Origin of the sequence: uncultured Parasphingopyxis sp. (genome assembly GCF_937129435.1) — a bacterium.
In the GTDB taxonomy this organism is placed as follows: Bacteria; Pseudomonadota; Alphaproteobacteria; order Sphingomonadales; family Sphingomonadaceae; genus Parasphingopyxis.
Map to the genome: position 1 here is coordinate 55427 of NZ_CAKZNF010000004.1, position 56914 is coordinate 112340.

Here is a 56914-nt window from a genome sequence, read left to right on the forward strand (position 1 = left end):
CGGCTGACCGTACACCGCATGGGCGCTATTCAAGCACCAGTCTCACGCAGTTCCTGTCATTCTCGCGAACATAGTCGTATTTGCTTGCCATCCGACGCACCAGTTCCAGGCCTACACCACCGCCGGACACGGGATCCGGCCCTGCAAAATCGTTGGCCTGCGTCGGATCGAAAGGCGCACTGTCGTCTCGAATGGAAATTTCCAGCGCCGGGCCCGTGCGCCGGAGCGCCAGTTCGATCGTCACACTATGGTCGTAACCGCCGTGGCGCACGATGTTGGAGACGAGCTCTTCCACGATCACGCTCAACCGGCCGATCAGCTGCGCGTCGAGATCGGCCGATGCGGCGAAGTCGCGCGCCTGATCGATCATCGCGACGATCGCATCGGACGGATCGTCGTCCTTTGCCACTTCCAAGGTAAATTGTCTCCAATGCGACATTGCGATACGATAGCAGAACGGAATCAAATGGGGAGGCTTGGATGAGCATGAAAAAACTGGCCGCTGCGCTGGCAGCGCTCGCGACTTTGTTGACCATGAGCCCGGCATGGGCGGAGATCGGCAGGGTCCGGAACGTGGTCGGCGATGTTCAGGTCGTGCGCGGGGAGAGGACGGTCGCCGCCACATCGGGCTTCCGTCTCGAACAGGGCGACGTCGTCGTTACCGGCAGAAGCGGACGGGCCGGCATATTGTTCCTCGACAATACGCGCGCTGCGGTCGGGCCGGGCAGCCGCGTCAGCCTCGACGAATTCCGCTACGATCGCGCACGCCAGAGCGGTTCCTTCGTCACCAGCGTCTATCGCGGATCGATCGGCGTGGTCTCGGGCAACATCGCCCGCTCCGGCCGTGACAATATGCGCGTTCGCACGCCGACCTCGGTTCTCGGCGTCCGCGGCACGCGATTCGTGGTCGAAGTCGGATGATGCGCGCGGCGATCGCCGCTACGGCGATTTTGCTCACAGGATGTGCGACCGATCGCGTCGTGCTGCTGGACAACGAGCCCGGTCATCCGGTGGGTGCAATCGCCGTACTCGACGATGAGCGCGGCGAGACCGTGCTCGATACGGCGAATACGCAGGCGCGGCTCGGCGCTTCGGGTGCGCGGGTGAGCGCGCTCGCCCGGCCCGATCCGTCATTCGATGCACTGATGGCGACGCTGCCCGCCGACGTCTCGCGGTTCGACATACCCTTCCCCGTCGGCGATGCGGACATCCTTTCGGTGCAACAGTCGATCATCGATCAGATCAACAGCGCGGTGGGCGAACGGCCCCCCGGCGTACAGATCGAAGTGGCCGGGTTTACCGATTCGACCGGTGACGAAGGGAGCAACAACGCCCTGTCCATGGAGCGCGCACGCGCCGTTGCCGAGGCATTGCGTGCCGGGGGCATCTCGATCGAGGATGGCGATATCATCGGTCGCGGCGAATATGATGCGCAGGCGGCGTTGGGCGATGGCGTGTCGGACGAAAGCTATCGCCGCGTGACCGTGATCGTGCGCTAGCGCGCCGCGGCTACGCGCCTCCCGCTGACGCACCGACATAGCGGATAGCGAGAATCGTCAGGTCGTCGCTCGGCTCCGTGTCGCCTTCGAAGTCCCGCACCGAACGCGCCAGACCGGTGGCGACATCTGTCGCTGGGCGCCCCGGGGATCCTTTGAGCGCATCGATCACGCCACTCGTCTCGAACAGCTCCTGCGCCTCGTTCTGCGCTTCGGTGGCGCCGTCCGACAGCAGCAGCAGCGTCTCCCCGGGTTCCAGGGCGAGCGGCTCGGACTGGTAAGGGAAATCGATCACGCAAAAGGGCGGCCCCCCTTTCATAGGCACGATCCGCACCGTTCCCGCTGCGTCGAGCAGGATCGGATTCTCATGGCCCGCATTGACCATGGAGACCTCGCCGGTCGTGCAATCGAGCACGCCGACGAGCATCGTCAGCCCCAGGGCTTCGTCCGCTTCTTCCATCAACTCGCGGTTCAGCGCGGCGACTGTCTCACCAAGATCGCGGTCGGTGCGGCTGAGACTGATCTTCGACAGCGCCTTGGTAAGCGCCATGAACAGCGCGGCGGCCACACCCTTGCCGGTGACGTCGCCGACGAGGAACAGGAGCCGGTCATCGTCAAGCATCAGCGCATCGTAATAATCGCCGCCCACCGTTCTGGCGGGTTCGAGAACGGCCCCCAATTCTACCCGGGGATCGAGTGCGGCGAGCTTGTCCTTGTCGGGCACCATGCTCAGCTGGATGCGGCGGGCCGCCTTCATTTCGCCTTCCTGTTCGGCGGCGGCGACGCGCTGGTCGACGAGTTGCCGCGCCAGCCTCAACTTTTCCGCCCGGCCGAGAACGAAGAACGCGATCCATACCGCGATACCGGCAAATCCGGCGATAATCAGCGGGCGCACCGGATCGAGCAACAGATTCGCCCTGTCGAACGCCACGAAAGACAAAAGCGGCATCGCCAGCGCGAGCACCAGCGCGGGATAGAAGAACCAGGTGCGTTTCGTCGCTGCCGCAAGCAGGATCACGAACACCAGCACAAGACTGGCGGCCAGTTCGGCCCATGGTGCCCAGGCCGGCCGCGACAACCATGCCCCTTCCAGCATCGCATCGACCGCCTGCGCCTGGACGTGGACGCCGAAAATCTCGGTATGAAGGGGGGTAGACACGACGTCGGAACTGCCCGTCGCCGTAAGTCCGACGATCACCACCCTGTCGGCGAATACGCCGCTGACCTCGCCCGCAAAAACCTCGGCGGCGGAATAGACCGCCTGCGGCGGCAAATTCCCGAACCGGAACGCCAGATTGGCGGTCTCGTCGGCAGGCAAGGCCCTGTCGCCCAGCATGAGCATGCCGTCCGTCCATACAAGTTCGCTCTCCCCGGCCGAAATGCGCGCGAGATCGACGGCGAAGCCGGGCATCGCCTGTCCGCCGGCGACGATCGTCAGCGGGACCCGGCGAATGATTCCGTCCGGGTCCGGCGGACCGTTGATCAGACCCCGGGACAGCGCGACATCGTCCAGCTCCGCGATGCTGGACAGGATCTGCGGCATGCGCGGTACGCCCGCAGGCAGGTCGCCCGCAATGACCGGTTCGGTCATCAACTGATGTTCCGTCCCGTCCTCATCGACACCGGCGCGGCCAAGGACGACCGGCGCGACTGCGATCGCTTCGGAGAGCTTCTCATCCATTCCCGGCAATTGCCGCAGCCGCGCGGCCATCGCCTCATCGAGATCGGGATAGAGTGACGCGAACAGTTCGGGATCGCGCGCATCGCGTTCGGCGAAAATCATGTCCATGCCGATGGCGCGGGGCCTGTCCCTGGCGATGATCTCGATCAGTTCGGCGACATAGTTTCGCGGCCAGGGCCAGGTGCCGCGGGCGTCGAGGCTCGGATCGTCGATGATCACGATCGCGACATTGTCGGCTGTGATCTCGCGCGGTGCCAGCCGCTGCCATAAATCGAACACCGAATTGCGTTCGTAATTCGCGAAAATGGCGGTCAGCAGCAAGCCGGCCAGCGCGCCGAGCAACGCCGCCGAACCGGCAATGCGGCGAGACCGGGTGTCAGAGCTCGACGCAGAGGCCGTCATAGGCGCACAGCACTTCGAGCGCGTCGGTATCGCGCGTCAGTTCCTCATAGCGGATCGTTTCCTCGTGCATTCGCTGGATATCGGCGTCGCTATAGGTCGGCTCGTGATGGAACAGCGCCAGCCGCCTGGCCTTGGCTTCGTGGCACAGGTCGACCGCGACGATGTTCGAGGAATGGCCCCAATCCTCTTTCATCGAGACGCTGTCGGCGAGCGAATACATGGTGTCGCAAACGACCAGGTCGGCGTGCCCGAAAAATTGCGCGAAGTCGTTCTCGTCATGCATCTGGTCGATCTTGTGTTCGCTGTCGGTGGAATAGATCGCCACCTTCCCGTCGCGGTCGCGGAAACGGTATCCGTAGCTGTCGTGCGAATGATGCTGCAGGATGACCGAGACGGTCACTTCGCCGATTTCATATTCGCGTCCCGTCTCCAGCGTCCTGAATTCGATATCCGCTTTCAGCCAGTCGAAGGGCACCGGGAAGGAGATTTCCTCCTGCTGGCGGCGCAGCGCCTGCTCCGCATCGGGATGCCCGGCATGGATGATAATCTTCGCGCCGTCCATGAAAGCGGGCACGAAGAAGGGAAAGCCCATGATATGGTCCCAGTGGAGGTGCGACAGGAAGATGTGCCATTCCTTCGGCCTGCCCTCCTGCGCGCAACGCCGGAGCGTATCGAGGCCCAGTTCGCGCACGCCCGAACCCAGGTCGCAGACGATGAACGGGCCCTCGCCCATGTCGACCTCGACGCAACTCGTCGCGCCGCCATAGGATCGGCCGGTCGCGAAATCGAGATCGTCCTCGACGAATGCAAGCGCCGCGGCCTTGTCGGCGAACGATCGTCCGTTCGCCGCCACCAGCGCATCGGCTACCTTGTCGGCAATAGTGCCCGCTTTGGGCGCCACGGGCAGCGATCCGCGCGTTCCCCAGAATCGAACCTGCATCCGTCCCCCCGTTTGCGTGGCCTCAGCTGGCCAGGGCCTCCTCGATCGTATCGGCGACCGGAAACACCATGTCGTACCGGCTGATCGAAAGGATTTCGCGCATCGTCTCGTTCGGCCGGGCGAGCGCGATCTTCGTTCCCGCTTCCTCGCCGCGGCGATGCGCCAGCGTCAGCGCGCGCAGCCCGCGCGACGACATATATTCGATGCCGCCGAGATCGACGACCAGCCTGGCCCCCGCCGTTTCGGCATGTTCACCGAGCACCTCGGCAAATTCGGTCGCGGTGGATTCGTCGACGCGCCCCGATGCCGCGACCACCGTTCCGCCGTCCCGCTTGTCGACCTGCCATTCAAGTGTACTCGCCATGTACTAGCGATAACCTTCGCGATGCACCCTGCCAAGGCTCTCGGGATCAATTCGACGTGAGGCCAAGCGCTATTAGCTGTGCCATGACCGTGTCGCGTTCCTCGTCCGAGCGTCGACGCCCGCCAAGATCGGCGAACGCGCGTCCGAGATAGCGTTCGGTGAAGGAACGGTTGCTCTCGGCAAACCGGCTTCTCAATCTTGCTGCTGCTTCGCTGTCCAGGAACAGTGCCGGCAGGTCGACGCCCGCGAAACCGTCGATGATCCGTTGATAGACGGTTTGTCGATCAACCAACTCGATTTCGTTCAGCAGCCGAATTGCCGAAAGCGCCTTCATTCCGATCGCGATATTGGCGGCACCCGAATTCGCCGGCACTTCCGCGCCGGAAAAATCGGCAAGGTCATCCGATATTGCGGCAAGGAACGGCGCCACGACCTCCTTCCGGCCCGCATCATAGATTCGGCAGACCAGATTTTCGCGACCAAAATGACGCTCCCAGACCGCCATTTCGGAATCGAAATGACATCCATCCAGGCTGTTCTCCACATAGGAGGAAAAGGATTCGGTGACGCGCTTCAACTTGACCATCTGGTTGTATTCGGATTCGGCGAGTTCATCCTGCGAGCGGGCGAAGAAAACGATCTTCACGCGATGGTCGACCGGAAGGTTCCGGAAAAATCCGGCAACCTCCGACACATCGGCAAGCGGGAAATTTTCCGAGCTGATGATGGCATGGCTTGCGTGGGTATGACACAGTTCGTCGAATATTTCGCGGCGGACGTCCTCCGGTCTTTTGGCCGGGACCATGAAGCCCGGAGGATTGGCGATGAAGCTTTTGGCGAATTGCTGATGCCCGCATCCCCTGCCCCGATCATCCGCCAGCAGATAGTCAACACCGTGGCGCAACAGGCCTTCCCGGTTCGCGGCCAGCCATCGCTGGATGGTCGTGGTACCCGTCTTGCCGCGGCCGATATGAAGGTGGATGGTCAGCATCGTCGCCGGGTTTGACTACAAGACGGGCAGGGTTAGGACAAATACCATTCGAACGGGGCGAACCGCATGCTGATTGTGCCGCAGGACATGAACCGAAATGCGAAGAGCGTGCAGGACATGGGCGACCCTGCCGACACCGGCGCGATGCTGATTTCATATATGTGCGAGCGCATTGGAATCGACGATCTCGACGGACTCGACATTCTCGACCTGGGGTGCGGAACGCGTTTCAGCGAGGCGATACTCAACCGCGATCTACCCGTCGGCAGCTACACCGGAATCGAGGTGAAGCAGAACATCGTCGATTTTCTGCATGACAATGTCGACGACAGCCGGTTCGCCTATTTCCAATTCGACATCAAAAACTTGTGTTACAATCCGAAGGGTATCGCATTGAGCGAAGGCTTGGGTGACGAGATTTCGGCGGCGCTCGATCACAAGCGTTTCGACATTGCCTGCATGTTCTCCGTCATCACGCACCAGCAACCCGATGAAGCCCATGCGATCTTTCGCTTGCTCGCGCGGCATATACGACCCGGCGGGCACCTTTTCTTCTCCGCCTTCATTCACGAAGGGGAGCCGGACCATAAGGAGCTGAAGCCGCAACGCCCCGGCATGCAGAGCAGTTTTTCGGCCGTGCATATGGCGCAAATGCTCGCCGATACCGGCTGGTCTGTCGTGTCGCGGGCCGATCCGGCCCCCGAGGGATTGCCGATCATGTGGTCCTATCTGTGCGCTCCAGTCTAAAGCGCCCTGGCGGGCGTAAACCCGTGCTGGAGAATCGGACAAGACAGCTCGGCGAAACAAGAGCGGGGCTGGCGAATGGGTGCGACGCGGACTAGTCTGATATCGTGATAGAATCCGATCAGATTTCAGAGGCGCCCGGCTCTTTCCGCCGTGAAAAGATATCCGTGTCCGACCTTGCGGCCTTCGGCGGTGCGCCGCTTTTTTCAAGCCCGTTGCACGTCACGCGCCCCAATGCGGGCGACAAGGAACGCTTCTTCGGCCTCGTCGAAGAAAGCTGGGAACGGCGCTGGTTCACCAATGACGGCGTGATGGTCGCGGATCTCGAGACGAGGCTCGCTGACAGGCTCGGAGTGAAACATTGCATTACGGCGTCCAGCGGAACCGCGGCGATGGAACTTGCGATCCGGGCGCTCGAGCTTGCGGGGTCGGTGATCGTGCCCGCGTTTACGTTCGTGTCGACGGCACACATGCTGCATTGGGCCGGTATCAGGCCGGTATTCGCCGATATCGACCCTCGAAATTGGGCGCTGGATCCAGAATCGTGCCGCAAGAAGATCGCGCCTGATGTCAGCGCGGTCATCGCTACCCATCCTTTCGGGATGGCCGCGGACATCGAAGCGCTGCAGGCGCTCTGCGACAAGGAAGGCATTCCCCTCCTCTTCGATAGCGCACACGCCTTTGGTTGCACGTACCAGGGGAAGCCGATTGGTGGCTTCGGGCGTGCGGAAATCTTCAGCTTTCACGCCACCAAGGCCTTTCACACCTTCGAAGGTGGCGCCATCACAACCAATGATGATGCACTGGCTGCCGATTTACGGTCGATGCGCAACTTTGGCTTTAGCGGCTACGACCAGGTCGAGCGGGCGGGAACCAATGCGAAAATGTCTGAAATCCATGCCGCCATGGGACTGACCAATCTGGACGCTTTCGACGATATTCTCGCGGCCAGCGCCCGATGCTTTCAAAGCTATGAGCAGGCGTTGCGGGATATCGGCGGCATCACCATGCGGCTCCCCAATGCGGCTGACCGATCCAACCATCATTATGTCGCGGCGGAGACGGACAGCGAGCGGCTCGGGGTTACCCGAGACCAGCTGCTCGATTTACTCGGTGCCGAAGGCGTCTATGCCCGGAGATATTTCTACCCCGGCACACATCGCAGCGAACCCTATCGAACGCTTTTCCCCGATGCCGGAGCAAGCCTCCCTGTTACCGAAGCTCTCCTGAAACGGATTATTCAGTTTCCCGCCGGCGCGACGGTCGATGGCGACGACGTTCGCGCGCTCGGCAATCTCCTGCGCTTCATCGCCGCGCATGCCGCCGAGATTGCCGAAGCTCTCGCGCAGCGCGACTGATCCGGCGATGCCGGCCACCCGGGAACCGATCGGCGGTGTTTTCGCCCTCGAAGAGCCAGTGCGGCAGGCTGACGGCGAGACGCTGCTCGAACGCTGGTCCAAGGGTGCCGCAGCGGTGCACCTGTTTCACAATGCCCGCAGCGCGCTGAGCCATATCCTAAATTCCATGCAGCCGTCACGGCTCTGGCTCCCCGCCTATTTGTGCCCTGATACCCTGCAAGCCGTACCTGACGGTCTTACCCTCCTCTACTATCCCGTCGGCAGCACCCTCGAGCCGAATTTCGAGGTGCTGGAAAGCGAGATGCGCGCAGGCGACGCTGTTCTCGGCATTGCCTATTTTGGCCGCCTGCAGCCATCTGTTTGGCGTTCGATGGCGGAACGGCGGCAAGACATATTGTGGATCGAGGATTATGCCCAAGCGCTCGATACCGGCGGGGGCCCCTTGTCGAGCCTGCGAATCTACAGTCCGCGCAAGTTGCTTGGCGCGCCCGACGGCGGGATCCTCGTCGATACCGATGGCAAGGTACCAGCGCCGCTATTGGAGCTACCCGGCGACACCAAGTTTATCGACCCCTATCGAATGCGGGCGGCCGATCCTGCCGGGCAACATAATGAACACTGGTATGCCGCTTTCCGCTCGGTCGAGGCGGCGATGGCCGTCTCCAACAAGGCCATGTCGGCGGAAAGCCGCCGGATCCTTGCGCGAACCGCGGTAGCTCCGATGGCGAAAACCCGCAGGGGCAATTACCGAACCTTGCTTGAAACGCTGTCCCCCCATGCACTGTTTGGCGATTTGCCGATCGACTGGGTGCCGCTCGGCTTCCCGATGCGTTTCGAGGACGCGGACGGGCTATGCGCGTGGCTTGCGGAGCATAGGGTCTTCGCGCCACGCCACTGGCGCGACCTTCCGTCGCCGGAAAGCGATTTTCCCGAAGAGCATGCGCTTTCGCGAAGCCTTCTGACATTGCCATGCGATCAACGCTACGGCGAGGACGACATGCGCTTCATGGCGGAGCTCGTCGAACGATATATCGGCTGACACCGCGGCTCATGCACTGTTAGCCAAACGGAAATTCACCACCGGTCAGATTGGCCACGAACCGCTGGAAGATCGCGTTAGACCCTTCCAGCCGCGTCTTCATGAAACGCTCGAAGGCTGCGGCGTCGGCAAAGATTTCGCCGCGATCGAAGAACCGTGTGCGAAGATAATGCAGGAAAACGATCTCGGTGCACTCATTAGGATAAAGCCGCTCCGCGATGGGATCGTTGGGGAAGTTATAGCGCATCGGTAGCGCGACCGTCGGCAGGCTCAGATCGGCCGACGCCAGCGCGACCGCAATCTGCGGCGCCCACCAATGGCCAACGATATCGGCGATGGCATCGCGGATGGCGATGTCGCGGCGGTAGAAGCGCCGGAGCATGGCGGGCGGCCCGGCAAGCACCCCGTAGTTGATGTAAAAGGGTGCCGCCGGCGCCTCTTCTGGCGCGAAGAACGTATAGCGATAAGGTCTCTCGATCGGCCGTCCGAGAACCGCCTCGGCGAGCTCGGGCCAGTCGCGATCGGGATCGCGGGGAAGATCGTCCCGCGGAAAATGAAGATGGGCGATGACACCGGCCAGCGCCGGCGCGTCGGCCAGCTGCGCAAGCAACTCGTCGAACCGCCGCAACGGCGCGACATCGGCATCGCAGAGGAATGCAAGGTTGGCATCGTCGCGGATCGCTTCGAAGCGCTTGTCGTGCTGCGCCCGGTGCGCGGGATTGTGGGCGCCGACGGGATGCGCCCAGACGATATCGATTCGTTCGAAATAGGGCCGCCACCGTTCGGGAAGTACTTCGGCATCGTGATCGCCAAACACCGCGACGAGCCGGGCTTCGCGATAATCGCCGCCCAGGGCATCCAGCGCGCGGCGGAAAAAGGCGATCTGGCCGAAAAAACCGTCGGTCGGGCTTGCGGAAATGAGAAAGTCGAGCTTCATGCGCGAGCGATGAACAAAGTGGCAGGCATTCGTCCCCTTTTGCGCGTGGCTTGAGCTATGTCTATGGAAATAAAGGGATGGCTTCGCAGTCCGCCCGGCCCAGCAAGAATGAAGATTCGTGACATCTGATTATCTCGCCCGATATTATGACGATCGCACCGCGAAAACGCCGAGCGACCTTCTGAAGCAAGTCGGCCACACCGAATCGGGTGAGCCGATCGCAGCCTACCGGTTCGACCGGCTGGTTGAGGACATTGCCACACGGCTCGATCTGACGCCGCAGGACAGGCTGCTCGATCTATGCTGCGGCAACGGCGTGTTCACGGCCCGCCTCGCCCCGCGCGTCGAATCGGTGGTCGGCCTCGATTTCTCGCCGGGGTTGATCGATGTGGCGCGGACGCAATGCGACGCGTCCAATGCGCATTTCGCAGTCGCCGATGTCCGCAGGCTGCCACCGCTCGAACCCGAAGGCGGCGGCACCTTTTCCAAGGTGTTGATGTATGCCGCGCTTCAGCATTTTCCGAAGGCATTTCTCGGCCCGCTGCTGGATGATATCCTGGCTATGACGACGGACGATCCGGTGATTCTTATTGGTTTTGTGCCGGAGCAGCGGCGGCGTTTCGCCTTTTACGACAGCTGGCCGCGGCGCCTCACCTATCTGTCGCGCAAACTCGTCGGAAAGGATGTCATGGGCAGCTGGTGGAGCCGTGCCGATTTCGAAACGGCCTGCGCGGCACGCGGCCTCGAATGCAGCTTCCATCCGATCGCCGAGGGATTGAAAGCGCATGATTATCGCTTTGACGCGGTGATCCGCAACCGCGGGTAAGCGATGGTGCCCAACGGTTACCTCTCCCCCGAATATGCGCAATCACTGGCGGAGTTCGGCGAGATCGTGAGGCTGCCCCGAAGCGGCATTCGGCTCCTGCGGCGTGATATCGATGGGGTGCATCACGATCTGTGCGGACTTTATCCCTATGCGATGGCGCGCGATTGGGCTGCCATCGCCGAGGATATTGCCGAGTTGCGCGAGGGCGATGCGGTGTCGCTGGTATTGGTCACCGATCCGTTCGCTGCCGAACGATGCGATTGGCCGACAATCGCGGTTTGGGATATGTGCCGTCCCTTCAAACCTCATCAAGTCGTCGATCTTGGTCGCGATTGGCGGGGTGAGCGCAAAAAGAAGCTGCGCTACCTTACGCGTCGCGCATTGGCCGCCCAGCGGGTCGGGCCGGTAGAAAATCCGGGCGATTACGCTACGCTTCTGTGGAAATTCTATCGGCGAACAATCGACCGGTTTGGCCTGACTGGAATCCAGGCTATGTCCGAAGCGGCCATCGCCGACCAACTCGCTGTGCCGGGCGCCGCGCTGATCGTGGCACATGACGAGGAGGGACCGACTGGCGCAATGCTTTGCTTCGACCATGGCCACACGAGCAATTCCCATTTGTTATTCCTGTCGGATCGCGCCGAGCGGCTCGGTACCAGCTATGCGCTCTATTATGGTTGCCTTGAAGCCGCCGAGGACCGGCACTGCCGCCTGGTAAACTTCGGTTCGGGGGCAGGCGCGGTCGACGATCCCGGCGACGGGCTTCTCCGATTCAAACGCCGATGGGCCAACCGGGAAGCCGCGACGTGGCTGTGCGGAGCGATCCTCGATCGCAATCGCTACACAGAACTCTGTCGCCAAGCCGGGACGGCAAATGACGATTATTTTCCCGCCTATCGCACCACCTGACCAAGTCGGGACGACACGATTTCCGAGTTATATCATAACAGGTTAGGTGACCGGTTGGCTGCCACCGACGCACCGGCTGACAACATATTCAATGGCCACCGCGTGTTTGCAACGGACAATGGCAATGTCTAATGTCGAGGCGCCAAACGAATATCGTGCCCTGGTGTCGGCGCCAATATGAAAGCGGGCAGGAGCCCATATTGCAAGCAACCAAACCGGCGGTGCGCTCTGCGGTCATCATCCTCGGCATGCATCGCTCGGGCACATCCGCTCTGACGAGACTGGTAAACCTTTGCGGCTGGCAGGCGCCGAAGACGCTGATGCAGCCATCGGAAGCGAATGAAACAGGACATTGGGAATCGATCCCTATTGTCCGGATCAACAACCAGATCCTGTCTGCCTTTGACCGTCAATGGGCGGATCCCAAACCGATCCCGGAAGGGTGGATGGCCAGCGCAGAGATTGCCAGATTTCGCGATGCGGCTTTCGAGACCATCGCCGGCGAGTTTGGTAACGCCGACCGGATCGTCATCAAGGATCCGCGGCTTTCGCATCTGCTTCCTTTCTGGGCCGATATCCTGGACGATATGGGTGTCGCGATCCGTGTCCTGATCGCCAGCCGCAACCCGCTCGAAATCGTCAGGTCGCTGCGCAAGAGAGACGGCATGAAGCAAAATCACGGATTGCTTCTCTGGCAGTCTCACATGCTGTCAGCGGAATATCATTCGCGGCCCTTTCCCCGTGCCCTGATACATTATGACGACTTGCTGGACGATTGGCTGCAATCCCTTTCAACGGCGATGTCGAACGCCGGCGAACCGATCGAAATCGATGACGCGGTAGCGGCAAGGATCGCCGATTTTCTGAGTCCGCGCCATCGGCATGTCAGGATTCCGTCAGACGTTGCGCTCGAATCGAACGATCTCGCAACGCCGTTTCAGAATCTCTATCTGGCTTTGCACAATAGTTCGGCCGAATTCGCAGAAACCGACTTCGACCGGCTCCGTCTCAATTGGTTGACCGCCTGGGAAAAACGCAGCGAAGGGCCGGGAGCATCGCAATTTGCCGGTGAGCTGCCGGTAAAATTTGTTCAGCAGAGTCGAAAGGCAACCAAGACCGGTCGGGACGACGAGGCCCTCTCGCTGGCGCGCAAGGCAATCGATGCGGACCCGAACATTGCAAGGCATCACCATTATCTCGGCAGACTTCTGATCAAGGCCGGAATGTTCGATGAGGCCGTACTTGCCTTCGCCCGGGCAATCGCACTGTATCCAAGATCGGCAGAATATCATCACGACCATGCCGATACGCTTCGCAGGATTGGCCGGATCGACGAAGCGATCGTTGCGGCAAGGGGTGCTGTCGAATGCAAGCCGGATCACGCCGAATATGAACTTCACCTCGGCAAATTGTTGTCGGCCCAAGCGCTTTTCGAGGAAGCGGAACGATCATTTTCGGCCGCGCTCGAACATGGCGGATATTCCAGCCAATTCGTCCTTCCCTTCGCGGCGCTGCTTCGGCGTCTCGGCAAGCTCGATCAACTCGAGGCCATGTTGCACGGCTATACGGATGCCGAGCCGGCAGATTTCATCCCGCATGCCGAAATGGCCGAAACCTTGCTCGCCCTCGGCCGGCCCGGCGATGCCTTCGAGGCCCAGTCCGAAGCCGCGTCCCTGGCGTCCGCCGAAATCGGTCTGGACAGTGTGCCAGATGACGCGACATTTCTTCACGACGCGGTTGCCGACGCACAGAGCATGAAAGGCACTAAGCGGCGCGATGCGTTGTTAACGGTGCTCGCCTGGTGGCGGGCCCGGTGCCTAGCCACGGCGATTTGCGACGATCACAGCGACAATGCGGATGCGATCCCGGGCGATGGTATTTGGCCACCCGAGCTATGCCCCGGCCCACTTTCGATCCCAAAGGTTACGGCGGCCGAGCCCGAACATAATCGCCCGCTGATTTCGGTACTCATTCCCGTCTTCAACGTGGCAGAACCCCGGTGGCTTCGAGAATGCCTGGACAGCTTGCTTGCCGAAGCGGCGGGAACGCAGGATTTCGAAATCGTCGTGGTCGATGATGCCTCCACGGACAGGACCGCGCGCGAAGTGAGCACCGCCTACGGATCGCAAATTTCCTATGTGCGAAACGACGAGAATCTCGGACTGCTGCAAAACCACAATCGCTGCCTGGAATTGGCCCGCGGCGAGTTCGTGCACATCCTCCATCAGGATGATCTGGTCTATCGCGGATTCTACTCCGCGATGATCGGACCCATGCAAAAGGACGACAGTCTGGTGGCCGCCTTTGCCCGCACCCGGATGATCGACGGCGATGGCGCGTTCGCAAGCGAGCAGCCCTGCATTGGCAGGACGGCTGGACCGCTTGAGGACTTCGAAACGATGATCGCAGGCCGCCAGCTCGTGCTGTTTCCATCCATCGTCGTGCGGCGCTCGGCCTATCGTGAAGTCGGCGGCTTTTCCCCCTCGTCGACCTTCGCGTTCGATTGGGAGATGTGGTCCAGAATTGGTACGGCCGGTCGCGTCTGGTTCGACCCTTCCATCCTGTGCGCTCATCGGGTTCACGCCAAATCCGCGACCAACAGTCTGGATGCGGTAGAAAGGCTCACGGACGGCATCAGGATCGCAAGCGAAAACGCGATCAGGACGCAATCACCGGACCCGATGGACATATTGTCCGTGGCCATCAATCGACTGCTAGCGCGTGAGTGGCGAGCCGTTATCCGTCAGGCCTCGGCGCGTCCGGAACCGGAGATCGAAGAGAAGATGTGGGAAATTCTCGTTGGCGAATCCTGTACGCAGGAGTTTCGCGCCGAATTTCTCGCGCTGATCTGCGACACATAGGGTTCGCCTGTCCGGGCGTTGGCCTGTCCGGGACCTGCGCGAAGCGAAGGAGGCTACCGATGCCCTAGCGATTTAGCCCGGGCCGACGGTAGATTTCGGGGGGCTTATAGTCCTTGAGCGGATCGTATTTCTGCTTCAGCAGCACCTCGCTTGCATTCGCCATTTCCAGCCGTTCGAGGTTGACGGGTTCGTCGAACCGCATGCCGAACGCCTTGTCCGACGACCAGACGATCGTGCCGCGGATCCGTCCAAGTCCTTTGAGTTCGATCTCGTAGCTGTGATCCCTGGGCAGATGTTCGGATGCGCGACCGCCGCATCCTTCGGGCGAGAGATTGCGGATACGCACATCGATCGTGTCGTGCCCGTCATGAAGCACGCCGACGCTGAGCAGCGATTTGCGCTTTTCGCGATCGAGACTTGGCTGATTGGTCTGGTCGTTCATTCTCGGTCCCTTCCGGCGAGATGGCCTACCGCAAGTGCGTAAACATTCGGTAAGCTATAGCGGCCGCGGGTTTCAGGCCTTTCGCAAGACCACCGAGAGGTTATTGGCAGGCATTTCGATAACCTGTTCCAAATCCAGGCCAGCGCGCCGCGCAACGGCCTCCACATCGTCGAGATCGCGCACCCCCCATAGCGCGTTTCTTTCGCGCAAGGAGCGGTCGAATGCCTTGTTGCTCGGCGCGGTTTCGACGCCCGGCCGGATGAACGGACCGTAGAGAAAAAGCGGCGCGCCGGACGGCAAAATCACGGCAGCTCCGCCGAGCAATCCCTCGGTCGCTGTCCATGGGCTGATATGTATCATGTTGATGCAGAGCACGACATCGGCGGCTGTGATCGGCCAATCGGCGGACGCCGCATCGAGATCGAGCGGTGGTGCGATATGGGCGCGTTCGCTATCGGCCGACCAGGCGGCGATCGACCGGCGGCAAACGGGATCGGGATCGCTCGGTTGCCAGTGCAGCGCCGGAAAGGCCTCGGCGAAGTGCACGATATGTTCGCCAGACCCGCTGGCGATCTCTAGCACCGTTCCCGTTGGCGGCAGAATGTCGCGCAAGACGTCGACGATCGGATCGCGATTGCGCACCGTGGCGGGCGCGTGCCGCTTGGCCTCGACGCCTACCTCCCCCGCCGTCCAGGGTTTCGGTTCCTCGGGCGGCGTCATTCCGCCGCTTCGGCGACCTCCGGCTCGCGCCAGACGAGCACGGGCTTGCGCGCGGCGGCGGTCTCGTCGAGCCGGCGGCGCGGCGCATGGACGGGCGCGGCGTGCAGGCTTTTATCGCCCGCTTTGGCGCGTGCGGCGACCGAGCGAAGCGCGCCGATGAACTGGTCGAGTGCCGCCTTGCTCTCGGTCTCGGTCGGTTCGACGAGCATCGCCCCGTGCACCACGAGCGGGAAATACATCGTCATCGGATGATAGCCCTCGTCGATCAGCGCCTTGGCGATATCGAGCGTCGAGAAGCCGTCGGCCAGGCCTTTGTCGGAGAACAGCGCCTCGTGCATGCACGGTCCGCTCTTGCCGAACGGCGCATCGAGCACGTCTTCCAAGCTGCGCAGAACGTAGTTGGCATTGAGCACTGCATCCTCGGCGACCTGCTTCAGCCCGTCGGCACCGTGGCTCATCATATAGGCGAGCGCGCGCGTGAACATGCCCATCTGGCCATGGAAGGCGACCATGCGGCCGAAGCTGTCATTATGGTCGAACTCGGCCGCATTCTCTTCCTCGACGAGGTGGACGACGCCGTCCTTGGTCTTCGCGGTGAACGGGATCGGGCCGTAGGGACAGAGCGCCTCGCTCAGCACGACGGGGCCGGAACCCGGCCCGCCGCCGCCATGCGGCGTCGAGAAGGTCTTGTGCAGGTTGATGTGCATGGCATCGACGCCGAGATCGCCCGGCCGCACCCGGCCAACAATCGCGTTGAAATTCGCGCCGTCGCAATAGACGAACCCGCCCGCCTCGTGCACCGCGTCCGAAATCGCCTTCATGTCGCGTTCGAACAGGCCGCAGGTATTGGGGTTGGTGATCATCACGCCGGCGACATCACAGTCCCCTTCCCCACCCTTTCCGAGGCGCTCCTTGAGCGCCTCGAGATCGACGCGGCCGTCGGCATTGGCCGGGATGTTCTCGACGCGATAACCGGCGAATGCGGCGGTCGCGGGGTTCGTCCCGTGCGCGCTTTCGGGAACGAGGATCACCTCGCGGGCATCGCCGCGCGCTTCGAGCGCCGCCCGGATGCACAGGATGCCGCACAATTCGCCATGCGCGCCCGCCTTGGGGCTCATCGCCACGCCGTCCATGCCAGTGAGGTCGATCAGCCAGAAGGCGAGTTCGTTGATCACCTCGAGCGCGCCGCGCACCGTATCGACCGGCTGGAGCGGATGGACATCGGCAAAGCCGGGCATTCTAGCGACCTTTTCGTTCAGCCGCGGATTGTGCTTCATCGTGCACGATCCGAGCGGAAAGAGGCCGAGATCGATGGCGTAATTCTGGCGGCTGAGGCGCGTGTAATGGCGCACCGTTTCGGGTTCGGACAGTCCAGCAAGGCCGATGGGGCGGTTGCGCTCGAGCCCGCCCAGCCGCGATTCGGCTTGCGGAGCGGCTTCCAGATCGACCCCGGTCAGCGTTGCATCGCCGATCTCGAAGAGCAGCGGCTCTTCGAGCATCAGCGCGCGGTTGCCGGTGAAGGTCTCGCTGGTCGCTTCGGCATCCTGCGGCCGCGTGGGCCGTCCTTCGCGGTTCATGCTCATGCCGGCACCTCCTCGCGCTGGTTTTGCGTGACGCTGGCCAGTCCATCGGCAAGCTGTTCGACATCGGCATCGGTCGCGACTTCGGTGACCGCGACGACAATGCCGTTCGACAGTTCCGATGCGTGCGGGAACAACCGGCCGAGCGAAACGCCGGCCAGAATTTCCCGGTCCGCGAGATGGCGGACGGCTTCGCGTGCATCGCTCGGCAGTTTCAGCGTGAATTCGTTGAAGAAGGTGTCGTTCACCAGTTCGACGCCCGGCACTTCGGACAGCCGTTCGGCAGCCTTGACGGCCTTTGCGTGATTCAGTGCCGCGAGATCGCGCAGCCCCTTCTCGCCGAGCAGGGTCATGTGGATCGAGAAGGCAAGCGCGCAAAGCCCTGAGTTGGTGCAGATGTTCGACGTCGCCTTTTCACGGCGGATATGCTGTTCGCGCGTCGAGAGCGTGAGCACATAGCCACGCTGTCCCTCGGCATCGGTCGTCTCGCCGCAGAGCCGCCCGGGCATCTGCCGGACATATTTCTCCTTACAAGCGAACAGGCCGACATAGGGCCCGCCGAAATTGAGCCCGACGCCGATCGACTGGCCCTCGCCCACCACGATGTCGGCGCCCATTTCGCCGGGCGCCTTGATCGCGCCGAGGGCGACCGGTTCGGTGACGACCGCGATCAGCAAGGCCTTGTGCGCCTGCGCCTTCTCGGCGAGCGCGGACATGTCGTCGATCCGGCCGAGAATGTCGGGATATTGCACGACAACGCAGCTCGTATCGTCATCGATCGCAGCGATCAGCGCGGTAATATCGGTTTCGGCGGTGAGCGCGGGATCGCGATGGTCGATCTCGTCGCGCGTGAACTTCGCCATCGTCTTGGCGACCGCCACATAATGCGGATGCACGCCCGAGGACATCAGCACCCTGCCCCGCTTGGTGATCCGCCGCGCCATGACGATCGCCTCCCCGCACGCGGTGGACCCATCGTACATGGAAGCATTGGCGATATCGGTGCCGAAAAGCCGCGCGACCTGCGTCTGGAATTCGAACAGCATCTGCAGCGTGCCTTGCGCGATTTCCGGCTGGTAGGGCGTGTAGGCCGTCAGGAATTCGCCGCGCTGGATCAGGTGATCGACGCTCGCCGGGATATGGTGCTTGTAGGCGCCGCAGCCCAGGAAGAAGGGCGCGTCCCCCGCCGTCAGGTTCTTGCGCGCCATCGCGCCGAGCGCCCGCTCTACCGCCATTTCGGAGGCATGATCGGGCAGCTGGTGTATCGGCCCGTCGAGCCGCGCCACCTCCGGCACATCGGCGAACAGCGCGTCGATATCGGGCGCGCCGATCTTGGCGAGCATCGCTGCCCGGTCTTCGGGTTGCAGGGGAAGATAACGCATCGCGTTCCTTTCAGGACACCGTAGCGCGTTCAAAGGCGCTACAGGCTGTCGACATAATCCTTGTAAGCCGCCTCGTTCATCAGGCCTTCGAGTTCGCTCGAATCCGACATGGTGAGACGGTAGAACCAGCCTTCTTCTTCGGGCGAGGAATTGACGAGCGCGGGCTCGTCCTCGAGCGCGCTGTTGCCCTCGGTCACTTCGCCGGAGACGGGCGAATAGACGTCGCTCGCCGCCTTCACCGATTCGACGACCGCAACCTCGCCGCCCTTTTCGACCACGGTGCCGGCTTCGGGCACCTCGACGAAGACGATGTCGCCGAGCTGTTCCTGGGCATAATCGGTAATACCGACCGTGGCGCTTTCGCCCTCGACGTCGATCCATTCATGTTCTTCGGTAAAGTAACGGGCCATTCGCGCTCCCCTCAGGCTTTCGGTGGTCGGTGATAATGATGCGGGACAAAAGGCATCGGCGTGACGATGCCGGTAAACAGCTTGCCGCGCTGTTCGACGGTGATCTCCGTGCCCGGTTCGGCCGATGCGGTCGGGACATAGGCCATCGCGATCGGCTTCTGCAGGCTCGGCGCGAAACCGCCGCTCGTGACCTTGCCGACGGCATCGCCGTTCGCGTTCAACACCGGCGCGCCCTCGCGGACCGGCTGGCGGCCCTCGATGACGAGGCCGACGCGCTTGGCGATCGATCCGCTTTCGCGTTCCTGGAGAATGCGCTCGGCGCCATGAAAATCGCCGTCCTCGCGGCGCTTCTTGGAGATTGCAAAGCCCAGATCGGCAGCGATCGGCGTCGTGTCTTCATCGATATCGTGCCCGTAGAGCGGCAGCCCGGCTTCGAGCCGCAGCGAATCGCGTGCGCCGAGACCGATCGGCTTGACCTCCGGCTGTTCGGCCAACGCCGTCGCCAGCTTTTCGACCGCATCGCCCGGCACCGAGATCTCGAATCCGTCCTCGCCGGTATAGCCCGACCGGCTGACACCGATGGTGACGCCTTCCCACTCGAACCCGCCGCCCTGCATGAAATAGAAATCGCCCGGCGTGGAGCCGTCGCCCGACATGGCCGTGATGTCGAGCCGCGCCAGCGTCTCGGCGGCCTTGGGACCCTGCAAAGCCAGCAGCGCCTGATCTTCGAGATGCCTAATCTCGATATCGTCTGGTAGATGCGTCCGCAGGAAATCCAGATCGCCCGCCTTGGTCGCGCCGTTGACGACGAGATAGAGATGGTCGCCGGCATTGGTGACCATCAGATCGTCGACGATCCCGCCGCCCTCGTTCAACAGCAGCGTGTAGCGGATCCGTCCCGGCTTCAGCGCCGAGATATCGCCCGGCACGATCGCTTCGAGCGCTTCGGCCGCGCCTTCGCCCCAGAGCTCGACCTGGCCCATATGCGAAACATCGAACAGCCCGGCCGATTCGCGCGTCCACAGATGCTCGGCCATGATGCCTTCATACTGGATCGGCATTTCATAACCGGCGAACGGCACCATGCGGGCACCATTACCGCGGTGCCATTGGTCCAGTGGAAGAGTTTTCGCATCGGTCATAAACGGTCCTCGTGACAAACAGCCGGTCGCCCGGCCGCCCCCTCTGTCACGGAAACCTGAGAGTTTTCGCCCGCCTTGGCCAATGCTTCGGCGAGGTTACTCCTTCGGCGGGATGCCGCAATGCGCCATCCACTTTCCAGAGTGCCCTTGTCCGCGCGGTCCATGGGCCTGAGAGATTCCGGGGCGGTTGCTCCTTCGGCGGTGCGGCAAGCCACACACTCTCCCGCGCGACCATCGCCGGTTTCCCGGCTCAGGCATGCATTAAGGATGAAACGAAACGGCCCGAAGAGTCAATCGGGCGATCAGCGTGTTGCGTTATATTCAAGCTGATCCGGTTCGAGCTGGAAGCCGATCAGCAGTTCGAAGGTCGCATTGTCGACCGCCGTGCGCACCTCGGGGTCCGCCATCGGATCGAGCGCGGCATCGGCTTCGCCCGCCCGGCGGCGGCGCGTCAGCCGCTCCTCTATCTCCGGCGGAATCGACGCGGCGGCGCGCGATATCTGCGCGGTCGCCTGTGCCGTCGTCGTCGCGCGATATTCGCCATCGGCAAAGTTGAGGCCGACCCGGCCGATTTCCTTCGAGACGATCTGGCTGCCGCCGCGCAGCACGGTCGCATAATAAGGGAGGACGATCTGGCGCGAGCCGCTGGCATTGGTGCGCCGCGCGCTCACTTCGAACGTTGCCGTCGACTGGATGTTCGCGCCGGCATCGCCGCATTGCGAGCGGATATTGGAGATCACGGCGACCGCGTCGATCGCGCTCGCCTCCCGGCTGGAGCGCGGATTGAATAGCGTCACCTCGTTCGTATAGACCGGAGTCGCCACCGCCGGGCAGGCCGTGCGGTTCACGAGCAGGCCGACGCCCGCCTCGGACACGTCGATCACGTCGCGCCCGCCGCAGGACGCCAGCGCGCCGCACATCGCCATGGCCGCAACAATCTTGGTAACTTTTGACACGTAGATAATCCCCGAACTCATTGGCGCCGCACAAACCGGCCCCGGTCAATCGGCGCCCTTCATAGGAAGCGCCTTTCGCCGCTGCAAGCAATCGCGTAAGGCGCGCGGCATGAATGCCCCCAAAACACCGCTTACCCTTATGATCGCTGCGCCACGTGGATTCTGCGCCGGCGTCGACCGCGCGATCCGCATCGTCGAACTGGCGATCGAGAAATATGGCGCCCCCGTCTATGTCCGCCACGAGATCGTCCACAACCGCTATGTCGTCGATACGCTGAAGGCGAAAGGAGCGGTCTTCGTCGAGGCGCTGAACGACGTACCGGACGGCGTACCGGTCGTCTTCTCCGCCCATGGGGTGCCCAAAGCCGTGCCGCACAAGGCGGAAGAGCGCGGCCTCGATTATCTCGACGCGACCTGCCCCCTTGTCTCCAAGGTGCACCGCCAGGCCGAACGGCTTGTCGAAAAGGGCGCGCATATCCTGTTCATCGGCCATCGCGGCCATCCGGAAGTTGTCGGCACGTTCGGCCAGGTGCCCGAAGGCGCGATGACGCTCGTCGAAACGAGCGAAGATGCGCGCTCGCTCGAGCTTGCCGACACCAGCAATCTCGCCTTCCTGACGCAAACAACGCTTTCGGTCGACGATACGCGGGAGATTATCGAGGAATTGCGCGCGCGCTTCCCCGGCATCGCCGCCCCGCGCAGCGAGGATATCTGCTACGCCACGTCGAACCGGCAGGATGCGGTCAAGGCGATTGCTTCCAGCTGCGACGCCGTCTTCGTGATCGGCGCGCCCAACAGTTCCAACTCGCTGCGCCTGGTCGAAGTCGCCGAGCGCTACGGCACCGACGCGCGGCTGATCCAGCGTGCCGAGGAAATCGATTTCGACTGGCTGGAAGGCGTTGCGACACTCGGCATCACCGCCGGGGCCTCGGCGCCCGAAGTGCTGGTACGCGAGGTTGTCGAAAAGCTGGGCGAACGCTTCGCCATCGAGGAACGGGAAGTCGAGACGACGCAGGAACGCATGCTCTTCAAGCTGCCGCGCGGTCTCGAAGCCGCCTGATACATGGCCGTCTATACCGAGGTATCGTCCGAAGCGTTGAACGAGTTTCTGGCCCGTTTCGATGTCGGCGAACTCGTGTCGTCCAAGGGGATCGCCGAGGGCGTCGAGAACAGCAATTATCTGGTCGAAACGACGCAAGGCCGCTTTATCCTGACGCTCTACGAGAAGCGCGTCGATGCCGCCGACCTGCCCTATTTCATGGCGCTGCTCGATCACCTCGCGGACAAGGGCCTTCCCGTCCCGCCTGCCGTACCGGATAAAAGCGGTGAGGAAATTCACGAACTTTGCGGCCGCCCGGCCTGCCTGATCCGCTTTCTCCCCGGGGTTTCGGTAACACGGCCGACTTCCGGACAGGCACAAGCGGCGGGGCGCGCGCTCGCTGAAATGCATCGGGCGGTCGCGGACTTTTCCCGCGATCGTGAAAACACCATGGGTCAGCCGACCTGGCGACCGCTGTTTGAGCGCTGCGGCGACAGTCTCGATCGAATCGCGCCCGGGCTACAGACCGATCTCGGCCGGGCGATCGAGGATGTGGCTGCGAACTGGCATCGCTTCGAGACGGGCGAAAAGACCGAACTCGACCGGTGCGCGATCCATGCCGATCTGTTTCCCGACAATGTCCTGATGCTCGGCGATCGGGTGACCGGGCTGATCGACTTCTATTTCGCCTGCACGGATTTCCGGCTCTACGATCTCGCCGTCATGCACGCGGCATGGGCGTTCGATGCGACGGGCACGTCGTTCGACAAATCCATCGGCGACGCATTGGTCGACGGCTACACGACCCTCTTCCCGCTCAGTGACGATGAGCAGGCCGCGTTCGGCGATCTTGCCGTGGGCGCCTGCGTCCGTTTCACCCTGTCGCGCGCATGGGACTGGCTCAACACGCCTGAGGATGCCGTCGTCACGCGCAAGGATCCGCTTGCCTTCTGGCGCAGGGTCAAGATTTACGACCCCGATCTGGCCGCGAAGCTCCCGACACTCTCATGACGAAGACGGTCGAAATCTTCACCGACGGTGCCTGCAAGGGCAATCCGGGGCCCGGCGGCTGGGGCGCGCTTATTCGCTATGGCGCGCATGAGAAGGAGCTGTCGGGCGGCGAGCCGGAAACCACGAACAACCGGATGGAGCTTCTCGCGGCGATCCGGGCGCTCGAGGCGCTGACGCGGCCAAGCACCGTCCGGATCACGACCGACAGTGTCTATGTCCGCGACGGGATCACCAAGTGGATCCATGGCTGGCGGCGCAACGGCTGGAAAACGGCGGCGAAAAAGCCGGTCAAGAATGCCGACCTGTGGCAGGAACTGGTCGAAGCCGCCGCGCCGCACGACATCGAATGGGCCTGGGTGAAGGGCCATGCCGGCCACCCCGAAAACGAACGCGCCGACCGCCTCGCCAGCGACGCGGCGAGCGCAATCGGCGGTGCGACAGGCTAGCTGTTGTCTTCGACGTCCGCGCCGGGCGCGTTCTTCTTGACCGAGTTGATCGCGTTCTTCGCGCTGGACTTGCTGGAATAGCCCTCGCTCGAGAACATGACCTCGCTGTTATATTTGAAGCGGACGCGGAACTCGCCCTTCTTGTCTTTGTAGATTTCGAACTTGTGCGCCATGAGCTCTCCCCCTTGGTGATGTGCACCATCGTGTTAGGCAGCTCTTACAGGCGTTGCCAGTGTATCTTTCGCAAAAGTGCAACATTGGCGACTAACGAAATCGGTCCGGCCGATAGAGCGCCGGATCGATCGAAGACGGCACAGCTTCGGTATTTCCGTCGCCGATCAATGCCTTGCACAATTGCGCCGCCGCCGGTGCCGTCTGGATGCCGAAGCCGCCCTGCCCCGCACACCAGAAAAATCCCTCGACGCGCTTGTCATAGCCATAGACCGGCAGCCGATCGGGCGCGAAACTTCGCAGGCCCGCCCATTTCCGCTCCACCGCCTCGATCCGCCAGTCGACGGCCTTCTGCAGCCGGTCGATCGCGACCGCGATGTCGATCTCCTCGGGCGCAGCGTCGCCCGGCGATGTCGCGGTTTCGTCGTGCGGGCTCAGCCAGATGCGTCCCTCGCTTTCGCCCTTGAAGTAAAAGCGGCCCAGCGCATCGATGACGAGGGGGAGCGCCGCAGGAACCGCAGGATCGACGCGCAACTGCAAAATGGTCCGGCGATAGGGCACGATGCCGACCGGATCGACGCCCGCCAGTGACGCCACGTGGTCGGCCCAGGCGCCGGCTGCATTGACGATGACGCCCGCCCGGAAATCGCCGCGCGCGGTCGCGATATCCCAGCCGACTTCGTCTCGCTTCGCCCCGATGACCCGTGCACCGCACCGTAATTCCACGCCGCGGCGCCGGGCGGCGGAAAGATAGGCCTGATGCAGCGCCGCGACGTCGATATCGGCGCATTGGGGTTCGGATATCGCCTTGTTCCACCCGGGCTTGATGCCGGGAACGCGCTGCTCGATCTCCGATCGGTCGATAGCGTGCAACGGCAGCCCGCTATCGTTGAATTCCGCTGCGAAGGAGGCAAGCGCCGGTTCCGCGTCGGCATCCGCGATATGGATCGCCCCACGCTCGGTCAGGAACCCACGCTCGGAAAAGTCCGCCGGCGGAGCATGGAGGAAATCGAACGATGCCGTGGTCAGCGGCTGAATGCCGAGTCCGCCGTACGTTTCGGTCCAGAAGGCAGCCGAGCGGCCTGTCGCGTGATATCCGGGCGTATCCTCGGCTTCGAGTAGGACGACACGCGCATCCGGAGCGATTTCGGCCGCGACGCTCGCCCCGGCGATCCCCGCGCCGACGATCGCGAAATCGAAGCTATCCTCCGCAGAAGTCACTTTGTGCTCGACGCGATCTTGTTCAGGAAGCGATCCATCTCGGCAATCAGCGGATCGCGGATCTCGTCGATTTCGCGAAGCAGCTCGTGCGCCGATTTGTCATTCATGACGAGACGCGCATCGGGCAGCCGCCGCGCCGCCTCTTCGATGGCACTCGCCTTGACGAGCTTGTCCTGCCTCGCGGCGACGATCAGGACCGGTATCCCGACGCTCTCGAAGGTGCCACGCGCGAACATCGCTTTCGACGACGCATAGGCCGCTTTCAGCCAACTCCAGCTCGGCGGGCCGATCTTCAGCTTCGGCTGCGTGTCGTACCAATATTCCTCGTCCGAATAGCGCGGCCAGTCATGCGTCAGCAGCTTCTGCCGCGAACTTCCTGGCAGCGAGGGGCGCTCGTTCTCCTGCCAGGCATGCTGTTCGGCGAAGCCCAGGCGCACATAGGCCCGGGAAATCAGCTGGGCGAGTTTCTCCGGCAGGGGCCGGCTCTGCATCTTGAGCATCGGCGCGCTGAAAAGAGCGCCGGCGATATCGGGCTTGCGATCGATCAGGAAACGCATCGCGATATGACCGCCCATCGAATGCGAAGCGAGGACGTGCGGCCCCGGAACCCGCTGGCGCCATTCCGTCAGGAAGACCTCCAAGTCCTCGATCCATGGCTCGAAGCTCACGATATGGCCCACGGTCGGATCGGTCAGGAAACGGCCCGAACCCGATTGGCCCCGCCAGTCGAAACCGCTCAGATGCCAGCCCGCCTCATGCCAGTGATGCAGCGTTTCGAGATATTTCTCGAAAATGTCCCCCCGCCCCGTCTGGAAGATCATGCTGCCCTTGATATCGGCCCCGGCCGGGGCGGGCCATGTCCAGCGGCGATGATCCCAGCCATCGGGCGCCTGCCACCGGTCGATAACCAGTTCTTCGGGATATGCGCGTCTGTCGAAAGTCTTAATTTCGGCCATGTCGGTTACGGTTTAGAAAGCAGTAAGCCTTAGGGCTATCCCCATGTCCGGGGCAGCATCGCTTTTTTCCATGGTCTTTCTTGTGCCCGCGCTCCTCGTGGCGGCGCGGGGCGATTGGCTGCGCCGGGACATTCCGAACATGCTCAACGCAGCGATTGCCGCGATGGCGCCGGTCTACTGGTGGGCGGCGGGTTTCAGCCTGTGGCCGGAGATCGCGATCATTATCGGTTTGGCCTTCGCACTGTTTTGTCTCTTCGCGGTTGCGTTCGCGATCGGTGCCATGGGCGGCGGCGATGTAAAGATGATCGCTGCGCTCGCGCTCTGGATGACGCCGATGCAGCTTCCGATGATGCTCATCGTGATGGCGATCGCAGGCGGGCTGCTGACCGCGGTCATGGTGGTGCGCCACCGGATGACGAAACGGCTGGGCCGCCCGGAAATCCCTTATGGCATCGCCATCGCGATCGGCGGGCTCTGGGTGATCGTGAACCAGATTTTAACCAATTTGCCCCAAACGGCATAGCGGGCCGAAGGGGCTCGACAGGAGGCAGTATCTGTCATGGACGCACGTAAAATCATCTTGCTGGTTGGTGCCCTGCTCGTCGCGGGGATGACCGCCCTACTCGCAAGGAGCATGTTCGCGGATGCGGGCGCTCCGGTCGCCGTGGCCTCGGAAGCCGAGCCGCAGGGACCCATGGTCCTCGTGGCAACGCGCGCCCTGCCCGTCGGCACGATTATCGATGCAGACAGCTTCCGCTATCAGCCCTGGCCCGAAGAATTGATCGAGGGCAGCTATTTCCTCCGCGGTGAATCGGACATCGACAGCCTGATCGGCACCGTCGTGCGCAACGAAGTCACTGCAGGCCAGCCGATCACGCAGGGCGCGCTCGTGCGTCCCGGCGATCGCGGCTTCCTTGCCGCCGCGCTTGGCCCGGGCATGCGTGCCGTGACCGTTCCGGTGTCCGCGCAGAGCGGCGTTGCCGGCTTCGTCTTTCCTGGCGACCGCATCGACCTCGTCTTGACGCAGGAAGTGTCGGGCGGCGGCGAAGGCCCCCCGCTCCATGCCTCCGAAACGATCGTGCGCAACCTACGCGTCCTCGCGACCGACCAGCGCACGACGAACGAAACCAACGAAGAGGGCGAACGGCGCGTCATCGTCTCCAACACGGTGACGGTCGAAGCGACGCCGCGGATCGCCGAAAAGATTGCCGTGGCACAGACCATCGGCCAGCTTTCGCTGTCGCTGCGTTCGATCGCCGACAACACGGCCGAGCTGGAACGCGCCATCGCGGCCGGCGACATCGAGCTGCCCGACGGCACCGATCCGGCCGCCGAGCGCCGTATCATGACCGAAATCGCACAGCGCCCGGTCGATACCGATACGACTTATGTGACCGGCGGCGACGTGTCGCGTTTCCAGCGCCGCACCGTTCCCAGCCAGAACACGGCAAGCCAGCAGGCACCGGGTTCGGCCGCCGCGGACATGGCCGCCGCCATGATCGCCGCCGCCACGGCCGGCCAACAGGGTCAGAACGGGGGCGGCCAGCAGGCTCAGCCCGGCGGAGAATCGGCGCAGCGTCCTGACGGACCGTCGGTCCGCATCGCTCGCGGCAACAATGTCACCTACACACCGGTGAGGGGTAACTAAGATGACTTTGAAGAAGAAACGCCGTCACGGCCCGCTCGCGGCGATCGTCGCCGCGGGGATCGCCGCCAGCCTCGGGGCTGCCGTCCCGAGCACGGCCCAGGCTCAGGTCTCTTCCTCGCGCTTCCCGGCGCCGGTCGACAATATCACGCTCTCGGTAGGCCGTGGCCAGCTGGTCAACCTGCCGCGCGGCATGAGCGACCTGTTCGTCGCCAGCAGCAATATCGCCGATGTCCAGGTGCGCTCTTCGACGGCGCTCTACATCTTCGGCAAGGCCGCGGGTGAAACGACGGTCTACGCGACCGACCGCAGCGGCGACGTCGTCTATTCGGCAACCGTCCGCGTCGGCAACAATCTCGACAGCGTCGGGCAGATGCTCTCGCTGGCGATGCCCGAAGCCTCGATCCAGACGACGCCGATGAATGGCATGATCCTGCTGACGGGCACCGTTGCCAATCCGCAGGACGTCGAAGAAGCACAGGCGCTCGCCCAGGCGTTCGTCGGCGAAGACACGCAGGTCATCAGCCGGTTGCGCACCGCGACGCCGCTGCAGGTCAATCTGCAGGTCCGTATCGCCGAGGTCAGCCGTTCGGTCGTCCGCGATATCGGCGCCAATCTGCTGACGCGCGACACCACGGGCGGTTTCCAGTTCGGCGTTTCGCGCGGCAATCCGGGCACAATCACCGATCTCAACACCTCGGGCTTTCCGATGCTCGACGCGAGCAGCGTCTTCGGCCTGCCCGCGGGTTCGATCAGCCTGCCCTTCGATACGCGCACGGGTCAGTTCATCACCGGCGGCACGACCTATAATCCGGTCGGGTCAAACGGCACGAACACCGTTCTCAGTGCCGCCGGCCGGGTCCTCGGCCTCGATATTCTCGGCGCGCTCGACCTTGCCGAAACCGAAGGCCAGGTGGTGACGCTCGCCGAGCCGAACCTGACCGCGCTTTCGGGCGAAACCGCCAGCTTCCTTGCGGGCGGCGAATTCCCGATCCCGCTGTCGCAGGGGCTGGGTTCGGTCTCGGTCGAGTACAAGCAGTTCGGCGTCAGCCTGGCCTTTACGCCGGTGGTGCTGGCCAATGGCCGCATCTCGATGCGCGTCCGGCCGGAAGTCTCCGAGCTGACCGACGAAGGTTCGGTGCAGATCAACGGCTTCACCGTTCCTGCGCTGACGACGCGCCGCGCGGAAACGACCGTCGAACTCGGTTCGGGCCAGAGCTTCATGATCGCCGGCCTGTTGCGCAATTCGCACAACAGCACCGTCGATCGCACGCCGGGCCTGGGCGATGTTCCGATCCTCGGCACGCTCTTCCGCTCCAACCGCTGGCGCCGTGCCGAGACCGAGCTGGTCATCGTCATCACGCCGTATCTGGTGCAGCCGGTATCGGCCAACCAGATCGCGCTGCCGACCGACGGCTATCATTCGCCTTCGGATATCGAGCGCCTGCTCCTCGGCCGCACCTATAGCGGCGAGACCGGCGAAGCGCGGCCGCAGCCCATGATGGCGCCGCCGAGCACGGTGCAGCAGCCCGGCCTCGAAACCGGCGCGCTCGGCCAGATGCCGGTTCCGCCGGCAGGACAGCCGCAGGCCGATCAGTCCGCCACACGTGAAGCGGCGGGCAGCGCGGCTCCCGGCTTCTCCTTCAACGAATAGCGCAACGACCCTGGAGTGAACACGATGCGAACGATTGCTACCTCTGCCCTCCTCGCCGTTGCGACGACATTGGGTGCCTGTGCGGGCGGACCGGTCAACCAGACCGTCTATTCCGCCAACCAGCCTGTCGTCAGCCGGTCGGACTATGTCTACGACGTCAATGCCGACGGCGTCGGTTATTCCGAGGAAGCGCGGATCGTCGACTGGTTCGACACGCTCGATCTCGGCTATGGCGACCGCGTTTCGATCGACGATCCCAATCCCTATGGCAGCGCCGAACGGCGCAATGCCGTGGCCGCGATCGTCGCCCGTTACGGCCTGCTGCTCGCCGATCGCGCGCCAATCACGGCGGGTCAGGTCCAGCCGGGAACGATGCGGATCGTCGTCAGCCGGATGACGGCCGAAGTGCCGAGCTGCCCCAATTGGGATCGCCGGTCCAACGGCCAGTATGCCGGTTCGTCGACCTCCAATTACGGCTGCGCGATCAACGGCAATGTCGCCGCGATGGTCGCCAATCCCGAGGATCTCGTCCGCGGCCAGTCGGGCAGTGCTTATGGCGACCCGCGCACTTCGACCCGCGCGATCAACAGCTATCGCAGCCAGAACCCGACCGGCGAGGACGGGCTCGAGGAAATCACGACGACGGGAGGCAACTAGATGAACGCTCCTTTCAACCCTTCTTCGGTGAGCGCGCGCGATCCGTTCCAGGCCTATGTCTGCGACGAGGAAACCGCCGAGATGCTCAAGCCGATCGTCAGCGAACTCGGCTGGGCGCAGGAAAAGGTGAACAAGGGCGGGCTGCGTAACGCGGTCCAGTCGCTCTCGATCACCGCAAGCCCGAACATCCTGTTCGTCGACCTTTCGGAAAGCGGCGATCCGCTCAACGACATCAACTCGCTCGCCGAAGTCTGTGAGCCGGGGACGGTGGTGATCGCGGCGGGGCAGATCAACGATGTGCGCCTCTATCGCGACCTGCTGTCGAGCGGCATTCAGGATTATCTGCTGAAGCCGTTCAACCCGGATCAGATCCGCGATTCCTTCAACCAGGCGCAGATGATCTTTTCCGCGCCCCGCAACAGCGACGGCGCGGAAAGCGATCGTCCGCATGTGATGACGGCATTCGTCGGCACGCGCGGCGGTGTCGGCGCTTCGACGTTGGCCAGCTCCGTCGCTTGGTTGATGAGCACCCAGGAAGGCCGGCTCACCGCGCTGATGGATCTGGACGTGCATTTCGGCACGGGTGCGCTGACGCTCGATCTCGAGCCCGGCCGGGGCCTGATCGACGCGATCGAGAATCCGAGCCGCATCGACGGGCTCTTTATCGAGCGCGCCATGGTGAAAGCCAATGACAAGCTCGCCGTCCTTTCGGCCGAAGCGTCCGTCAGCCAGCCGATGCTGAGCGACGGCAGCGCCTATTACCAGCTGGAAGAAGAGTTCAAATCGGCCTTCGAGGCGTCGGTGATCGACGTACCGCGGTCGATGCTGGTCCAGTTCCCGCACCTGTTCCACGATGTGAACAAGATCGTGCTGGTGACCGAACTGACGCTGGCGGCGACGCGCGACACGATCCGGCTTCTGTCATGGTTCAAATCGAACGCACCGCATTCGCAGGTCATTGTCGTTGCCAATCGGGTTCCCTCGAGCGGCACGACGGAGATCACCAAGAAGGACTTCGAGGGATCGATCGAACGCAAAATCGATTTCATGATCCCGCTCGATGCGAAAACGGCGGTGCAGGCGGCAAAGCTGGGCAAGACGCTCGTCGAGGCCGGCAAATCATCCAAGGTCGCAACGCAGATCAACGCCCTGTGCCAGCGCCTCGTCGCCGACGATGTCGCCAGGGACGGTGATGAAGAGGAAAAGGGCAGCTCGCTCGTCGGAAAACTCGGAGGCTTCAAGTCGTTGCTCTCCAGAAAGTCCGGCAAGGACGAAAAGAGCGCCGCGTAAACCGCCACTAGCGGCCGCCCTTAGCGGGGCGGCCCTAGGGCCAAGAAGTTGGGAAGCGCCATGTTCGTGCCAATGCTGATTTTCGGTCTCGGAACGCTCGGCTTTCTGGTCGTGGCCTATGTCATTTTATCCGGCCCGAACCCGGAAAAGGCGCAGGCCAAGCGGCTGAGCAGCCTGAAGGAACGGCACAGTCCCGACGCCGGCTTCAATGCCGAACGCCAGATGAAGCGCATTCTCGCCAAGCGGGATTCGCAGCTCGACACGATGGCGGGACGGTTCATGCCGCGCCCGGAAATGCTGAAAATCCGCCTGTCGCAGACCGGCAAGAACTGGACGATGGGCCAGTATATGATCGTGTCCGGCGGGCTTTTCGCGATCAGCTTCCTGCTGCTCTCGTTTCAGGGATTGCCGCCGCTGTTCGGACTGTTCCTGGGCCTGTTCATCGCGGCCTTCATTCCGCACTATGTCGTCGGCTTTCTGATCAAGCGCCGGGTCAACAAGTTCAACGCGAAGTTTCCCGACGCGATCGAGCTGCTCGTTCGCGGCCTCCGGTCGGGCCTGCCGATCTCGGAAACGCTCACCCTCGTGGCGCAGGAAATTCCCGATCCGGTCGGCAGCGAATTCCGTCAGGTCGTCGAGAAGATCAAGATCGGCAAGACGATGGACGAGGCGCTGCAGGAAACCGCGACGCGGCTCGGCACGCCCGAATTCAAGTTCTTCGGCATCACGTTGAACATCCAGCGCGAAACCGGCGGCAATCTCGCCGAAACACTGTCGAACCTTGCGACGGTGTTGCGGCAGCGGTCGCAGATGAAGCTCAAGATCAAGGCGATGAGTTCGGAATCGAAAGCGTCGGCCTATATCGTCGGCTCGCTGCCCTTCATCGTCTTCTTCCTGATCATGTCGATCAACCCCGGCTATATGAGCCAGTTCTTCGTCGACGAGCGGCTGATCATCGCGGGCATCGGTGGCCTGATATGGATGGGCATCGGCGTGTTCATCATGGCCAAGATGGTCAATTTCGAGATCTGAGGACGGGATAGACCAAGATCATGCAGCCTGAAGTAACCACCCCGACCCTTCTCGGTATCGACGTCATCATGGTGGGGACGATCCTCGCCGCGGTGGCAACGTTCGCCGTGCTCGTCGCGATCTATGCGGCGACGACGGTGCGCGACCCCATGGCGCGGCGCGTCAAGGCGCTCAACGAGCGGCGCGAACAGCTCAAGGCCGGCATCACGGCATCGAGCGGCAAGCGGCGCAAGTCGCTGACGCAAAAGAACGAGACGACCGACCGGATGCGGTCCTTCCTGAAATCCTTCAAGGCGCTTCAGGAAGAACAGCTGCAACAGGCGCAGCAGATGCTGGCCCAGGCCGGCATCCGTTCGAAGGACAAGGCGGTCGCCATCATCTTCGGCCGCATGATCCTGCCGATCGTCATCGGCACGGCCGTAACGATGGCGGTGTTCGTCTTCGGCTGGCAGGCCGAGGCGGGCGCGTTCAAGAAATTCATGATCGTCGCCGGCTCGTTCGTTCTGAGCTACAAGGCGCCCGATCTCTACATCCAGAACAAGGTGACGAAGCGCTCCAAGGCGATCCAGAAAGGTTTGCCCGATGCGCTCGACCTGCTCGTGATCTGCGCCGAGGCCGGTCTCACCGTCGACGCCGCCTTCCAGCGCGTCGCCAAGGAACTGGGTAGCGCCTATCCCGAACTGGGCGACGAATTCGCGCTGACCGCGATCGAACTGGGCTTCCTGACCGAACGCCGTCAGGCTTTCGAGAATCTCGCCTATCGCGTGAAACTCGAGGCCGTGAAGGGCGTCGTCACGACGATGATCCAGACCGAGAAATACGGCACGCCGCTTGCTTCGGCGCTGCGCGTGCTCTCGGCCGAATTCCGCAACGAGCGCATGATGCGCGCCGAGGAAAAGGCCGCGCGGCTCCCGGCGATCATGACGGTGCCGCTGATTCTCTTCATCCTGCCGACGCTCTTCGTCGTGATCCTCGGCCCGGCAGCCTGTTCGATCTCCGACAACTTCGTCGGAGGGTAGGGTAACTGATTTGTCAGACTCGTCCTGACGGTCGAGCGCCGCACCGGCCCGCACCCCCACCCGGCCTCCCCGAGAGTATCCTGAATGGGAGGCCGGGTGGGGGTGCGGGCCGGTGCGGCGCTTTGGCGCTAGCCAAAGTCTGACAAAATCAACCCGGTGCGGCGACCTCGGGCTAGCGAGGGTCTGACGATTTCAACGCAGCCTGCGCCGCCGCGAGCCGGGCGATCGGCACGCGATAGGGCGAGGCCGAGACGTAATCGAGCCCGGTCTTCTCGCAAAAGGCGATGCTCGCGGGATCGCCGCCATGTTCGCCGCAAATGCCGAGCTTGATGGCAGCGCGCGTGCCCCTGCCCCGCTCCGCCGCCATCTCGATCAGCTCGCCGACGCCCTCGATATCGATGCTGACGAACGGGTCGCGCGGGAAAATGCCCTTGTCGACATATTGCGTCAGGAAACGCCCAGCATCGTCACGGGACACACCGAGCGTCGTCTGCGTCAGGTCGTTCGTGCCGAAGCTGAAGAATTCCGCCTCCTCGGCAATCTCACCCGCACGAAGCGCAGCACGCGGCAGTTCGATCATCGTGCCGACGAGATAGTCGAGCGTACGGCCCTTCTCTTCGAACACCGCCTTCGCCGTCTCGTCGATCACCGCCTTCATCAGCTCCAGCTCGCGCTTCGTGCTGACGAGCGGGACCATGACTTCGGGGATCGGGGCTTCGCCGCTCTCCTCGGCAACCTCGCAGGCTGCTTCGAAGATCGCCCGCGCCTGCATCTCGTAGATTTCGGGATAGGTCACGCCCAACCGGCAACCGCGATGGCCGAGCATCGGATTGAACTCGTGCAGCTCGGACACGCGGCGCTTGAGCGTATCGACCGACACATCGGCGGCCTCGGCCACTTCCTCGAACTCGCCATCTTCATGCGGCAGGAATTCGTGAAGCGGCGGGTCGAGCAGGCGGATCGTGACGGGTAGCCCGGCCATGATCTCGAAGATCTGCTTGAAATCCCCGCGCTGTTCCGGAAGCAGCTTCTCTAGTGCCGCCCGCCGCCCGGCTTCGTTCGACGCCAGGATCATCTGCCGCACTGCGGTGATCCGGTCGGCATCGAAAAACATATGCTCGGTGCGGCACAGCCCGATCCCCTCGGCGCCAAATTCGCGCGCCGTCCGGCAATCGTCGGGCGTTTCGGCATTGGTGCGGACCCTGAGCCGCCGCACCTTGTCCGCCCATTCCATCAGCGTGCCGAAATCGCCGGCCAGCTCGGGCTGGATCGTTGCGACCTTGCCCATCATGACCTCGCCGGTCGCGCCGTCGATCGTGATCGTGTCGCCTTCCTTCACCTCGCGGCCCGCGACGCGGAAGACCTTTTCCTTGGCATCGATCGCGACATTGCCCGCGCCCGACACGCAAGGCCGCCCCATGCCGCGCGCGACGACAGCAGCGTGGCTCGTCATGCCGCCGCGTGCCGTCAATATGCCCTTGGCCGCGTGCATGCCGTGAATATCTTCCGGCGAGGTTTCGACGCGGACCAGGATCACGTCCCGGCCGTGCTCCGATTTCGCCTCCGCCGTGTCGGCATCGAACACCACGATGCCCGATGCCGCACCCGGCGATGCGGGGAGCCCCTTGGCGATCACATCGCGTTCCGCTTCCGGATCGAGCGTCGGGTGGAGCAGCTGGTCGAGCGCGGCGGGTTCGACGCGCGATACGGCTTCTTCCTCGGTAATCAGCCCTTCGGCAGCCATGTCGACGGCGATCTTGAGCGCCGCCTTGGCGGTCCGCTTGCCGCTCCGCGTCTGCAGCATCCAGAGCGTCCCGCGTTCGACGGTGAACTCGATATCCTGCATGTCGCGATAGTGCGTTTCGAGAGTGTCGAAGACTCTGGCGAGCTCGCGGAACGTTTCGGACATCGCCTCTTCCATCGACGCCGGTTTCGCGCCCGCTTCCTCGCGCGCCGCTTTCGTCAGATATTGCGGCGTCCGGATGCCCGCGACCACGTCCTCGCCCTGCGCGTTGATCAGCCATTCGCCGTAATACGCTTTATCGCCGGTCGAAGGATCGCGCGTGAAGGCGACGCCGGTGGCGCTGGTCTCGCCCATATTGCCGAACACCATCGCCTGCACGTTCACCGCCGTGCCCCAGCCGCCCGGAATGTCGTTGATCCGGCGATAGATTTTCGCGCGCTCGGCATTCCACGATCCGAACACCGCGCCGACCGCGCCCCAAAGCTGGTCGTGCGCGTCCTGCGGGAACGGCTCGCCCTGCTCGTCGAGCGTGATCTTCTTGTATTCGCCGACCAGCGCCTGCCAGTCCTCCGCCGTCATCTCGGTATCGAGATGATAGCCCTTGTCCTCCTTGGCGATCTCGAGCGCTTCCTCATAGACGCCGTGATCGAGGCCGAGGACGACATCGGCGTACATCTGGATGAAGCGGCGATAGCTGTCCCAGGCGAAGCGGGCATCGTCGGCCTTCTTCGCCAGCCCCTCGACCGTCTCGTCGTTGAGGCCGAGGTTGAGCACCGTGTCCATCATCCCCGGCATCGACACGCGCGCGCCGGAACGAACCGAGACGAGCAACGGATCGCTCGCATCGCCGAAGGTCTTGCCCGTCACCTGCTCGATATGGGCGATGCCGTCGGCGACCTGCTCGCGCAGTTCGTCGGGGAACACCTCGCCCTCGTCATAATAGCGCGTGCACATCTCGGTCGAGATGGTGAAGCCGGGCGGAACCGGCAGGCCGATCGAGGCCATCTCGGCAAGGTTCGCCCCCTTGCCGCCGAGCAGGTTCTTGTCGCCGGTGCCGCCATCGGCAACACCGCCGCCGAAACGATAGACATATTGGGTCATGCAGTCGGTATTCCTGTCTGCGGCCCGCGCCGGGCGGACCATTGTTCCATCACGGCATGCGCCAGCTTGCCATAGAAAACGATCGGCCGCGAATAGCCGCGCACACGCGCCTTCGCCTTCTTCCACACGAGTGCCGTCCCCGGTTCGACCCGCTCGAACTCATCCCAGCGAAGGTGCAGCATGGGATGAAAGGCGCTGAACGGAAAGCCGGGGCGCAGGAAGAGGCCGCTATGATGCACCCAGGCCTTGATGATGTTCGAATAGTTGAGCGGGAAAAACAATCCGTCGCCAAAGGTCAGCGTCTGCCCGCGCAGGTGCACGGCATCGGCGGGCGGCTCCAGCGGCACGCGGCGCTCGCGGATGAGCTTCTTCCAGCCCAAAGTCGCGATCACCCAGATGACGAACGTCCATATCGCGGCGAAGACGAGCAGAAAGCCCGGTATGATGACGATGAGCAGCCCGGCCCCTTCCATGCCCCATCCCCGCTGTCAGCCTTCGATCTTCGAGAAATCGGCAACCCGGTGCACGGCGTCGCGGAACCGCGCGAGCAGACCGAGCCGGGCGGCGCGCTTGGCCGGATCGTCGTCGTTGACGGTGACGCTTTCGAAAAAGGCGTCGATCGGCGCGCGCAACTTGGCGAGCGCGGACATGGCGGCGGCGAAGTCCTCCGCCGCGATGGCGCTGTCGGCCTCGGGCTCGACGGTGGCTAGCGCCTCGCGGAGCAGCGCTTCGGCGGGCTCAGGGTCGTAAGCGGCGTCGGTCGACTCCCACTCCTCCTTTTTGAGGATATTCGCTGCGCGCTTGTACCCGGCGAGGAGATTGGTGCCGTCGGCGGTCTTGAGGAAATCCTGCAAGGCATGGACGCGGGCGAGCAGCCGAACGAGATCGTCCTCGCCGCCGAGCGCGAACACCGCGTCGATCAGGTCGTGACGAACGCCGGCCCCGCGTTGCTGGACTTTGAGGCGGTCGGCGAAGAAGTCGATCAAAGCTTGATCGTTCCGCCTCAACGTGACGACTGTCTCGGGACTCCTGTTTTCCAGTTCCTCGACAAAATTCTCCATACTTTCTGCACGAACAATCGGGTCGATGGATCTTGGCGTCATACGCCCAAACAGTGCCTGAAGCATCGGCGTGTCAGCAATCTGGTTGAACCAACCCGCATCGCTTGAGTGAATGGCCCAGAACAACCAGCGCTCGCTTATTCCATTTAGCGCGAAGCGCAGTTCATTCTGTTGCAATAGACCGAGGTTTCCCAAACCTGCCCGACGCAGTGCAAACGGATCCTTCGACCCAGTTGGTGTGTCGCCGCTCAGGAAAAAGCCAATTAGGCTATCAAACTTGTCCGCCAAACTCACCGCCACCGTCACGGGCGCGGTGGGCACCTCGTCGCCCTGCCCGACCGGCTTATAGTGGTCGCGGATCGCGGCGGCGACTTCGGGGTCGAGGCCTTCGGCTTCGGCATAATAGCCGCCCATGATGCCCTGCAGGTCGGGGAACTCGCCGACCATGCCGGTGACGAGATCGGCCTTGGCGAGCCGGGCGGCGGTTTCCGCCTTGTCGGCGAGGGCCGCAATTTCGGCATCGCTTACCTCGTCATTCCCGCGAAGGCGGGAATCCATCTCCGGCGGCTGGGGCTGGATTCCCGCCTTCGCGGGAATGACGATGCGTTCTTCCACCAGCCAGCGCGCCAGCTTCGCGACGCGGTCGACCTTGTCGGCGACGGTGCCAAGCTTCTCGTGAAACACGATCTCGCCGAGCTTTTCGGCATGCTGCTCCAGCGTCTTCTGCCGGTCCTGCTGCCAGAAAAATTGCGCGTCGGAGAGCCGCGCGGCGAGCACCTTTTCATTGCCCGCGACGACGCCTGCGCCGCCGTCCTTCGCCTCGATATTCGCGGTGCAGATGAAATTCGGCGCCAAGTCCCCCTCCCGCTTGCGGGAGGGGTTAGGGGTGGGCTTTTCGCCATCCTCGGACCCACCCCCGGCCCCTCCCGCAAGCGGGAGGGGGGTGCGGCAGATGAAATATTTCTGGTTGATCCGCGCGGTGAGCTGGATGACCTCTTCGGGCAGCTCCAGATACGCCCTGTCGAAACCGCCGAGCAGCGGGACCGGCCATTCGGTGAGGCCGGCATTCTCGATCACCAGCCCCGTATCGTGGACGCGCTCCAGCCCGGCCGCCTTCGCCACGGCATCGCCTTGCTCGCGGACGATCCCCTCGCGCTCCTCATGGTCGACGATGACATGGCAGGCGCGCAGCTTTTCGGCATAGTCGTCGGCGCTGCCGATCGTGATCGGGCCGCTGTGGTGGAAGCGGTGTCCCACGGTGTCGAAGCCCGACACCACGCCATCGATTTCGCACGGCACGAGGTCCTCGCCGAGGATCGCGACAATGCCCTGCAACGGCCGCACCCAGCGCAGGCTTTCGCTGCTCTGCGACGCCGCGCCCCAGCGCATCGATTTGGGCCAGGGAAAGGCGCGAACGATCTTCGGGATCGCCTCGCCGAGCACGTCTTTCGTCGCGCGGCCCGGCGTATCGATCACCGCGTAGAGGAAAATGCCCTTCTTCTCCTCGCGCTCCTCAAGCTGATCGCGCGTGAGCCCAGCGCCGCGCAGAAAGCCCTCGATCGCCTTGTCCGGCGCATCGGCGCGCGGCCCGCGGCGTTCCTCGCTGACAGCCTCGGTTTCGAGCGGCAGTCCGCGCGCGATCAGCGCGAGCCGGCGGGGGGTGGACCAGACGCTGATGCTCTCGGCCTTCAGCCCCGCCTCGTCCATCTGCTCCGAGAACAGCCGCGCGAGATCCTCTCGCGCTTTCTTCTGCATCCGCGCCGGTATCTCTTCCGAGAGGAGTTCGAGGAGGAAATCGGTCACGCCAAGCCTCCTTCGCGGCTTCGCGTCTTTGCGTGAGTCCAATTTGATTCACGCGAAGACGCGAAGACGCAAAGAAGAGGTTGGAGTGCCTGCGGCGCTATCGTGCTCACGCCGCCCACCCGTGTTTTTCCATATGCGCCTTGCACGAACCCACGGCGAGGTCGCGGACGCGGCCGATATAGGCTTGGCGTTCGGCGACCGAGATCACGCCGCGCGCCTGGAGCAGGTTGAAGATGTGGCTCGCCTTGATCGCCTGGTCATAGGCGGCGAGCGGAACGTCGTTTTCGATGCAATTGCGGCACTCGGCGGCGGCGTCCTTGAACCATTGGAACAGCTGTTCGGTCGTCGCGACCTCGAAATTGAATTTCGAGAATTGTTTCTCGTTTTCGAGGAAGACGTCGCCATAGCTCACGCCCTCATCGTTGAACGCGAGGTCGTAGACATTGTCGACACCCTGGATGTACATCGCCAGCCGCTCGAGCCCGTAGGTCAGCTCGCCCGATACGGGCTTGCAGTCGAAACCGCCCACCTGCTGAAAGTAGGTGAACTGCGTCACCTCCATCCCGTCGCACCAGACTTCCCAGCCCAGCCCCCAGGCGCCGAGCGTCGGCGATTCCCAGTCATCCTCGACGAACCGAATATCGTGTTTCAGCGGGTCGATGCCGATCGCGACGAGGCTGTCGAGATAGAGCTGCTGCAGGTCGGGCGGGCTCGGCTTCAGGATCACCTGGTACTGGTAATAATGCTGAAGGCGGTTCGGGTTTTCGCCATAGCGGCCGTCGGTCGGGCGGCGGCAGGGCTGGACATAGGCCGCCTTCCACGGATCGGGGCCGAGCGCGCGCAGCGTCGTCGCCGGGTGAAACGTGCCCGCGCCCATTTCGAGGTCATAGGGCTGCAGGATCACGCACCCCCGCTCGCTCCAGTAATCGTGGAGCGTGAGGATCAGTCGCTGGAAACTGAGCGGTGTGTCGCCCAAGGCAAGGCCTTTCGCATCTGCGGAAAATCGTCGGGCGCGGATTGCCGCAGGCACGGCCATGGGTCAAGCGCGCTGCCCCCTGTTCTCCCGTGGCGAGCCGGTATAGATTGCATCACATGCTCGTTTTCCTGCGATTACTGGCTCTGGTCGTCGCGCCGCTGTTCCTGCTCGCTTCGTGCGGCGGCGGGGAGCCGGACGAACCGGAGATGGTCGAGGCCACGCCCGCGCTCTGGGAAATCGCGGACGAGGATACCACGATCTATGTTTTCGGCACCTACCACCTGCTGCCGGACAATGTGGCCTGGTTTGCCGGGCCGGTGCGCGAAGCGTTCGAGGCGAGCGACCAGCTCGTCATCGACCATCTCGCGCCGCAGGACGCCAACCGGCAGCTCGAAGGCTTCGCGCCGGCGCGTGACGGCCAGCCGCTCTCCGCCAGGCTCTCGCCCGAATATAACGAGCGCTTCGACGCACTGATCGAGCGGTACGATATCGACCGGGCGGCGATCGACGGCGCCGATCCCTGGTTCGCGGCGATGACGCTGTCGCTGCTCGAACATCGCGCTATCGGTCTGGACGACGAGAACGACGCCGAATTCGCGCTGATCCGCGCCGCGGGCGAAGCGGGCAAGTTCGTCGTCAAACGCGAAGGCTATCGCGACCGGCTGCGCTTTCTCGACGGGCTGTCGACCGCAGTGCAGACCGAAATGCTCGAAGCGGCGATCGAACGGATCGAAACGTTGCGCGAAGACCATGCCGCCCTGCTGGAGAGCTGGGCATCGGGCGATATCGATGCCTTCGCCGCCCGCGCCCAATCGGAATATGACGACCGGCCCGAACTTCGCGAGGCCTATCTGACCGGGATCAACACGGCATGGGCCGGCTGGATCGCCGAGCGGCTCGACCGGCCCGGCACCGTCTTCATCGCCATCGATGTAGTGCGGCTCGGCGGCGACGGCAGCATCATCGAGATGTTGGCCGCGCGCGACATTTCCGCCCGCCGGATGCCGGAATAATCCGCACGGTTCGGCATCACCCGCTTGCACGCAGCGAATGCGGAGGCGATGGGGAGGCATGATCAAGTTTCTCCGGAACTTGCCGGCCATTGCCGCCCTCCTGCTGGCGACACCGGCGCTCGCAGTGCCTGCCGGCGAAAACGATCCCTCGCGCCTGATCGATGGCGATACCCAGCCTGCCGTCTGGCTTCTCGAGGACGACGATACGCGCATCTGGCTGTTCGGCACCAATCATATCCTGCCGGCCGATTATCGCTGGCGCAGCGCGGAACTCGACGCGATCATCGCCGATGCCGACGAGCTGGTGCTCGAAGTGGCCGATGACAGCGAGGCCTATCTGAAGCCCGAGCGCTTCCTGCGCCTGATGACCGCCGATCAGCCGAGTCCGATCCTCCAGCGGATCAGCCCCGAATATCGCAACAATCTTCGCGCGATCATCAAATATTCGGAGCTGACGATCGATGTGCTCGACACGCTCGAAACCTGGGCCGTGGCGTTCGTGTTGATGAGCATGTCCTACGAGCAATATTATGGCGTGCCGGGCGTCGACGGATCGATCGACGTGACGGGCGTCGAGGAAATCCTGACCGAGCGCTTCGAGGCGCAGGACAAGCCGGTCAGCGGCGTCGAGACGACCATGGGGCAGCTCAATTTCTTCCGCAATCTGAGCGAAGACGGCCAGCGGCGCTTTCTCGAAGGCATGGTCGCCAACGGGCCCGAAGACGATGTCTCGGACGAGGACGCAATCCTGGCGAACTGGCGGATCGGCAATGTCGCCGCGCTCGACGGCGAATGCGACGATCCGGAGAATTTTCCTGAAGAGGTACACAATGTCCTGCTGACCATGCGGAACGCCAATTGGACCGACTGGCTGATCGAGCGGCTGGACGAACCGGGCGATGTGCTGTTCGCCGTCGGCGCCTGCCATCTGGCCGGGCGCGAACGGGTTCAGGCGATGCTGGAACAGCGGGGATTCACGGCGCGGCGGGTGCACTAGCCTTCAATTCCTCCCCGGCACGGGGAGGGGGACCGCCGAAGGCGGTGGAGGGGCAGCTCGCTAACGAGGGTGGCGCCCCTCCACCATGCTCCGCATGGTTCCCCTCCCCGTTCCGGGGAGGAATTTCTTCCCTCACTTTTCAAACACCCCTCCCTGCGCAATAGGGACCGCATGAAAACCCTCACCACCATCGCCGCGCTGTTCGCGCTGTTTCTTTCCGCCTGCGCGCCGACCACGACGGCCACCACCGCGCGCCCGGCCGGCGCCGCCGAAGGCCCGGCCATGTGGCGGGTTGCCGACGAGGACACGACAATCTGGCTGCTCGGCACGATCCATGCACTGCCGCAGGGCTATCAATGGCGCACGCCGGCCATCGACGACGCCATCGATGCGAGCGACGAGCTGGTCCTCGAAACCGTGCTTTCGGGCGATCCGGGCGAAGCGGCGGGGCTGCTGATGCGCTTCGGCGTATCGCCGAACCTGCCGCCGCTGGCGCAGCGCCTCCCCGCCGAAAGCCGCCCCGTGCTCGGCGCGATGATCGCGCGCGGCAGCCTGCCTGAAAGCCTGCTCAACGGGCTGGAAAGCTGGGCGGCGGGGCTGATGCTCGTCGGCGTCACGCTCAGCGATCTCGACGTCAATCCGAACAACGGCGTCGAGGAGCAGTTGCAGCAGCGCTTCCGCCTCGCCGAAAAGCCGATCAGCGGCATGGAGACCCCCGCCGCGCAGTTCGGCTATTTCGACGGGCTGAGCGAGGAGGCACAGCGCTTCTTCCTGACCACCATCGTGCAGGAGCCGGACGATGTCCGCAGCGAGTTCGCCGCGATGCTCGAAGCGTGGCGCGTCGGCGACGAAGCCGCGATCGCCGCGACCTTCGACGACGATCTCGTCATGTCGGACGAACTCCGCAACGCCCTCCTCACCCGCCGCAACGTCGATTGGGCCGGCCAGATCGCCGCCCGGCTCGACGAGCCCGGCACCGTGTTCGTCGCCGTCGGTGCCGGGCATCTGGTCGGCCGAGATTCCGTGCAGCACTTCTTGCAGCGGCGGGGGATCGAAGCGGTGCGGGTGCAGTAAGGGTCTTCCCTCCCGCAAGCGGTAGTGGAACTGAGAATCCCGCTGGACGCCCCCGCCCCTTCCCCCTACATCGCGCGCCATGTCCGAACAGCCCGACTATAAAGACACGGTTTTCCTGCCGAAGACCGACTTCCCGATGAAGGCGGGGCTTGCCCAGAAAGAGCCCGGCATCCTCGCGTCGTGGGAAGAGCAAGGGCTATACGAAAAGCTGCGCGAAACACGCAAGGGCCGGGAGAAATTCATCCTCCACGACGGCCCGCCCTATGCGAACGGCAATATCCATATCGGCCATGCGCTGAACAAGACGCTGAAGGACTTCGTCGTCCGCACGCAGAGCCTGCTCGGCAAGGACGCGCCCTATGTGCCCGGATGGGACTGTCACGGTCTGCCGATCGAATGGAAGATCGAGGAGCAGTATCGCAAGAAAAAGCGCAACAAGGACGAGGTCCCGACGCGGGAATTCCGCCAGGAATGCCGCGACTATGCCCAGCACTGGATCGACGTCCAGCGCGAGGAGTTCAAGCGGCTCGGCGTGATGGGCGAATGGGACAAGCCCTATGTGACGATGGACTTTGGCGCCGAGGCGGTGATCGTCGAGGAATTCCTGAAATTCTGCGAGACCGCTCAGGTCTATCGCGGCGCGAAGCCGGTGATGTGGAGCCCGGTCGAGAAGACGGCGCTCGCCGAGGCCGAGGTCGAATATCAGGATATCGTGTCGACGCAGATCGATGTGGCGTTCGAGATTGTCGAGAGTCCGATCGAGGAGCTGGTCGGGGCGTATGCCGTGGTGTGGACGACGACGCCGTGGACGATTCCGGTCAATCAGGCTTTGGCCTACGGCGAGGACATTGAGTACGTACTCCTTGCGGAAGGCAAACGACGCTTCCTCATAGCCGCCGAACTAGAGCAGGAATTCTACTGGCGACTAATGCGGGTAGATAAAGAATTAGGTGGTGTTGATCCGATAACGCCGCTGTCCGAAGCTACTTCACCAGATGCCTTTCGAGGCGAGGGTGGTGATGCTGTTGGGCGCGGTAGCGTGCTGTGGCTCGGCAAAGGGTCCGATCTTGCCGGCACCATCGCTCGCCATCCGATGCATGGCTTTCTTCGTCATTCCCGCGAAGGCGGGAATCCATCGCCTGAGGGTGCTGCGAACGAAACGCCGGAGATGGACTCCCGCCTTCGCGGGAGTGACGAGGGTGGTGAGCGCAGCGCTGGTCGATTGAGTGACGAGGCGTGGGAGAAGGCGGTCGAATTCTACGCCAAGCCCCGCCCCTTCCTGCCCGGCGATTTCGTGACGACCGATGCCGGCACGGGCCTTGTCCATATGGCGCCCGATCATGGCGAGGACGATTTCGCGCTGTGCCGCAAGCACGGCATCGATCCGGTCTTCGCGGTCGAGGATGACGGCGTCTATCGCGCAGACTGGGGCTGGCTGCCGCGCGGCGACGAGCGGTCGGGTTCGGTCATCAACAAGAAGTTCAATGCGCCCGACGGGCCGATCTGTTCGGACCTGCGCGACGCCGGCGCGCTGCTCTCCGCCAGCGACGATTTCCAGCACAGCTACCCGCACAGCTGGCGCTCCAAGGCCAAGGTCATCTTCCGCTGCACGCCGCAATGGTTCGTGCGGATGGACTCCCCCCTCCCGCTTGCGGGAGGGGGTCAGGGGGTGGGCAATGCCATCTCTATCGACGATGCGGCCGATGAGGCCGGGGGGCCCACCCCTAACCCCTCCCGCGAGCGGGAGGGGGACTTGGTGCTCGGCCACGCCCAGGGCCTCGGACCCACCTTGCGCGAAACCGCCCTATCCGAGATCGACAAGACCCGCTTCGTGCCCGAGCGCGGCCATCGCCGCTTGCGCTCGATGGTAGAAGGGCGCCCCGACTGGGTGCTGTCGCGGCAGCGCGCATGGGGCGTGCCGATCACGCTCTATGTCGACACGGACGGCAATTATCTGAACGACCCCGAGGTCAATGCCCGGATCATCGCCGCCGTGCGCGAGGGCGGTGCCGATGCCTGGTTCGCGGCCGATCATCAGGCGCTGCTGGGCAACGAACACAGCCTCGACGATTACGAGCCCGTCACCGACATTCTCGACGTGTGGTTCGACAGCGGCTCGACCCACGCCTTCGTCCTCGAAAGCGACGAATGGCCCGATCTCCATTCGCCCGCCGACCTTTATCTCGAAGGCTCGGACCAGCATCGCGGCTGGTTCCAGTCCTCGCTGCTCGAAAGCTGCGGTACGCGCGGCCGGGCGCCCTACCACCAGGTTCTGACGCACGGCATGACGCTCGATCATACCGGCAAGAAGATGTCGAAGAGCCTTGGCAACACGCTCGATCCGCAGAAGATCATCGACGTCAACGGCGCCGATATCCTGCGGCTCTGGGCGGCGACGGTCGACTTCACCGAGGATCACCGGATCGGCGACGAAATCCTGAAGGGCGTCACCGACACCTACCGCAAGCTCCGCAACACCTTCCGCTACATGCTCGGCGCGCTCGGCGATTTCGAGGAAGCGGAACGCGTCGATGTGGCCGAGATGCCCGAGCTCGAACGCTATGTGCTGCATATGCTGGCTGAGCTCGATAGCGAGTTGAAGGAGGCGGTGAACGATTACGCCTTCAACCGCTATCTCCGCGCGCTGACCGATTTCGCGAATGAGGACCTGTCGGCGTTCTTCTTCGATATCCGCAAGGACAGCCTTTATTGCGACGCGCCCGGCGATCCCAAGCGCCGCGCCTATCGCACCGTGCTCGACACGCTGTTCCACGCCTTGGTGCGCTACGCGTCGCCGTTCCTGGTGTTCACAGCGGAAGAGGTGTGGAAGACGCGCTTCCCCGAAGCCGATTCGGTGCATTTGCTCGAATGGCCGGTGATCGGCGATCGCTGGATCGACGGTCCGCTCGCCGCCAAATGGCAGACGATCCGCACGGCGCGCGAGGAAGTGACCGAAGCGATCGAGCCGCTGCGTCGCGAAAAGGTCATCCGGTCGAGCAACGAGGCGGTCGTCACCATGCCGGCGCTCTCCGAAGCAAGCGAGGCCTTGATGGCGGAAATCGCGATCGTCGCCGGCGTGCAATTCGAGGGCGACGAGGTGGCCGTGAGCAAATCCACCGACCATAAATGTGGCCGCTGCTGGCGCCTGCTCCCCGAAGTGACCAAAGACGGGGCGCTGTGCGATCGTTGCGCCACGGTGCTCGAAGGACAAGACGCGTGAGCGAAACCGCCGCCATGGGCCGCCGCTGGCATATGCTCGGCTATCTGACTGCGCTCGTTGTCCTCATTGCCGACCAGCTTTCCAAATTCTGGGTGATCCAGCTGATCCAGCTGCCGCAGCGCGGGCAGGTCGAACTGCTGCCGATCCTCAATTTCACCTGGGTGGAAAATCGGGGCGTTTCGCTCGGCATGCTGACGGCCTCGTCCGATACGCAGCGCTGGCTGCTTGTCGCCCTGACCAGCGCCATCGCGATCGGCGTGATCTACTGGATCTGGCGCGAAAAGCGGCGGATGGACGTGTTCGCGCTCGGCCTCGTGCTGGGCGGGGCGATCGGCAATATCATCGATCGCGTCCGCTTCGGCTATGTGGCGGACTTTATCGACCTGCATTTCGGCGACTTTCAGCCCTTTTTGGTCTTCAATGTCGCGGATGCGGGGATTACAATCGGTGTCGTGATTTTGCTGTTGCGGGCGTTTCTGCTACGCGACAAACCCGACAAGGCGGAGACAAGTGATGCGTAAATTTGCAACCCTGGCGAGCATTGCCGCGATGGCAACCATGCTTTCGGCATGCGGCGCCTTTGGCGGCGGCCGCGACCGGCCCGACGAGTTCCTCGTCTCGCGCTCGGCTCCGCTCGTAATTCCGCCCGAATTCAACCTGACCCCGCCGCGCCCCGGCGAGCCGACGGCGCGCGGCGCCGATTCGAGCCAGCAGGCGCTCCAGGCCATGTTCGGCGGCGAAGCCCCGCGTTCGGCGGCCGAAGGCGCGCTGATCAACGAAGCCGGCGCCGATGATTCGCGCCCCGGGATCCGCAGCACGGTCGGCGATCCCGAAACCCAGGCAGTCGATTATGGCACGACCACGCGCGATATCCTGAACGCACCCGAGGGCGACGCCCCCGAAGCGCAGGTTTCGACGCCGCAATAATTTTGTCAGAATTTCGCTAGGCTGTAGTGACATTTTAGGGATTCCCAAGGCGTCGGAGTTCTGATTCAACGCTGGCTTTTGGAGGCTGGTGTGGATGGCGAGGTTGTCAGGGACGATCAGTGGGGGCGGCTGCGGGAATTTGTCCCGGGCGGGCGGAAGGGCAAGCGGGGTCCGCGCAGCGATGGGCGGCGGTTCTTCGATGCGCTATTGTGGCTGGCGCGGCCATGCGCGCGTTGGCGAGATCTCCCGGAAGATCGCTTCGGCCCCTATCAGACGATCAAGCGCCGCTATTATCGCTGGATCGAGGCTGGCGTGTTCGACCGGATATTTGAGGCGGTCGCAAACGATCCCGACATGGAGTGGCTGGCGATCGATGCCACCGTGATCCGCGCCCAAGCCCAGGCCGCCGGGGCCAGGGTAAAAAGGGGGGCGCTCAAGCCCAGGCTCTCGGCCGCTCGCGAGGCGGGTTCGGCACCAAAATCCACGCGGTAGTCGATGCGCTCGGCCTGCCGGTGCGCTTTGCCTTGGGGCCGGGACAGCAGAACGATATCGTGCCGGCCTGCAATCTGATCCGTGGCCTCAGCGCCCGGCAGGTTCTCGCCGACCGCGCCTGTGACGCCAACAGCCTGCACGATATCATCCTCGAACAAGGCGGTGATCCCGTCATCCCGCCACGGCGCAACCGCAACTATCAACATCGCTACGACCACATCGCCTACAAACAGCGCTGGGGTATCGAAGCCTTCTTCGCCAAGCTCAAGCAGCGGCGACGCATCGCCACCCGCTACGACAAGCTCGCCGCCAACTTCCTCGGCTTCATCAAACTCGCCAGCATTATGCTCTGGATCAAATGACTGAATTGTCACTACGGCCTAGTTGTTTAGTCCCGGCCTTTGATGGTGCGGCGCTCGACCGTCAGGTCGAGTCTGACAAATATCCCGCTAGTCTTCTTTCTTCTTGAACAGCTCTTCGGCGCCTTCGGGGAGCGGCCTGGCGGGCGCGCCGTCTTCGTCCCGGAGCGTCGGCCATTGGGTGCCGCTCTTTTCTTCCTCTTCCACCGCTTCGCCCCGTGCAGCCGCTTCCTCGGCCGCCAGCGCGGCTTCGGCCTCGGCCGCCGCCGTCTCACGTTCCTGCCGCAGTTCCTGCAGCAGTGCGGCGCGATCTTCCTCGACCGTTTCGTCCTTGGGTGCTTCGATACCCGCCTTCTTCGCCGCCTTGGCGACGACCGCGTCGAGTTCGCGCTGCGAGCACAGGCCGAGCGTCACCGGATCCTTAGGCGTGATTTCGGCGATGTTCCAGTGGGTGCGGTCGCGGATCGCGTTGATCGTGTTGCGCGTCGTGCCGATCAGCTTGCCGACCTGCGCGTCCGAGATTTCCGGGTGGTTGCGCAGCAGCCAGGCGATGCCGTCGGGCTTGTCCTGGCGCTTGGAAACCGGCGTATAGCGCGGCCCCTTGGTGCGGCGGACCTGCTCGGGGCCCTTCAGCATTTCCATGCGATAATCGGGGTCGGCCTGCGCCTTGTCGATCTCTTCCTGCGTCAGTTCGTGCGCCTGGATCGGGTCACGGCCGGTCAGCTTGGTGCCGGCCGTATCGTCGGCGATCGCCTGCACTTCGAGGATGTGCAGACCGCAGAATTCGGCGATCTGATCGAAAGCGAGCGCGGTGTTATCGACGAGCCAGCTGGCGGTCGCATGCGGCATGAGGGGGTGGGCCATGGGGCGTACTCCGGATAAGAAAAGGGCCGCCCCTCGCGGGACGGCCTGATATTGCCGCCTATCTAGGCAAATCGTGGCGTCAGGGCAAGAGCGCGATCAGGCCGCCTGCGGCAGCGGCGCGCGGACCACGGCAAGATTGTCGAGGAACTGGCGGGCGCTGCGTTCCCAGGTGAATTGCGAGGCATAGGCGAGGCAGCTTAGCCGGTCACAGGCCAGTGCCCCGGCGATCGCCCGGTCGAGATCATCATCCATCGCGCCGACACCCTCGGTAAGCACGTCGATCGGTCCGGTCACCGGATAGGCGGCAACCGGTGTGCCGCAGGCCATCGCCTCGATCATCACCAGCCCGAACGTATCGGTGCGGCTGGGAAAGACGAACACATCCGCACCCGCATAGGCTCCGGCCAGCGCCTCGCCCGATAGCGGGCCGAGGAAATGCGCTTCGGGATAGCGCGCGGCTAGCTCGTCACGCGCCGGGCCGTCGCCGACAATAACCTTGCTGCCCGGATGCCGGCATTCGAGAAACGCCTCGATATTCTTCTCCACCGCGATCCGACCGACATAGAGCTGGATCGGCCCTTGGAGCGACGCATAGAGCGCAGGCGGCGGCGCATCGGGCGTAAAGGCGTCCAGATCGACCCCGCGGCCCCAATGGCTAACATGATGGATGCCGTTTTCGGCCAGAGTTCGGCGCACGGTTTCGGTTGCGACCATCACCGTTTGCGCAGAGGCATGAAAGCGCCGGATGACAGGCCAGACCCATTCCGCACGCAGCGGCGTACGCCGGGCGACATAGTCCGGAAATTGCGTGTGATAGGCGGTGGTAAAGGGCACACCCCGCATCTTGCACCAGCGCCGCGCCGCATAGCCCAAGGGGCCTTCTGTGGCGATATGGACGGCATCGGGATGGGCGTCCGCGATCATCCTGCCGATCCGATCGGCCGACATCAGCGCCAGGCGGATTTCGGGATAAGTCGGGCACGGGATCGAGCGGAACATGTCGGGCGAGAAGACAGTGACACGGTGCCCCATCGCCTCGATCTCGCGCGTCACCGATTGCAGCGTCCGGACGACGCCATTGACCTGCGGCGACCAGGCATCGGTGACGATGACGATGTTCATAGAGTCGTGCTCCAATCCGTTAGGGCAGAGCCTGTCGAAGCCCGCCTCTCCTCCCGCGAAACGCCCTTCGACAAGCTCAGGGCTAACGGTGCTTTGTCGAGACTATGCAGCCATCTTCCGTTCATCCTCCACATCGCGCGCGGCCATTTCGTCGGCCCAGTGCAGCACCTCCATCCGGCCGTCGAAATGTTCGACCAGCGCCGTGCAGCCTTCGACCCAGTCGCCGTCATTATAATATTCGACGCCCTCGATATCGCGGATTTCGGCGGTGTGGATGTGACCGCAGACGACGCCGTCGACGCCGCGGCGCCCGGCCGCATCGGCCACCACCTCCTCGAACTTGGAGATGAAGGAGACCGCGTTCTTCACCTTGTGCTTGGCGTGTTTCGACAGCGACCAATAGGGCATGCCGAAGCGGCGCCGGATCGCGTTGACCCAGCGATTCAGCCCCATCATGACCTCGTAAGCCACGTCGCCGAGATAGGCGAGCCAGCGGTGCGAAAGCATGATCGCATCGAATTCGTCGCCATGGAGCACGAGCAGACGCCGCCCGTCCGCCGTCTCGTGAACCGCCTTGCGCAGGATCTCGACCCCGCCGAAATGGAGGCCGGTAAACTGCCGGAACATCTCGTCGTGATTGCCCGGAATATAGACGATCCTTGTGCCGCGCTTGGCGCGTTTCAGGATGCGCCAGACGACGTCGTTATGCTCGTCGGGCCAGTAGAACTTCTTCTTCATCCGCCAGCCGTCGATGATGTCGCCGACAAGGTACATCGTCTCGCTGTCGACGCTGTCGAGAAAGTCGATCAGCATATGGGCGTTGCAGCCCTTGGTGCCGAGATGGATGTCGGAAATCCAGATCGTCCGGTATCTGCGGCGCTCACCCTCGCTCTCGGGCGTGGCAAACCGGCGGCTCATGCGCCCGAGGCTGTTCAGGTCTGTTGGTAGATCGAGCGGTGTTTCCATCGGCTGCCCCCGGATTTTCGTTCCGCTCGAGAGCTATGGCGACCTTTTGTTACAGGAGAATCGCTTGCGGATGACAATCGCGCGTCACCTTGCCTTGCCGCTTGCCTTTATTTTTCCGGCGCATAGATAGCGCCGCATGCCCATCATCACGTTCAACGGCCATGAGGCGGTGCGACTTCGCAAAGCGAACACGGCATCGTCATGGGGTAATCGCTCCGAGATCAACCGCGTCGAACCGGTCGCCAAACCGGCGTTTTCCGTGCCGTTCCGGCTGGAACCGGGCGAGAAGATCTTCACGATCGGTTCGTGCTTTGCACGCAACGTCGAGGCCGAGCTACGCAAACGCGGCTTCAAGGTACCGATGCGCGACCTTTTCAAGACGCCTGCCTTCGAGAAACTGAGCCCCGAAATCGTCAACAATTTCGGCACGCCGTCCATCTACAACGAACTTGCCTGGGCATTCGGCGAAGAGCCGTTCGACGAGGGCAAGGGCTTTGTCGAGGTCCGGCCCGGCCAGTTCATCGACTTGCATATGGTGCCCAGCATCCGCCCCGGACCGATCGAGGACGTGCGCGCCCGGCGCGCCGGGCTGCACGAAGCGACACGTTCGCTGGCGGATTGCCGCGTGCTGATCATGACGCTGGGTCTGGTCGAGCTGTGGTATGACAATGTGAGCGGAGACTATCTGAACGTCGCGCCGCTACCGTCCACGCTCAATGCCTTTCCTGACCGGTTTTCGCTCCATGTGCTGAGTTTCGACGACTGCTACCGCTATCTGCACCAGGCCTTCGATATTGCATTCAAATATGGCCGCAAGGACCTCCAGGTCGTGCTCACGGTATCGCCCGTGCCGATGACGGCGACTCATCGCGATTGCGACGTACTCGTGGCGAACAGCTATTCGAAATCGGTGCTCCGCGCGGTGGCCGAGCAGATCTGCGCCGAAGACCAGCGGATCAGCTATTTTCCGAGCTATGAGTCCGTGACTCTCAGTGACCGGCGGATCGCGTGGATGGACGATCTGGTTCACGTCACCGAATATCTGATCGCGTTCAACGTCGACCGGATGGTCAGTGCCTATAGCGGCGAGGACGGCACCGAATTGGCGCCACCGGACGCAGTGGAGTTACCTCGCGAGTCTGCCGAGGCGTTGATCTTCGCCGACAAGGCTCGCGATGCGCGCAACCGCAGCGACCGCGCGTTCTTCAAGAAGGAAGCGCATCGGGCCAAGGATTCGCCCGGCTTTGCCATCGAATATGCGCGCTTCCTGTTCGATCAGGGGGAATTCGACGAGGCGCTGGCGGTCATCGCCGATGATGACAGTCGTTCGGCTATCGTCCTGCGCGGCGAACTGCTTTATGCACTGGAAGATTTCGCTGCTGTCGTGGAGACAGTCCGCCCGCTCTGCAAACGCGGTGTAAAGGGCAACGCCCAGTGGCGATTGCGGACGAACTCGGCCGTTCGTTTGGGCTCCGTAGAAGAGATCGAGGCGACCCGCGATGCCTGGATCGTCGCCGACCCGCGCCGCGAAACCTTCATTCTTACGCAGATCGGATCGGCGCTGCGCCGTGCGGGGCATCAGGATTTGGCGTTCGGCCACCTGTCGAAGGCAATGGGCCATACAGATGCCTATGCCGTGACCCAGCTCGAGATGGCGACGTTGCTGTTGGAAAGAGGCGAGATCGATCGGGCCGAAGCGACGATCGCCGACATCAAACCGGAAATTCCCGCGCAGGAGAACCGTCTGGCGGCACTCAGGAAAAGGATCGACGCCGAACGCGCCGCCTGAACGACTACGCCGTCAAAATAATCTTCCCGATATGATCGCCCGCTTCCATCCGCGCGTGCGCCGATGAAGCTTCGGCGAGCGGGATTGACTGGTCCATCACCGGCTTGAGTTTGCCCTCTTCCACCAGCGGCCAGACGATACGGTGTATCTCGTCGGCAAGCAGCCCCTTGAACTCGCCCGACCGCGCACGCAGCGTCGATCCGGTCAGTGTCAGCCGCCGCGACATCAGCTGCGCCATGTTGATCTCGGCCTGCAGCCCGCCCTGCACGGCGATGGTGACGTGGCGGCCGTCCTCTTTCAGGCATTGCATGTTGCGCGCGACATAATCGCCGGCGACCATGTCGAGCACAATCTCGACGCCCTTGCTATCCGTCAGCGCCTTGACCTCTTCGACGAAATCCCTGGTCTTGTAGTTGATCGCATGCGCCGCACCGATCTTGAGCGCCTCTTCGCATTTCTCGTCGCTGCCGCAAGTGACAATGACGGTGAGATCGAACAGCTTGCCGAGCATGATCGCCATCGATCCGATGCCGCTCGTGCCGCCATGGACGAGCGCCGTTTCGCCTTCCCTGGCATAGGCGCGCTCGAACAGATTGTGCCAGACGGTGAACAGCGTCTCCGGCATCGCCGCCGCTTCTTCGATCGACAGCGCATCGGGCACAGGCAGGCACTGCGGGACGGGCGCGACGCAATATTCGGCATATCCGCCGCCGGAAACGAGTGCGCAAAGCTGCTGCCCCATCAGGTCGCCGGACACACCATCGCCCAGCGCGACGACCTCTCCGGCGATTTCGAGTCCCGGGATGGAAGGAGCGCCGGGCGGGGGCGGATAGAAGCCCTGGCGCTGGATGACGTCGGGCCGGTTGACCCCCGCCGCAGCCACCTTGATCAGGACTTCACCAACAGCCGGTTCCGGCACGTCGCGCGTCACGGGAACGAGCGCTTCGGGGCCGCCGGGCGTCTCGATATCGATCGCGGTCATCGTTTGCGGCAAATCGGCCACGTTTCTTTCCCCTAAACCCCGCAATTCGCCGCCGCCTTATTGACAGCACGGGGGCGAGGGTCAACTTTAGGGTCATGGATTTGGACGAACTTTTCGCCACAAAGCCCGAAGATCCCCTGACGCTGCTTTGCAGGGAGGATCTCGATCCGCTGTCCGTCGCCGAACTGGAATTGCGGATCGAGGCGCTGGAGGCCGAAATCGGCCGGGTAAAGGCGAAGATGGACGGCGCGGTCAGCCATCGCAAGGCGGCCGACGAGCTGTTCAAGCGATGACGGTTTCGCGAAACGGGCAAGCGCCTCACGCGCCGCAATCAGCCTGTTTCACTCGCCTTGTTAACTTTTTCGTTAACCATTCCCATATAGGATTTACGCCGCCCGAAGTGGTTGGAGCGGCACGGAGTTAACCTTATGCCTTCATTTGCCCGCGAACTCGAACAGACGCTGCACAATGCGCTCGCCGAAGCGGCGAACCGCAAGCATGAATATGCGACGCTCGAACATCTGCTGCTGGCACTCACCGACGACGATCACGCGGCACAGGTGATGACGGCGTGCGGCGTCGAGATTTCCGAGCTGCAGGAAGCCGTCACCGTCTATCTCGACAATGAGCTCGACGCGCTCAAGATCGACGGCACGACCGACCCCTCCCCCACCAGCGGTTTCCAGCGAGTCGTTCAGCGCGCGATCCTGCATGTCCAGTCCTCGGGCCGCGACGAAGTGACGGGCGCCAATGTACTCGTCGCGCTGTTTTCGGAACGCGAAAGCTATGCCGTCTATTTCCTGCAGCAGCAGGATATGAGCCGGCTCGACGCCGTCAGCTTCATCTCGCACGGCGTCGGCAAGGGCGACAGCTCGGCCGAACTGCCGCAGGGCACGAACAACGACGAAGAGGCCGAGAGCGAAACCAAGCAGAGTGGCAAGAAGAAGAACGAAAGCGCGCTCAAGCAGTTCTGCGTCGATCTCAACGAGAAGGCGAAGGCCGGCAAGATCGACCCGCTGATCGGCCGTTCGACCGAGGTCGACCGCACGGTGCAGATCCTGTGCCGCCGTTCGAAGAACAACCCGCTCTATGTCGGCGAGCCCGGAGTCGGCAAGACGGCGATCGCCGAGGGCCTCGCCCGCCGGATCACCGAGGGCGACGTGCCCGAAGTGCTCGAACCGGCTGTCATCTACGCGCTCGACATGGGCGCATTGCTCGCGGGAACGCGCTATCGCGGCGATTTCGAGGAGCGGCTGAAGGCGGTCGTCTCCGAACTGGAAAAGCTGCCCCACGCGATCCTCTTCATCGACGAGATTCACACGGTGATCGGCGCGGGCGCGACATCGGGCGGCGCGATGGATGCTTCGAACCTGCTGAAACCTGCCCTCTCCAGCGGAACGATCCGTTGCATCGGATCGACCACGTACAAAGAGTTTCGCAACCATTTCGAGAAGGATCGCGCGCTGCTCCGCCGGTTCCAGAAGATCGACATCAACGAGCCGACGATCGAGGACACGATCAAGATCCTCCAGGGCCTGCGTCCCAATTTCGAGGAGCATCACAAGGTCAAATATACGCAGGACGCGATCAAGGCCGCGGTCGAATTGTCGGCACGCTACATCAACGACCGCAAGCTGCCCGACAAAGCGATCGACGTGATCGACGAGACCGGCGCCAGCCAGATGCTCGTCGCACCGTCGAAGCGCCGCAAGATGATCACGCCGAACGAGATCGAACATGTCGTCTCGATGATGGCGCGTATCCCACCGAAACAGGTGTCGAGCGACGACAAGCAGGTGCTCGAAACGCTCGAGCAGGACCTGAAGCGCGTCGTCTTCGGCCAGGATCTGGCGATCGAGACGCTGTCGTCGGCGATCAAGCTCAGCCGCGCCGGCCTGCGCGAACCGCAAAAGCCGATCGGCAATTATCTCTTCAGCGGCCCCACCGGCGTCGGCAAGACCGAGGTCGCGCGGCAATTGTCGTCGATCCTCGGCATTCCGCTCGAACGTTTCGACATGTCCGAATATATGGAACGCCACAGCGTCTCGCGCCTGATCGGCGCGCCTCCGGGCTATGTGGGCTACGACCAGGGCGGGCTGCTGACCGATGCCGTCGACAAGAACCCGCATTGCGTGCTGCTGCTCGACGAGGTCGAAAAGGCGCATCCGGACCTGTTCAACGTGCTGTTGCAGGTGATGGATAACGGCAAGCTCACCGATCACCACGGCAAGTCGGTCGATTTCCGCAACGTCATCCTGATCATGACGACCAATGCCGGCGCCGCCGACATGGCGAGCGAGGGCATCGGCTTCGGCAATATTTCGAAGGAGGATGCGAGCGAGGAAGCGGTGAAGAAGATGTTCACCCCCGAATTCCGCAACCGCCTCGATGCGATCGTACCGTTCGGCTATCTGCCGCCGCAGGTCGTCGCCCGCGTCGTCGACAAGTTCATCCTCGAACTCGAATTGCAGCTCGAGGATCGCAACGTCCACATCAAGCTCGACGACGAGGCCAAGGCATGGCTCACGAGCCGCGGCTATGACAAGCTGTACGGCGCGCGCCCGATGAGCCGCCTGATCCAGGAGAAGATCAAGCAGCCGCTGGCCGAGGAGCTATTGTTCGGCAAGCTGCTCAACGGCGGCGAGGTCAATGTCACGGTGAAAGACGACAAGCTCGAATTCGAGCTGACCCCCGCCCCGCCCAAGCGTAAACCGCCGAAAAAGAAGAAGAAAACGGCGGCTAAGAGCGAAGAGGGCTGAGGCTGTCGAAGAGGTGAGCGCATCCGCGTTCGCTTCAGACCTGTTAACCTCCGGACTGCCGTCATTGCGAGCTAAGCGAAGCAATCCAGAGCCACAAACGCCATCGCTGGCGGCTCTGGATTGCCGCGTCGCCTTCGGCTCCTCGCAATGACGAGAGATCGATTGCCGATCGCGCTCTACGACAAAGGGCCTCTCCGCCAGCCCGGTCCCCGCGCAAATGCTGGCATCTTCGCTTACACTGCTTTATGTCGGTAACACGGAAATGGCGCAGGACGACAATCACCTGTTCGGGAACGACCCCGAGACGCGTCGGCGGCGGCTGATCGGCCCCTATGCCGACGACC

General features: G+C 63.2%; 53 protein-coding genes and 1 riboswitch (1 of these 54 only partly in view). Of the genes, 29 read left to right on the plus strand and 24 right to left on the minus strand.

Going from position 1 to position 56914, the window contains the following annotated elements:
- Nucleotides 1–25 precede the first annotated feature (25 nt).
- Nucleotides 26–409, minus strand: a complete 384-nt coding sequence (locus tag Q0139_RS00900) for an ATP-binding protein (RefSeq protein WP_298016209.1) — start codon at nt 407–409, stop codon at nt 26–28.
- A gap of 71 nt (nt 410–480) precedes the next feature.
- Here Q0139_RS00900 and Q0139_RS00905 point away from each other — a divergent pair, with 71 nt between their 5' ends.
- Both Q0139_RS00905 and Q0139_RS00910 read left to right on the plus strand, forming a co-directional pair.
- Entirely contained in the window at nt 481–921 is a 441-nt protein-coding gene (locus tag Q0139_RS00905) for a FecR domain-containing protein (protein ID WP_298016035.1), read from the plus strand.
- Nucleotides 918–1499, plus strand: coding sequence for an OmpA family protein (locus tag Q0139_RS00910; protein WP_298016036.1), 582 nt, complete (start codon nt 918–920; stop codon nt 1497–1499). The genes Q0139_RS00905 and Q0139_RS00910 overlap by 4 nt, the downstream gene beginning before the upstream one ends.
- Nucleotides 1500–1509: 10 nt before the next feature.
- Here Q0139_RS00910 and Q0139_RS00915 read toward each other — a convergent pair whose 3' ends face one another.
- From Q0139_RS00915 to Q0139_RS00930, 4 genes are read right to left on the minus strand one after another with little or no spacing between them, the layout of a single operon-like run.
- Nucleotides 1510–3579 (minus strand): CHASE2 domain-containing protein, encoded by a 2070-nt coding sequence (locus tag Q0139_RS00915; protein ID WP_298016037.1) that lies wholly within the window; start codon nt 3577–3579, stop codon nt 1510–1512.
- Nucleotides 3554–4519: an MBL fold metallo-hydrolase gene (locus Q0139_RS00920; RefSeq protein ID WP_298016038.1), complete on the minus strand. Its 966-nt coding sequence runs from the start codon at nt 4517–4519 to the stop codon at nt 3554–3556. Before Q0139_RS00920 ends, Q0139_RS00915 begins: the two co-directional genes overlap by 26 nt.
- Nucleotides 4520–4541: 22 nt before the next feature.
- On the minus strand, nt 4542–4883 hold the full coding sequence (locus Q0139_RS00925; protein ID WP_298016039.1) for an STAS domain-containing protein: 342 nt from the start codon (nt 4881–4883) through the stop codon (nt 4542–4544).
- Between the two features lie 46 nt (nt 4884–4929).
- On the minus strand, nt 4930–5874 hold the full coding sequence (locus Q0139_RS00930) for a hypothetical protein (RefSeq protein ID WP_298016040.1): 945 nt from the start codon (nt 5872–5874) through the stop codon (nt 4930–4932).
- 66 nt (nt 5875–5940) lie between these two features.
- On the opposite strand from Q0139_RS00930, the gene Q0139_RS00935 reads away from it, so the two are divergent.
- From Q0139_RS00935 to Q0139_RS00945, 3 genes are all read left to right on the plus strand, one after another.
- Nucleotides 5941–6621 (plus strand): methyltransferase domain-containing protein, encoded by a 681-nt coding sequence (locus Q0139_RS00935; RefSeq protein ID WP_298016041.1) that lies wholly within the window; start codon nt 5941–5943, stop codon nt 6619–6621.
- A gap of 164 nt (nt 6622–6785) precedes the next feature.
- Complete coding sequence (locus Q0139_RS00940; RefSeq protein ID WP_298016042.1) at nt 6786–7976, plus strand: aminotransferase class I/II-fold pyridoxal phosphate-dependent enzyme; 1191 nt, start codon at nt 6786–6788, stop codon at nt 7974–7976.
- Between the two features lie 7 nt (nt 7977–7983).
- Nucleotides 7984–9015, plus strand: coding sequence for a hypothetical protein (locus Q0139_RS00945; RefSeq protein WP_298016043.1), 1032 nt, complete (start codon nt 7984–7986; stop codon nt 9013–9015).
- A 19-nt stretch (nt 9016–9034) separates the two neighbouring features.
- Here Q0139_RS00945 and Q0139_RS00950 read toward each other — a convergent pair whose 3' ends face one another.
- A complete protein-coding gene (locus Q0139_RS00950) occupies nt 9035–9952 on the minus strand; it encodes a hypothetical protein (protein ID WP_298016044.1) in 918 nt (305 codons plus the stop codon).
- Nucleotides 9953–10070: 118 nt separating this feature from the next.
- Between Q0139_RS00950 and Q0139_RS00955 the strand changes: the two genes are divergently transcribed.
- From Q0139_RS00955 to Q0139_RS00965, 3 genes are all read left to right on the plus strand, one after another.
- Entirely contained in the window at nt 10071–10778 is a 708-nt protein-coding gene (locus Q0139_RS00955) for a class I SAM-dependent methyltransferase (protein WP_298016045.1), read from the plus strand.
- A 195-nt stretch (nt 10779–10973) separates the two neighbouring features.
- The gene (locus tag Q0139_RS00960; protein ID WP_298016046.1) at nt 10974–11687 is read left to right on the plus strand and encodes a GNAT family N-acetyltransferase; all 714 of its coding nucleotides are present in this window, start codon (nt 10974–10976) and stop codon (nt 11685–11687) included.
- Nucleotides 11688–11887: 200 nt separating this feature from the next.
- The gene (locus Q0139_RS00965) at nt 11888–14548 is read left to right on the plus strand and encodes a glycosyltransferase (RefSeq protein WP_298016047.1); all 2661 of its coding nucleotides are present in this window, start codon (nt 11888–11890) and stop codon (nt 14546–14548) included.
- 64 nt (nt 14549–14612) lie between these two features.
- Here the strand turns inward: Q0139_RS00965 and Q0139_RS00970 are convergent, their stop codons facing one another.
- From Q0139_RS00970 to Q0139_RS01000, 7 genes are all read right to left on the minus strand, one after another.
- A complete protein-coding gene (locus Q0139_RS00970) occupies nt 14613–14990 on the minus strand; it encodes a PilZ domain-containing protein (protein ID WP_298016048.1) in 378 nt (125 codons plus the stop codon).
- A gap of 72 nt (nt 14991–15062) precedes the next feature.
- Complete coding sequence (locus tag Q0139_RS00975) at nt 15063–15710, minus strand: DUF938 domain-containing protein (protein ID WP_298016049.1); 648 nt, start codon at nt 15708–15710, stop codon at nt 15063–15065.
- Nucleotides 15707–17293 carry an aminomethyl-transferring glycine dehydrogenase subunit GcvPB gene (gcvPB, locus tag Q0139_RS00980; RefSeq protein ID WP_298016051.1) on the minus strand — a complete coding sequence of 529 codons (1587 nt, stop codon included), beginning with the start codon at nt 17291–17293 and terminating at the stop codon, nt 15707–15709. The genes Q0139_RS00975 and gcvPB overlap by 4 nt, the downstream gene beginning before the upstream one ends.
- The gene (gene gcvPA / locus Q0139_RS00985; protein WP_298016053.1) at nt 17290–18672 is read right to left on the minus strand and encodes an aminomethyl-transferring glycine dehydrogenase subunit GcvPA; all 1383 of its coding nucleotides are present in this window, start codon (nt 18670–18672) and stop codon (nt 17290–17292) included. The genes gcvPB and gcvPA overlap by 4 nt, the downstream gene beginning before the upstream one ends.
- Nucleotides 18673–18710: 38 nt before the next feature.
- Nucleotides 18711–19082: a glycine cleavage system protein GcvH gene (gene gcvH, locus Q0139_RS00990; protein ID WP_298016054.1), complete on the minus strand. Its 372-nt coding sequence runs from the start codon at nt 19080–19082 to the stop codon at nt 18711–18713.
- Between the two features lie 11 nt (nt 19083–19093).
- Entirely contained in the window at nt 19094–20224 is a 1131-nt protein-coding gene (gene gcvT / locus Q0139_RS00995) for a glycine cleavage system aminomethyltransferase GcvT (RefSeq protein ID WP_298016055.1), read from the minus strand.
- Nucleotides 20225–20370: 146 nt separating this feature from the next.
- Nucleotides 20371–20460: riboswitch (glycine riboswitch) on the minus strand.
- 66 nt (nt 20461–20526) lie between these two features.
- On the minus strand, nt 20527–21180 hold the full coding sequence (locus tag Q0139_RS01000) for a hypothetical protein (RefSeq protein WP_298016056.1): 654 nt from the start codon (nt 21178–21180) through the stop codon (nt 20527–20529).
- Between the two features lie 109 nt (nt 21181–21289).
- On the opposite strand from Q0139_RS01000, the gene ispH reads away from it, so the two are divergent.
- The 3 genes from ispH to rnhA are packed head-to-tail and all read left to right on the plus strand — an operon-like array spanning nt 21290 to nt 23676.
- Nucleotides 21290–22240 (plus strand): 4-hydroxy-3-methylbut-2-enyl diphosphate reductase, encoded by a 951-nt coding sequence (ispH, locus tag Q0139_RS01005; RefSeq protein ID WP_298016058.1) that lies wholly within the window; start codon nt 21290–21292, stop codon nt 22238–22240.
- A gap of 3 nt (nt 22241–22243) precedes the next feature.
- Nucleotides 22244–23230, plus strand: coding sequence for a homoserine kinase (gene thrB / locus Q0139_RS01010; protein WP_298016060.1), 987 nt, complete (start codon nt 22244–22246; stop codon nt 23228–23230).
- Complete coding sequence (rnhA, locus tag Q0139_RS01015; RefSeq protein ID WP_298016062.1) at nt 23227–23676, plus strand: ribonuclease HI; 450 nt, start codon at nt 23227–23229, stop codon at nt 23674–23676. Before thrB ends, rnhA begins: the two co-directional genes overlap by 4 nt.
- Here the strand turns inward: rnhA and Q0139_RS01020 are convergent.
- The 3 genes from Q0139_RS01020 to Q0139_RS01030 form a co-directional block, all read right to left on the minus strand.
- Nucleotides 23673–23849, minus strand: a complete 177-nt coding sequence (locus Q0139_RS01020) for a DUF1508 domain-containing protein (RefSeq protein ID WP_298016064.1) — start codon at nt 23847–23849, stop codon at nt 23673–23675. The two genes, rnhA and Q0139_RS01020, sit on opposite strands and share 4 nt — an antisense overlap.
- Nucleotides 23850–23940: 91 nt before the next feature.
- On the minus strand, nt 23941–25068 hold the full coding sequence (locus Q0139_RS01025) for an FAD-binding oxidoreductase (RefSeq protein WP_298016065.1): 1128 nt from the start codon (nt 25066–25068) through the stop codon (nt 23941–23943).
- On the minus strand, nt 25065–26024 hold the full coding sequence (locus Q0139_RS01030; protein WP_298016067.1) for an alpha/beta fold hydrolase: 960 nt from the start codon (nt 26022–26024) through the stop codon (nt 25065–25067). The genes Q0139_RS01025 and Q0139_RS01030 overlap by 4 nt, the downstream gene beginning before the upstream one ends.
- A gap of 70 nt (nt 26025–26094) precedes the next feature.
- Between Q0139_RS01030 and Q0139_RS01035 the strand changes: the two genes are divergently transcribed.
- The 7 genes from Q0139_RS01035 (at nt 26095) to Q0139_RS01065 (ending at nt 33321) form a co-directional block, all read left to right on the plus strand.
- Nucleotides 26095–26547, plus strand: a complete 453-nt coding sequence (locus tag Q0139_RS01035) for a prepilin peptidase (RefSeq protein WP_298016069.1) — start codon at nt 26095–26097, stop codon at nt 26545–26547.
- Between the two features lie 36 nt (nt 26548–26583).
- Nucleotides 26584–27672, plus strand: a complete 1089-nt coding sequence (gene cpaB / locus Q0139_RS01040; RefSeq protein WP_298016071.1) for a Flp pilus assembly protein CpaB — start codon at nt 26584–26586, stop codon at nt 27670–27672.
- A 1-nt stretch (nt 27673) separates the two neighbouring features.
- Nucleotides 27674–29323, plus strand: coding sequence for a type II and III secretion system protein family protein (locus Q0139_RS01045; RefSeq protein WP_298016072.1), 1650 nt, complete (start codon nt 27674–27676; stop codon nt 29321–29323).
- A 24-nt stretch (nt 29324–29347) separates the two neighbouring features.
- Nucleotides 29348–29980 carry a CpaD family pilus assembly lipoprotein gene (locus Q0139_RS01050; protein ID WP_298016074.1) on the plus strand — a complete coding sequence of 211 codons (633 nt, stop codon included), beginning with the start codon at nt 29348–29350 and terminating at the stop codon, nt 29978–29980.
- Nucleotides 29981–31270 (plus strand): pilus assembly protein CpaE, encoded by a 1290-nt coding sequence (locus Q0139_RS01055; protein WP_298016076.1) that lies wholly within the window; start codon nt 29981–29983, stop codon nt 31268–31270.
- A 72-nt stretch (nt 31271–31342) separates the two neighbouring features.
- Nucleotides 31343–32302 carry a type II secretion system F family protein gene (locus Q0139_RS01060; RefSeq protein ID WP_298016211.1) on the plus strand — a complete coding sequence of 320 codons (960 nt, stop codon included), beginning with the start codon at nt 31343–31345 and terminating at the stop codon, nt 32300–32302.
- 20 nt (nt 32303–32322) lie between these two features.
- Nucleotides 32323–33321, plus strand: a complete 999-nt coding sequence (locus tag Q0139_RS01065) for a type II secretion system F family protein (protein ID WP_298016077.1) — start codon at nt 32323–32325, stop codon at nt 33319–33321.
- 172 nt (nt 33322–33493) lie between these two features.
- Here the strand turns inward: Q0139_RS01065 and ppdK are convergent, their stop codons facing one another.
- The 4 genes from ppdK to Q0139_RS01085 all read right to left on the minus strand — a co-directional run bounded on the left by ppdK (nt 33494) and on the right by Q0139_RS01085 (nt 40006).
- Nucleotides 33494–36166 (minus strand): pyruvate, phosphate dikinase, encoded by a 2673-nt coding sequence (gene ppdK, locus Q0139_RS01070; RefSeq protein WP_298016078.1) that lies wholly within the window; start codon nt 36164–36166, stop codon nt 33494–33496.
- The gene (locus Q0139_RS01075; protein ID WP_298016079.1) at nt 36163–36639 is read right to left on the minus strand and encodes a hypothetical protein; all 477 of its coding nucleotides are present in this window, start codon (nt 36637–36639) and stop codon (nt 36163–36165) included. Before Q0139_RS01075 ends, ppdK begins: the two co-directional genes overlap by 4 nt.
- 15 nt (nt 36640–36654) lie before the next feature.
- Nucleotides 36655–39030, minus strand: a complete 2376-nt coding sequence (glyS, locus tag Q0139_RS01080; RefSeq protein ID WP_298016080.1) for a glycine--tRNA ligase subunit beta — start codon at nt 39028–39030, stop codon at nt 36655–36657.
- A 106-nt stretch (nt 39031–39136) separates the two neighbouring features.
- On the minus strand, nt 39137–40006 hold the full coding sequence (locus tag Q0139_RS01085) for a glycine--tRNA ligase subunit alpha (protein ID WP_298016082.1): 870 nt from the start codon (nt 40004–40006) through the stop codon (nt 39137–39139).
- A gap of 116 nt (nt 40007–40122) precedes the next feature.
- Between Q0139_RS01085 and Q0139_RS01090 the strand changes: the two genes are divergently transcribed.
- From Q0139_RS01090 to Q0139_RS01120, 7 genes are all read left to right on the plus strand, one after another.
- Nucleotides 40123–41019: a TraB/GumN family protein gene (locus tag Q0139_RS01090; RefSeq protein WP_298016083.1), complete on the plus strand. Its 897-nt coding sequence runs from the start codon at nt 40123–40125 to the stop codon at nt 41017–41019.
- Between the two features lie 58 nt (nt 41020–41077).
- Nucleotides 41078–42016 carry a TraB/GumN family protein gene (locus Q0139_RS01095; RefSeq protein ID WP_298016084.1) on the plus strand — a complete coding sequence of 313 codons (939 nt, stop codon included), beginning with the start codon at nt 41078–41080 and terminating at the stop codon, nt 42014–42016.
- A gap of 171 nt (nt 42017–42187) precedes the next feature.
- Complete coding sequence (locus Q0139_RS01100) at nt 42188–43090, plus strand: TraB/GumN family protein (RefSeq protein ID WP_298016086.1); 903 nt, start codon at nt 42188–42190, stop codon at nt 43088–43090.
- Between the two features lie 79 nt (nt 43091–43169).
- A complete protein-coding gene (locus Q0139_RS01105; RefSeq protein ID WP_298016090.1) occupies nt 43170–46310 on the plus strand; it encodes an isoleucine--tRNA ligase in 3141 nt (1046 codons plus the stop codon).
- Between the two features lie 14 nt (nt 46311–46324).
- Complete coding sequence (lspA, locus tag Q0139_RS01110) at nt 46325–46831, plus strand: signal peptidase II (protein WP_298016214.1); 507 nt, start codon at nt 46325–46327, stop codon at nt 46829–46831.
- Entirely contained in the window at nt 46824–47237 is a 414-nt protein-coding gene (locus tag Q0139_RS01115) for a DUF3035 domain-containing protein (protein WP_298016092.1), read from the plus strand. Before lspA ends, Q0139_RS01115 begins: the two co-directional genes overlap by 8 nt.
- 90 nt (nt 47238–47327) lie before the next feature.
- Nucleotides 47328–48091, plus strand: a protein-coding gene (locus Q0139_RS01120) for an IS5 family transposase (RefSeq protein ID WP_298016094.1) whose coding sequence is annotated in 2 segments (ribosomal slippage) — nt 47328–47655 and nt 47655–48091 — 765 coding nt in all. Because the reading frame shifts where the segments join, the coding sequence is not laid out codon by codon here.
- An 87-nt stretch (nt 48092–48178) separates the two neighbouring features.
- Here the strand turns inward: Q0139_RS01120 and Q0139_RS01125 are convergent.
- The 3 genes from Q0139_RS01125 to Q0139_RS01135 form a co-directional block, all read right to left on the minus strand.
- Nucleotides 48179–48937 carry a DUF1013 domain-containing protein gene (locus Q0139_RS01125; protein ID WP_298016216.1) on the minus strand — a complete coding sequence of 253 codons (759 nt, stop codon included), beginning with the start codon at nt 48935–48937 and terminating at the stop codon, nt 48179–48181.
- A gap of 111 nt (nt 48938–49048) precedes the next feature.
- The gene (locus tag Q0139_RS01130) at nt 49049–50074 is read right to left on the minus strand and encodes a glycosyltransferase family 1 protein (RefSeq protein ID WP_298016096.1); all 1026 of its coding nucleotides are present in this window, start codon (nt 50072–50074) and stop codon (nt 49049–49051) included.
- A gap of 102 nt (nt 50075–50176) precedes the next feature.
- On the minus strand, nt 50177–50992 hold the full coding sequence (locus Q0139_RS01135) for a UDP-2,3-diacylglucosamine diphosphatase (RefSeq protein ID WP_298016098.1): 816 nt from the start codon (nt 50990–50992) through the stop codon (nt 50177–50179).
- 184 nt (nt 50993–51176) lie between these two features.
- On the opposite strand from Q0139_RS01135, the gene Q0139_RS01140 reads away from it, so the two are divergent.
- The gene (locus tag Q0139_RS01140) at nt 51177–52829 is read left to right on the plus strand and encodes a GSCFA domain-containing protein (protein ID WP_298016100.1); all 1653 of its coding nucleotides are present in this window, start codon (nt 51177–51179) and stop codon (nt 52827–52829) included.
- Nucleotides 52830–52833: 4 nt separating this feature from the next.
- Here the strand turns inward: Q0139_RS01140 and Q0139_RS01145 are convergent, their stop codons facing one another.
- Nucleotides 52834–53811 (minus strand): NAD(P)H-quinone oxidoreductase, encoded by a 978-nt coding sequence (locus Q0139_RS01145; protein ID WP_298016218.1) that lies wholly within the window; start codon nt 53809–53811, stop codon nt 52834–52836.
- A gap of 95 nt (nt 53812–53906) precedes the next feature.
- On the opposite strand from Q0139_RS01145, the gene Q0139_RS01150 reads away from it, so the two are divergent.
- The 3 genes from Q0139_RS01150 to Q0139_RS01160 all read left to right on the plus strand — a co-directional run.
- On the plus strand, nt 53907–54104 hold the full coding sequence (locus tag Q0139_RS01150) for a DUF1192 domain-containing protein (protein ID WP_298016102.1): 198 nt from the start codon (nt 53907–53909) through the stop codon (nt 54102–54104).
- 135 nt (nt 54105–54239) lie between these two features.
- The gene (clpA, locus tag Q0139_RS01155; protein ID WP_298016104.1) at nt 54240–56570 is read left to right on the plus strand and encodes an ATP-dependent Clp protease ATP-binding subunit ClpA; all 2331 of its coding nucleotides are present in this window, start codon (nt 54240–54242) and stop codon (nt 56568–56570) included.
- Nucleotides 56571–56832: 262 nt separating this feature from the next.
- On the plus strand, nt 56833–56914 hold the start of the coding sequence (locus Q0139_RS01160) for a transglycosylase domain-containing protein (protein WP_298016107.1). Its footprint extends 2225 nt past the window's final position; only the first 82 of its 2307 coding nucleotides appear in the window; its start codon is at nt 56833–56835; its stop codon lies beyond the right edge, outside the window.

Bases quoted from the DNA above. Each gene is read 5' to 3' on its own strand.
- Q0139_RS01130 (WP_298016096.1), bottom strand. From the start codon at position 50,074: ATGAACATCGTCATCGTCACCGATGCCTGGTCGCCGCAGGTCAATGGC.
- Q0139_RS01125 (WP_298016216.1), bottom strand. From the start codon at position 48,937: ATGCCGCATGCGACCGCCAGCTGGCTCGTCGATAACACCGCGCTCGCT.
- ppdK (WP_298016078.1), bottom strand. From the start codon at position 36,166: ATGACCCAATATGTCTATCGTTTCGGCGGCGGTGTTGCCGATGGCGGC.
- Q0139_RS00950 (WP_298016044.1), bottom strand. From the start codon at position 9,952: ATGAAGCTCGACTTTCTCATTTCCGCAAGCCCGACCGACGGTTTTTTC.
- Q0139_RS01065 (WP_298016077.1), top strand. From the start codon at position 32,323: ATGCAGCCTGAAGTAACCACCCCGACCCTTCTCGGTATCGACGTCATC.
- gcvPB (WP_298016051.1), bottom strand. From the start codon at position 17,293: ATGAGCATGAACCGCGAAGGACGGCCCACGCGGCCGCAGGATGCCGAA.
- gcvH (WP_298016054.1), bottom strand. From the start codon at position 19,082: ATGGCCCGTTACTTTACCGAAGAACATGAATGGATCGACGTCGAGGGC.
- thrB (WP_298016060.1), top strand. From the start codon at position 22,244: ATGGCCGTCTATACCGAGGTATCGTCCGAAGCGTTGAACGAGTTTCTG.
- Q0139_RS00910 (WP_298016036.1), top strand. From the start codon at position 918: ATGATGCGCGCGGCGATCGCCGCTACGGCGATTTTGCTCACAGGATGT.
- Q0139_RS01150 (WP_298016102.1), top strand. From the start codon at position 53,907: ATGGATTTGGACGAACTTTTCGCCACAAAGCCCGAAGATCCCCTGACG.
- Q0139_RS01115 (WP_298016092.1), top strand. From the start codon at position 46,824: ATGCGTAAATTTGCAACCCTGGCGAGCATTGCCGCGATGGCAACCATG.
- Q0139_RS01020 (WP_298016064.1), bottom strand. From the start codon at position 23,849: ATGGCGCACAAGTTCGAAATCTACAAAGACAAGAAGGGCGAGTTCCGC.
- Q0139_RS01045 (WP_298016072.1), top strand. From the start codon at position 27,674: ATGACTTTGAAGAAGAAACGCCGTCACGGCCCGCTCGCGGCGATCGTC.
- Q0139_RS01100 (WP_298016086.1), top strand. From the start codon at position 42,188: ATGAAAACCCTCACCACCATCGCCGCGCTGTTCGCGCTGTTTCTTTCC.
- Q0139_RS01135 (WP_298016098.1), bottom strand. From the start codon at position 50,992: ATGAGCCGCCGGTTTGCCACGCCCGAGAGCGAGGGTGAGCGCCGCAGA.
- rnhA (WP_298016062.1), top strand. From the start codon at position 23,227: ATGACGAAGACGGTCGAAATCTTCACCGACGGTGCCTGCAAGGGCAAT.
- Q0139_RS01105 (WP_298016090.1), top strand. From the start codon at position 43,170: ATGTCCGAACAGCCCGACTATAAAGACACGGTTTTCCTGCCGAAGACC.
- Q0139_RS01090 (WP_298016083.1), top strand. From the start codon at position 40,123: ATGCTCGTTTTCCTGCGATTACTGGCTCTGGTCGTCGCGCCGCTGTTC.
- Q0139_RS01095 (WP_298016084.1), top strand. From the start codon at position 41,078: ATGATCAAGTTTCTCCGGAACTTGCCGGCCATTGCCGCCCTCCTGCTG.
- Q0139_RS00915 (WP_298016037.1), bottom strand. From the start codon at position 3,579: ATGACGGCCTCTGCGTCGAGCTCTGACACCCGGTCTCGCCGCATTGCC.
- Q0139_RS00925 (WP_298016039.1), bottom strand. From the start codon at position 4,883: ATGGCGAGTACACTTGAATGGCAGGTCGACAAGCGGGACGGCGGAACG.
- gcvPA (WP_298016053.1), bottom strand. From the start codon at position 18,672: ATGCGTTATCTTCCCCTGCAACCCGAAGACCGGGCAGCGATGCTCGCC.
- Q0139_RS01145 (WP_298016218.1), bottom strand. From the start codon at position 53,811: ATGACCGCGATCGATATCGAGACGCCCGGCGGCCCCGAAGCGCTCGTT.
- clpA (WP_298016104.1), top strand. From the start codon at position 54,240: ATGCCTTCATTTGCCCGCGAACTCGAACAGACGCTGCACAATGCGCTC.
- ispH (WP_298016058.1), top strand. From the start codon at position 21,290: ATGAATGCCCCCAAAACACCGCTTACCCTTATGATCGCTGCGCCACGT.
- Q0139_RS00945 (WP_298016043.1), top strand. From the start codon at position 7,984: ATGCCGGCCACCCGGGAACCGATCGGCGGTGTTTTCGCCCTCGAAGAG.
- gcvT (WP_298016055.1), bottom strand. From the start codon at position 20,224: ATGACCGATGCGAAAACTCTTCCACTGGACCAATGGCACCGCGGTAAT.
- lspA (WP_298016214.1), top strand. From the start codon at position 46,325: ATGGGCCGCCGCTGGCATATGCTCGGCTATCTGACTGCGCTCGTTGTC.
- cpaB (WP_298016071.1), top strand. From the start codon at position 26,584: ATGGACGCACGTAAAATCATCTTGCTGGTTGGTGCCCTGCTCGTCGCG.
- Q0139_RS00920 (WP_298016038.1), bottom strand. From the start codon at position 4,519: ATGCAGGTTCGATTCTGGGGAACGCGCGGATCGCTGCCCGTGGCGCCC.
- Q0139_RS00975 (WP_298016049.1), bottom strand. From the start codon at position 15,710: ATGACGCCGCCCGAGGAACCGAAACCCTGGACGGCGGGGGAGGTAGGC.
- Q0139_RS01055 (WP_298016076.1), top strand. From the start codon at position 29,981: ATGAACGCTCCTTTCAACCCTTCTTCGGTGAGCGCGCGCGATCCGTTC.
- Q0139_RS00930 (WP_298016040.1), bottom strand. From the start codon at position 5,874: ATGCTGACCATCCACCTTCATATCGGCCGCGGCAAGACGGGTACCACG.
- Q0139_RS01050 (WP_298016074.1), top strand. From the start codon at position 29,348: ATGCGAACGATTGCTACCTCTGCCCTCCTCGCCGTTGCGACGACATTG.
- Q0139_RS01075 (WP_298016079.1), bottom strand. From the start codon at position 36,639: ATGGAAGGGGCCGGGCTGCTCATCGTCATCATACCGGGCTTTCTGCTC.
- Q0139_RS00905 (WP_298016035.1), top strand. From the start codon at position 481: ATGAGCATGAAAAAACTGGCCGCTGCGCTGGCAGCGCTCGCGACTTTG.
- Q0139_RS01140 (WP_298016100.1), top strand. From the start codon at position 51,177: ATGCCCATCATCACGTTCAACGGCCATGAGGCGGTGCGACTTCGCAAA.
- Q0139_RS00970 (WP_298016048.1), bottom strand. From the start codon at position 14,990: ATGAACGACCAGACCAATCAGCCAAGTCTCGATCGCGAAAAGCGCAAA.
- Q0139_RS00935 (WP_298016041.1), top strand. From the start codon at position 5,941: ATGCTGATTGTGCCGCAGGACATGAACCGAAATGCGAAGAGCGTGCAG.
- Q0139_RS01060 (WP_298016211.1), top strand. From the start codon at position 31,343: ATGCTGATTTTCGGTCTCGGAACGCTCGGCTTTCTGGTCGTGGCCTAT.
- Q0139_RS01035 (WP_298016069.1), top strand. From the start codon at position 26,095: ATGGTCTTTCTTGTGCCCGCGCTCCTCGTGGCGGCGCGGGGCGATTGG.
- Q0139_RS01030 (WP_298016067.1), bottom strand. From the start codon at position 26,024: ATGGCCGAAATTAAGACTTTCGACAGACGCGCATATCCCGAAGAACTG.